The organism is Aeromonas sp. S12(2024), assembly GCF_041402305.1.
In the GTDB taxonomy this organism is placed as follows: Bacteria; Pseudomonadota; Gammaproteobacteria; order Enterobacterales; family Aeromonadaceae; genus Aeromonas; species Aeromonas veronii.
Genome location: NZ_JBGLRB010000020.1, coordinates 1 through 57,671, shown reverse-complemented (window position 1 = coordinate 57,671; position 57,671 = coordinate 1). Strand labels below are relative to the sequence as shown.

Annotated in this window: 49 protein-coding genes (1 of these 49 running past the window's edge); 25 read left to right on the top strand and 24 right to left on the bottom strand. The window is 58.2% G+C overall.

Annotation, left to right across the window (positions count from 1 at the left end; genetic code table 11):
• The 10 genes from ACB035_RS17490 to ACB035_RS17445 form a co-directional block, all read left to right on the top strand.
• Positions 1-777, top strand: partial view of an extracellular solute-binding protein gene (locus tag ACB035_RS17490; protein ID WP_371167805.1) — the 3' portion only. Its footprint begins 291 nt before the window's first position; 777 of the gene's 1,068 nt are visible here — the last part of the coding sequence; the start codon falls outside the window, past its left edge; the stop codon is at positions 775-777.
• A 285-nt stretch (positions 778-1,062) separates the two neighbouring features.
• Positions 1,063-2,055 carry a ParA family protein gene (locus ACB035_RS17485; RefSeq protein WP_139734850.1) on the top strand — a complete coding sequence of 331 codons (993 nt, stop codon included), beginning with the start codon at positions 1,063-1,065 and terminating at the stop codon, positions 2,053-2,055.
• On the top strand, positions 2,052-2,921 hold the full coding sequence (locus tag ACB035_RS17480) for an SIR2 family protein (protein ID WP_139734849.1): 870 nt from the start codon (positions 2,052-2,054) through the stop codon (positions 2,919-2,921). Before ACB035_RS17485 ends, ACB035_RS17480 begins: the two co-directional genes overlap by 4 nt.
• A gap of 196 nt (positions 2,922-3,117) precedes the next feature.
• Positions 3,118-3,735, top strand: a complete 618-nt coding sequence (locus ACB035_RS17475; RefSeq protein ID WP_371167804.1) for a glutathione S-transferase family protein — start codon at positions 3,118-3,120, stop codon at positions 3,733-3,735.
• 233 nt (positions 3,736-3,968) lie between these two features.
• Complete coding sequence (rbsD, locus tag ACB035_RS17470; protein ID WP_069527587.1) at positions 3,969-4,388, top strand: D-ribose pyranase; 420 nt, start codon at positions 3,969-3,971, stop codon at positions 4,386-4,388.
• 36 nt (positions 4,389-4,424) lie between these two features.
• Positions 4,425-5,954, top strand: a complete 1,530-nt coding sequence (gene rbsA, locus ACB035_RS17465) for a ribose ABC transporter ATP-binding protein RbsA (RefSeq protein WP_075114653.1) — start codon at positions 4,425-4,427, stop codon at positions 5,952-5,954.
• Positions 5,951-6,919 carry a ribose ABC transporter permease gene (rbsC, locus tag ACB035_RS17460; protein ID WP_005336670.1) on the top strand — a complete coding sequence of 323 codons (969 nt, stop codon included), beginning with the start codon at positions 5,951-5,953 and terminating at the stop codon, positions 6,917-6,919. The genes rbsA and rbsC overlap by 4 nt, the downstream gene beginning before the upstream one ends.
• Positions 6,920-6,949: 30 nt before the next feature.
• Positions 6,950-7,825: a ribose ABC transporter substrate-binding protein RbsB gene (gene rbsB, locus ACB035_RS17455; RefSeq protein ID WP_005336672.1), complete on the top strand. Its 876-nt coding sequence runs from the start codon at positions 6,950-6,952 to the stop codon at positions 7,823-7,825.
• 109 nt (positions 7,826-7,934) lie between these two features.
• On the top strand, positions 7,935-8,867 hold the full coding sequence (gene rbsK / locus ACB035_RS17450) for a ribokinase (protein ID WP_100645834.1): 933 nt from the start codon (positions 7,935-7,937) through the stop codon (positions 8,865-8,867).
• Positions 8,867-9,871, top strand: coding sequence for a substrate-binding domain-containing protein (locus ACB035_RS17445; protein WP_236280343.1), 1,005 nt, complete (start codon positions 8,867-8,869; stop codon positions 9,869-9,871). The genes rbsK and ACB035_RS17445 overlap by 1 nt, the downstream gene beginning before the upstream one ends.
• 83 nt (positions 9,872-9,954) lie before the next feature.
• Here ACB035_RS17445 and ACB035_RS17440 read toward each other — a convergent pair whose 3' ends face one another.
• The 14 genes from ACB035_RS17440 to ACB035_RS17375 form a co-directional block, all read right to left on the bottom strand.
• Positions 9,955-11,604: a diguanylate cyclase domain-containing protein gene (locus ACB035_RS17440; protein ID WP_335812479.1), complete on the bottom strand. Its 1,650-nt coding sequence runs from the start codon at positions 11,602-11,604 to the stop codon at positions 9,955-9,957.
• Positions 11,604-12,080 carry a hypothetical protein gene (locus ACB035_RS17435; protein WP_371167803.1) on the bottom strand — a complete coding sequence of 159 codons (477 nt, stop codon included), beginning with the start codon at positions 12,078-12,080 and terminating at the stop codon, positions 11,604-11,606. The genes ACB035_RS17440 and ACB035_RS17435 overlap by 1 nt, the downstream gene beginning before the upstream one ends.
• 91 nt (positions 12,081-12,171) lie before the next feature.
• Positions 12,172-12,945, bottom strand: a complete 774-nt coding sequence (gene cobB, locus ACB035_RS17430; protein WP_005336680.1) for a Sir2 family NAD+-dependent deacetylase — start codon at positions 12,943-12,945, stop codon at positions 12,172-12,174.
• Positions 12,946-13,005: 60 nt separating this feature from the next.
• On the bottom strand, positions 13,006-13,647 hold the full coding sequence (locus tag ACB035_RS17425) for a GNAT family N-acetyltransferase (protein WP_179903880.1): 642 nt from the start codon (positions 13,645-13,647) through the stop codon (positions 13,006-13,008).
• A gap of 3 nt (positions 13,648-13,650) precedes the next feature.
• Positions 13,651-14,895 (bottom strand): response regulator, encoded by a 1,245-nt coding sequence (locus ACB035_RS17420; RefSeq protein WP_371167802.1) that lies wholly within the window; start codon positions 14,893-14,895, stop codon positions 13,651-13,653.
• Positions 14,882-18,871, bottom strand: coding sequence for a response regulator (locus tag ACB035_RS17415; protein ID WP_371167801.1), 3,990 nt, complete (start codon positions 18,869-18,871; stop codon positions 14,882-14,884). Before ACB035_RS17415 ends, ACB035_RS17420 begins: the two co-directional genes overlap by 14 nt.
• A 15-nt stretch (positions 18,872-18,886) precedes the next feature.
• Positions 18,887-19,183: an integration host factor subunit alpha gene (gene ihfA / locus ACB035_RS17410; RefSeq protein WP_005300715.1), complete on the bottom strand. Its 297-nt coding sequence runs from the start codon at positions 19,181-19,183 to the stop codon at positions 18,887-18,889.
• Positions 19,184-19,186: 3 nt separating this feature from the next.
• On the bottom strand, positions 19,187-21,574 hold the full coding sequence (pheT, locus tag ACB035_RS17405) for a phenylalanine--tRNA ligase subunit beta (protein WP_371167800.1): 2,388 nt from the start codon (positions 21,572-21,574) through the stop codon (positions 19,187-19,189).
• Between the two features lie 12 nt (positions 21,575-21,586).
• Positions 21,587-22,570, bottom strand: a complete 984-nt coding sequence (pheS, locus tag ACB035_RS17400) for a phenylalanine--tRNA ligase subunit alpha (protein WP_005336686.1) — start codon at positions 22,568-22,570, stop codon at positions 21,587-21,589.
• Between the two features lie 379 nt (positions 22,571-22,949).
• Entirely contained in the window at positions 22,950-23,306 is a 357-nt protein-coding gene (rplT, locus tag ACB035_RS17395) for a 50S ribosomal protein L20 (RefSeq protein ID WP_005336687.1), read from the bottom strand.
• A 15-nt stretch (positions 23,307-23,321) separates the two neighbouring features.
• Positions 23,322-23,519 carry a 50S ribosomal protein L35 gene (gene rpmI, locus ACB035_RS17390; protein WP_005336688.1) on the bottom strand — a complete coding sequence of 66 codons (198 nt, stop codon included), beginning with the start codon at positions 23,517-23,519 and terminating at the stop codon, positions 23,322-23,324.
• Positions 23,520-23,605: 86 nt separating this feature from the next.
• A complete protein-coding gene (gene infC / locus ACB035_RS17385) occupies positions 23,606-24,136 on the bottom strand; it encodes a translation initiation factor IF-3 (RefSeq protein WP_196783562.1) in 531 nt (176 codons plus the stop codon).
• 21 nt (positions 24,137-24,157) lie between these two features.
• Complete coding sequence (gene thrS / locus ACB035_RS17380) at positions 24,158-26,086, bottom strand: threonine--tRNA ligase (RefSeq protein WP_005336690.1); 1,929 nt, start codon at positions 26,084-26,086, stop codon at positions 24,158-24,160.
• A gap of 232 nt (positions 26,087-26,318) precedes the next feature.
• Positions 26,319-26,906 carry a tetratricopeptide repeat protein gene (locus ACB035_RS17375; RefSeq protein ID WP_323918546.1) on the bottom strand — a complete coding sequence of 196 codons (588 nt, stop codon included), beginning with the start codon at positions 26,904-26,906 and terminating at the stop codon, positions 26,319-26,321.
• A 173-nt stretch (positions 26,907-27,079) separates the two neighbouring features.
• On the opposite strand from ACB035_RS17375, the gene ACB035_RS17370 reads away from it, so the two are divergent.
• On the top strand, positions 27,080-28,135 hold the full coding sequence (locus ACB035_RS17370; protein WP_371167799.1) for a PA0069 family radical SAM protein: 1,056 nt from the start codon (positions 27,080-27,082) through the stop codon (positions 28,133-28,135).
• Positions 28,136-28,293: 158 nt separating this feature from the next.
• Here ACB035_RS17370 and ACB035_RS17365 read toward each other — a convergent pair whose 3' ends face one another.
• Positions 28,294-28,449 carry a hypothetical protein gene (locus ACB035_RS17365; protein ID WP_371167798.1) on the bottom strand — a complete coding sequence of 52 codons (156 nt, stop codon included), beginning with the start codon at positions 28,447-28,449 and terminating at the stop codon, positions 28,294-28,296.
• Between the two features lie 262 nt (positions 28,450-28,711).
• Between ACB035_RS17365 and ACB035_RS17360 the strand changes: the two genes are divergently transcribed.
• Entirely contained in the window at positions 28,712-30,109 is a 1,398-nt protein-coding gene (locus tag ACB035_RS17360; protein ID WP_371167797.1) for an alpha-amylase family protein, read from the top strand.
• Positions 30,110-30,227: 118 nt separating this feature from the next.
• Here the strand turns inward: ACB035_RS17360 and gyrA are convergent, their stop codons facing one another.
• Positions 30,228-32,975 carry a DNA topoisomerase (ATP-hydrolyzing) subunit A gene (gene gyrA, locus ACB035_RS17355; RefSeq protein ID WP_371167796.1) on the bottom strand — a complete coding sequence of 916 codons (2,748 nt, stop codon included), beginning with the start codon at positions 32,973-32,975 and terminating at the stop codon, positions 30,228-30,230.
• Positions 32,976-33,173: 198 nt separating this feature from the next.
• Here gyrA and ubiG point away from each other — a divergent pair, with 198 nt between their 5' ends.
• The 5 genes from ubiG to yfaE all read left to right on the top strand — a co-directional run bounded on the left by ubiG (position 33,174) and on the right by yfaE (position 39,010).
• Complete coding sequence (ubiG, locus tag ACB035_RS17350) at positions 33,174-33,890, top strand: bifunctional 2-polyprenyl-6-hydroxyphenol methylase/3-demethylubiquinol 3-O-methyltransferase UbiG (RefSeq protein ID WP_005352120.1); 717 nt, start codon at positions 33,174-33,176, stop codon at positions 33,888-33,890.
• Positions 33,890-34,585: an HAD-IA family hydrolase gene (locus tag ACB035_RS17345; RefSeq protein ID WP_167572799.1), complete on the top strand. Its 696-nt coding sequence runs from the start codon at positions 33,890-33,892 to the stop codon at positions 34,583-34,585. Before ubiG ends, ACB035_RS17345 begins: the two co-directional genes overlap by 1 nt.
• A 623-nt stretch (positions 34,586-35,208) precedes the next feature.
• Complete coding sequence (gene nrdA / locus ACB035_RS17340) at positions 35,209-37,476, top strand: class 1a ribonucleoside-diphosphate reductase subunit alpha (protein WP_019838757.1); 2,268 nt, start codon at positions 35,209-35,211, stop codon at positions 37,474-37,476.
• Positions 37,477-37,556: 80 nt separating this feature from the next.
• Positions 37,557-38,690, top strand: coding sequence for a class Ia ribonucleoside-diphosphate reductase subunit beta (nrdB, locus tag ACB035_RS17335; RefSeq protein ID WP_005336708.1), 1,134 nt, complete (start codon positions 37,557-37,559; stop codon positions 38,688-38,690).
• Positions 38,687-39,010: a class I ribonucleotide reductase maintenance protein YfaE gene (gene yfaE, locus ACB035_RS17330; protein ID WP_371167795.1), complete on the top strand. Its 324-nt coding sequence runs from the start codon at positions 38,687-38,689 to the stop codon at positions 39,008-39,010. The genes nrdB and yfaE overlap by 4 nt, the downstream gene beginning before the upstream one ends.
• Before the next feature lie 128 nt (positions 39,011-39,138).
• Here yfaE and mltA read toward each other — a convergent pair whose 3' ends face one another.
• Positions 39,139-40,290 carry a murein transglycosylase A gene (gene mltA / locus ACB035_RS17325; protein WP_005352128.1) on the bottom strand — a complete coding sequence of 384 codons (1,152 nt, stop codon included), beginning with the start codon at positions 40,288-40,290 and terminating at the stop codon, positions 39,139-39,141.
• Positions 40,291-40,440: 150 nt separating this feature from the next.
• Between mltA and ACB035_RS17320 the strand changes: the two genes are divergently transcribed.
• Positions 40,441-40,692, top strand: coding sequence for a DUF1289 domain-containing protein (locus ACB035_RS17320; protein ID WP_005336715.1), 252 nt, complete (start codon positions 40,441-40,443; stop codon positions 40,690-40,692).
• 131 nt (positions 40,693-40,823) lie between these two features.
• Here the strand turns inward: ACB035_RS17320 and ACB035_RS17315 are convergent, their stop codons facing one another.
• The 4 genes from ACB035_RS17315 to apbC form a co-directional block, all read right to left on the bottom strand.
• Positions 40,824-42,293 (bottom strand): inorganic phosphate transporter, encoded by a 1,470-nt coding sequence (locus ACB035_RS17315; RefSeq protein ID WP_129504019.1) that lies wholly within the window; start codon positions 42,291-42,293, stop codon positions 40,824-40,826.
• Between the two features lie 377 nt (positions 42,294-42,670).
• Positions 42,671-43,252: a dCTP deaminase gene (dcd, locus tag ACB035_RS17310; RefSeq protein ID WP_005336719.1), complete on the bottom strand. Its 582-nt coding sequence runs from the start codon at positions 43,250-43,252 to the stop codon at positions 42,671-42,673.
• Positions 43,253-43,315: 63 nt separating this feature from the next.
• Positions 43,316-43,960, bottom strand: coding sequence for a uridine kinase (gene udk / locus ACB035_RS17305; protein WP_005345570.1), 645 nt, complete (start codon positions 43,958-43,960; stop codon positions 43,316-43,318).
• A 110-nt stretch (positions 43,961-44,070) separates the two neighbouring features.
• Positions 44,071-45,153, bottom strand: coding sequence for an iron-sulfur cluster carrier protein ApbC (gene apbC / locus ACB035_RS17300; protein ID WP_371167794.1), 1,083 nt, complete (start codon positions 45,151-45,153; stop codon positions 44,071-44,073).
• Positions 45,154-45,339: 186 nt separating this feature from the next.
• Between apbC and metG the strand changes: the two genes are divergently transcribed.
• Complete coding sequence (gene metG / locus ACB035_RS17295) at positions 45,340-47,373, top strand: methionine--tRNA ligase (protein ID WP_041202234.1); 2,034 nt, start codon at positions 45,340-45,342, stop codon at positions 47,371-47,373.
• 137 nt (positions 47,374-47,510) lie between these two features.
• Here the strand turns inward: metG and ACB035_RS17290 are convergent, their stop codons facing one another.
• Together ACB035_RS17290 and ACB035_RS17285 are read right to left on the bottom strand one after the other, a co-directional pair.
• Positions 47,511-48,377, bottom strand: a complete 867-nt coding sequence (locus tag ACB035_RS17290) for a CHAD domain-containing protein (RefSeq protein WP_371167793.1) — start codon at positions 48,375-48,377, stop codon at positions 47,511-47,513.
• Positions 48,378-48,392: 15 nt separating this feature from the next.
• Complete coding sequence (locus ACB035_RS17285; RefSeq protein WP_005345583.1) at positions 48,393-48,665, bottom strand: acylphosphatase; 273 nt, start codon at positions 48,663-48,665, stop codon at positions 48,393-48,395.
• Between the two features lie 82 nt (positions 48,666-48,747).
• Here ACB035_RS17285 and ACB035_RS17280 point away from each other — a divergent pair, with 82 nt between their 5' ends.
• From ACB035_RS17280 to ACB035_RS17270, 3 genes are all read left to right on the top strand, one after another.
• Entirely contained in the window at positions 48,748-50,178 is a 1,431-nt protein-coding gene (locus ACB035_RS17280) for a methyl-accepting chemotaxis protein (RefSeq protein WP_346212226.1), read from the top strand.
• A gap of 113 nt (positions 50,179-50,291) precedes the next feature.
• On the top strand, positions 50,292-51,485 hold the full coding sequence (locus tag ACB035_RS17275) for a class I SAM-dependent methyltransferase (protein ID WP_005336736.1): 1,194 nt from the start codon (positions 50,292-50,294) through the stop codon (positions 51,483-51,485).
• A gap of 350 nt (positions 51,486-51,835) precedes the next feature.
• The gene (locus ACB035_RS17270) at positions 51,836-53,020 is read left to right on the top strand and encodes an acyltransferase family protein (RefSeq protein ID WP_371167792.1); all 1,185 of its coding nucleotides are present in this window, start codon (positions 51,836-51,838) and stop codon (positions 53,018-53,020) included.
• Between the two features lie 34 nt (positions 53,021-53,054).
• Here ACB035_RS17270 and ACB035_RS17265 read toward each other — a convergent pair whose 3' ends face one another.
• Positions 53,055-53,483: a GNAT family N-acetyltransferase gene (locus ACB035_RS17265; protein WP_371167791.1), complete on the bottom strand. Its 429-nt coding sequence runs from the start codon at positions 53,481-53,483 to the stop codon at positions 53,055-53,057.
• Between the two features lie 368 nt (positions 53,484-53,851).
• Between ACB035_RS17265 and selD the strand changes: the two genes are divergently transcribed.
• Genes selD through ACB035_RS17250 form a run of 3 tightly spaced genes read left to right on the top strand, consistent with a single transcriptional unit; the run spans position 53,852 to position 56,668 of the window.
• Entirely contained in the window at positions 53,852-54,889 is a 1,038-nt protein-coding gene (selD, locus tag ACB035_RS17260; protein WP_371167790.1) for a selenide, water dikinase SelD, read from the top strand.
• Entirely contained in the window at positions 54,886-56,001 is a 1,116-nt protein-coding gene (mnmH, locus tag ACB035_RS17255) for a tRNA 2-selenouridine(34) synthase MnmH (protein WP_371167789.1), read from the top strand. Before selD ends, mnmH begins: the two co-directional genes overlap by 4 nt.
• A 22-nt stretch (positions 56,002-56,023) precedes the next feature.
• A complete protein-coding gene (locus tag ACB035_RS17250; RefSeq protein ID WP_371167788.1) occupies positions 56,024-56,668 on the top strand; it encodes an MBL fold metallo-hydrolase in 645 nt (214 codons plus the stop codon).
• Positions 56,669-57,671: the final 1,003 nt, after the last annotated feature.

Below are 57,671 nucleotides of genomic sequence, written 5' to 3'. Positions count from 1 at the left end.
GGGATGTTGCAGCCGCTGGATCGCGCCCAGCTGCCCAACTTCAAGCATCTCGACCCTACCCTGCTCAACCACGAGTACGACCCGGACAACCGCTACTCCATCCCCTATATCTGGGGCGCAACCGGGATCGGCACCAACACCGATATCATCGAGCAGCCGGTTACCAGCTGGAAGCAGCTCTGGGCACCGGAGTGGAAAGAGAGCCTGCTGCTGATGGACGATGCCCGCGAGGTGTTCCATATCGCGCTGGTGCAGCTGGGCTACAGCCCCAACACCCAGGACAAGGCGCAAATTGCCGAAGCGTTCGAATACCTGAAAAAGCTGATGCCCAACGTCAAGGCGTTCAACTCCGACAACCCGGCCGACCCCTTTATCGCCGGTGAGGTCAATATCGGCATGCTGTGGAACGGCTCGGCCTACGGCGCCCAGCGCGAATACCCCTCCATCCAGATGACCTACCCCGAAGAAGGCGCCGTGCTCTGGATGGACAACCTCGCCATCCCGGCCAAGGCCAAGCATGTGAAGGAGGCCCACGCCCTGATCAACTTCCTGATGCGCCCCGATGTGGCCGCCAAGGTGGCCGAGGCGATTGGCTACCCCACCCCGGTCAAGGATGCCATTCCCCTGCTCACCCCGGCGTTTCGCAACAACCCCATGGTCTTCCCGAGCGACGAGATCAAGCGCAAGGGCGAGTTCCAGTCTGATGTGGGTGATGCCTCCCGCCTCTACGAGCAGTACTTCCTGCAGCTGAAAGCCATGGTGGCAAAGGCCGGTTAAGTCTGCTTTTCACGTACCCTGACGGAATCAATGAATTAAGGGAGCAATAGCTCCCTTTTCTTCGTCATCACCTCTGCGAGGCCTAATCACAACGGCCCCACCTGCAGATATCAAAAGTTGATAAATGTGAACACGCATGCATTGAAATGCGTGACCGGACTCGTTAGAGCTAGTAACCTATTTACAAGTCAAGGCAAAGGTAGGATACCCTCATGATTTCTATGAACATGAATACACTTACCGATTGCAGCATAACTTCAATGAACATTGGAAAAAGGTTTTTATATGAAGTCAATCGGCTTTTTCAATAACAAAGGTGGAGTGGGAAAAACCACTCTAATATGTAATCTTGCTGGCTCACTAGCCATCAAAAATAATAAAAAAGTTCTTGTTATTGACGCAGACCCACAATGCAACGCTTCAGCATATTTACTTGATGAAGAAAAATTGCAATCCATTTTGATGGACAATAAACATTATAGTGTAGATGCATTCTATGAACCCATTCGTCGTGGGCAAGGCTATCCAAAAGAAACACCTACAATTGTAAGAAGTGAACGATTTAATGTAGATCTAATTGTCGGCGACCCCAAACTATCAATTAGAGAAGATTTACTTGCTACTGACTGGGCTGAGACAAGAAATGGTGAGCCAAGAGGTTTCCAGACCACTTATGCTTTTAGGGAACTTGTTAGCAGATTTGAACAATATGACTATGTATTGATCGATATGGGACCATCACTCGGTGCATTGAATAGGTCTGTTCTATTAGGTGTAGATTATTTTTTGATGCCATTGTCCGTCGATATTTTCAGCATGATGGCGGTTGAGAATATAATTAAGTCACTAACATCTTGGAAATCCGCTCTTGATGGTGCTATCCAACGACACTATGAATCTGAAGGGCATAACTTTCAAATCGCGGGTAAAGATGTTGGCTGGTCTTTGAGCTTTGCTGGCCATGTAGTTCAACAATATAGAGCCAAAAAAAGAGAAGGGGTACGGCAAGCCGTTGGTGCATTTGAAAGAATAATGGAAAAACAATTATTTGAATTAGCAGAACTATGTAAATTCTTTGATGTGGACCCTAAATTGGCAGACTTGGGTGAAGTTCCAACTCTAAGTAGTGTTGTCCCTCTTTCTCAACAAGCTCATGCACCAATATTTGACTTAAATGCTAAAGATGGTGTTGTTGGAGCACATTACACTAGAGTTTATGAGGCAGCATCGTTCTTCCATTCAATTTCCGATAAATTCATTGCGAGAATAGAATCATGATAAACTGGAGCAATGAACTTATAGAGGTGATTGCTCGGCGTCGTTGTGTAATAATGATCGGGGCTGGAGTTTCTAAAAACTCTTCCAACAAAGATGGCAAAAGACCATCGACATGGGAAGAGTTTTTGAAGATTTGCGCTGTAGAAATCGAAGATGATGGTTGTATTTCAAATTTAATTAAAAATAAAGATTATCTCACTGCCTGCGAAATAATTAAAAAGAAACTTTCAAGAGATGCATTCATTGATAAAGTTCAGCATGAATATCAGCGAGCTGGCTACCGTCCAGCAAAAATTCATGAACACATATATAACCTAGATGTCCCTATTGTTGCCAGCCCTAACTTTGACTGTATTTATGATAATTATGCATCTAGCGTATCCTCTGGCACTGTTGTAATCAAAGATCACACTAGTCCGGACACGGCCAACTATTTATTAGGTGGCAACAACAGACTAATATTGAAAACTCATGGCTCAGCAAACAATCCAGAAAACCTTATATTTACACGACAAGATTATGCTGAGGCAAGGACGAAATACATCCTATTCTATGAGATTTTAAAATCCCTCGTCTTAACACACACATTTCTATTTTTAGGGTGTGGAACAGATGACCCAGACATAAGAACGCTTTTTGAAGATGTTAAGTTTGCTCATGGCCGCACACCATTTCATTTTATGACTATTCCTGCAGGGGAAGTTCATCCTGATGTTTTATCTATTGCATCAGACTCTATGAGAATAAAGTTCCTAGAATATCTACCTGATAATGGGCATGCTGAACTTACAGAGTCACTCGCAGAACTCGTTGAAAAAGTTGAAGAATATAGAACCAGTGAGCTACGAGATTCACTAAATTGGTGAGAGAAACATAAATGAGCCGCAGCTATCGATAAGGCTGCCAAAGCCGATTAATTCTGCGCTTTTTCATTACCCCTCAGGGGTGTAGATTGGTTGGGGGCAAGCGTTGCCCCCTCTCTTTTTTCATGACTGCCCGTGGTGCTCCGCGAAGCAATCTTTCGCCGATATCGCGGGTGGCCTGAGCCAATCAGGAGTATTCATGTCCGATCTGACCCTCTATTTCGCTCCCGGCACTTGTGCCATGGCCGTGCAGATTGCCCTGCTGGAAGCGAATGCCCCGTTCCAACCCCGTCTCGTCAACCTCGCCGCAGGGGAGCAACGTGACCCTGCGTATCTTGCCATCAACCCCAAAGGGCGGGTGCCTGCCCTGATCACCGAGAAAGGTACCCTGACCGAGACCCCGGCCCTGCTGCTCTATGTGGCGCAGCGCTTCCCCGATGCCAAGCTGGCGCCGCTGGACAATCCGTTCCTGCTGGCCCGCATGCAGGAGGTCAACAGCTTCCTCGCCTCCACCGTGCATGTCTCCCACGCCCACGGTCGCCGTGGCAGCCGCTGGGCGGATGACGAGCAGGCCATTGCCGCCATGCAGCAGAAAGTCGCCAGCAATATGCGCGATGGCTTTGCCCAGATTGAGCAGCACTATCTGGCAGGCCCTTGGGTGCTGGGCGAGCAGTTCAGCGTGGCGGACATTTATCTGTTCGTGGTCGCGGGCTGGCTGAAAAGCGATGGGGTCGAGATCAGTGAATTCCCCAAAGTGGCCGAGCATTATCAGCGCATGCTGAGCCGTCCGGCGGTCGCCAAGGCACTGGCCAACTAACCATAAAATCAATAGCTCGATAAATAACAAGGGTGCCAGGGCTCTGCTGACACCCTTCCTGCCTCCTCCCCTGCACTTCTTCTCCCGCCTTTGAGATCGTTTTCACATTTCCGTGGTTTTGCCGTGGCCCTTCCCCGGTAAAAAGCCTATCTTTGCGCCATGACGCAACCGGTTGCGTAACCGGTTGCCTAGCGGTTCACAGATTGACGGGCCAAGGCCTGATGAGGTGCTGTATGAAACGAGGCGTACTGCTCAATGCTCCCCTGAGTGCTCTGGTGGCACAGATGGGCCACACCGACGAGATCACCGTCTGCGATGCAGGCTTGCCCATTCCGGCAGGTCCGGAGCGGATCGATCTGGCGCTGATGGCGGGGACGCCCAGCCTTGCAACCGTACTGACTGCCCTGCTTACCGATCTGGTGGTGGAGAAAGCGATCATGGCAAGCGAGATCAAGCAGATCAGCCCCGCCGCCCATCAGGCGCTGGTCGATCAGCTTGAGGCTCACGCAGCCGCCCAGGGCAAGCCCATCGCCATCGAATACTGCCTGCATGAGGAGTTCAAAACCCGCTCCCGCCAGAGCAAGGCGATCGTGCGCAGCGGCGAGGTGACTCCCTACGCCAACCTGATCCTCTGCGCCGGTGTGGCGTTCTGACGTTCTTCAAAGAAGGCCTCTTCAAGGAAGCTGCAAATGAGCACAACCTCCCCCCTCTCACCCATTCTGGAGCTGACCGGGATCGTCAAGACCTTCCCCGGTGTACGCGCCCTCGACGAAGCGGGTCTGCGGGTCTATCCGGGCCAGGTGATGGCCCTGCTCGGTGAAAATGGCGCCGGCAAATCCACCCTGATGAAGGTGCTGACCGGCATCTATCAGGCCGATGCGGGCAGCGTCAGCTACCGCGGTCAGTCGGTCCACTTCAAGGGCCCCCGCGACTCTCAGGATCAGGGGATCAGCATCATCCATCAGGAGCTGAACCTGCTGCCGGAGCTGTCGATTGCCGCCAACATCTTCCTCGGGCGCGAACCCCGTACCCGTTTTGGCAGCATCGACCACAAACAATTGCGCGAGCGGGCAAGCGGCCTGCTGGCACGACTTGGCGTCAAACACGGGCCGGATACCCGACTCGGGGATCTCTCCATCGGCGAACAGCAGATGGTAGAGATTGCCAAGGCGCTGTCGTTCGATGCCAGCGTCATCATCATGGACGAGCCGACCGATGCGCTGACCGATACCGAGACCGAGCAGCTGTTCAAGGTTATCCGCGAGCTGCGCGAGCAAGGCTGCGGCATCGTCTATATCTCCCACCGCCTCAAGGAGATCTTCGAGATCTGCGATCGGGTCACTGTGCTGCGCGATGGCAAGTGGATCGGCGAGAAGGCGGTGAGCGATCTGGATGAAGACAAGATCATCGAGATGATGGTGGGCCGCCGGCTGGAAGAGCAGTACCCGCGTCTTGAGCGCGAGCTTGGCCCCGTCAGCCTGCAGGTGAAAGATCTGGCCGGTCCCGGCGTGCGCGGGGTGAGCTTCTCCCTGCGTCAGGGAGAAATTCTGGGCTTTAGCGGCCTGATGGGCTCCGGCCGTACCGAGCTGATGAAGCTTATCTATGGCGCCAGCCCCATCAGCGCCGGTGAAGTGCAAGTTGACGGCCATGCTCTGGTGCCCAAAAGCCCGGCCGACGGGTTGGCCGCAGGCATCGCCTATATCTCTGAAGATCGTAAGGGCGATGGGCTGGTATTGGAGCTGTCAGTGCGCGAAAACATGAGTCTGTGCGCCCTCGACGAGTTCATCAGCAACGGCAAGATTGACGGCAAGGCCGAGCGGCAGGCGGTGAGCGACTATGTGCGCCTGTTCAACATCAAGACCCCGAGTCAGGATCAGCTGATAAAGCTGCTTTCCGGCGGCAACCAGCAGAAGGTGGCCATCGCCAAGGGGCTGCTGACCCGGCCCAAGGTGCTGATCCTCGACGAGCCGACCCGCGGCGTCGACGTGGGGGCGAAAAAGGAAATTTATCAGCTGATCAACCAGTTCAAGAAGGAGGGGATGAGCATCATTCTGGTCTCCTCCGAGATGCCGGAAGTGCTCGGCATGAGTGATCGCATCATGGTGATGCACGAAGGGCGCATCAGCGCAGAGTTCAACACCCGCGATGCCAATCAGGAGAAGCTGATGGCGGCGGCAGTCGGTAAACAGTGGCAAGCAGAGCAAGAGGCATCCCAATGACAACCCAAACCCTTTCCCGCCGTGGCGTTATGAGCAAGGCGTGGTGGATCGAGAACAAATCCCTGGTCGCGCTGCTGGTCCTGATCGGTGTGGTCTCCTTTCTGAGCCCCAACTTCTTCACCGCCGACAACCTGCTCAACATCCTGCGCCAGACCTCGGTCAACGCCATCATGGCGGTCGGTATGACGCTGGTTATCCTTACCGCCGGTATCGATCTGTCGGTCGGTTCTGTGCTCGCCCTGTGCGGTGCGCTGGCTGCCACCATGGTCGCCATGGAGTTGCCAATCTGGCTGGTGGTGCCCCTCACTCTGGGTGCCGGTGCCCTGCTGGGCGGCGTCAGCGGTCTCATCATTGCCAAGGGCAAGGTACAGGCATTTATCGCCACCCTGGTCACCATGACCGCTCTGCGCGGCATCACCATGGTCTATACCGAGGGGCGTCCCATCTCCACCGGTTTCAGTGACGGCGCCGATCATTTCGCCTGGCTCGGTACCGGTTACCTGTTCGGTCTGCCGGTGCCCATCTGGCTGATGGCTATCGTCTTCCTGCTCGCCTGGTTCATGCTCAACCACACCCGTCTCGGTCGCTACATCTACGCGCTGGGTGGCAATGAATCGGCTACCCGCCTCTCTGGTATCAATGTGGATCGGGTGAAGCTGGCGGTGTATGGTCTGTGCGGCGCGCTCTCGGCGCTGGCAGGGCTTATCGTTACCTCTCGCCTCTCCTCTGCCCAGCCGACAGCGGGCATGGGTTACGAGCTGGATGCCATCGCCGCCGTGGTGCTGGGTGGTACCAGCCTGATGGGCGGCAAGGGCCGCATCATGGGGACCCTGATCGGTGCCTTGATCATCGGCTTCCTGAATAACGCCCTCAACCTGCTCGACGTATCCTCCTATTACCAGATGATCGCCAAGGCCAGCGTGATCTTGCTTGCCGTGATGATCGATAACAAAAGCAATCGTTGATAAGACAAGCCACACACAAGGAATGAAATGATGAAAAAGCTCAATACCCTGCTCGCTGCCGCCATCATGTCCGTGCTGGGCACCGCCCATGCCGCCGATCAAACCCTGGCGATGGTGGTCTCCACCCTCAACAACCCCTTCTTCGTCACCATGAAAGAGGGTGCCGAAGCCAAAGCCAAGGAGCTTGGCTACGAGCTGGTGGTACTGGACTCCCAGAATGACCCGGCCAAAGAGCTCTCCAACATGGAAGATCTCACCGTGCGCAAGGTCGGCGCCATCCTGATCAACCCCACCGACTCCGAAGCAGTCGGCAACGCTATCCGTCTGGCCAACCGCGCCAGCATTCCGGTACTGACCCTGGACCGCGGCGCTGCGCAGGGTGAGGTCAAGGCCCACATTGCCTCCGACAACGTGGCGGGCGGTAAGCTGGCCGGTGACTTTATCACCGAGAAACTGGGTACCGGTGCCAAGGTGATCCAGCTGGAAGGGATTGCCGGTACCTCCGCCGCCCGCGACCGTGGCGAAGGTTTTGCCCTGGCCGTGGCGGCCAACAAGCTGCAGGTACTGGCTTCCCAGCCTGCCGACTTTGACCGCACCAAGGGTCTGAACGTCATGGAAAACCTGCTGGCCGCCCATCCGACCGTACAGGCAGTGTTCGCCCAAAACGACGAGATGGCGCTGGGTGCCATCCGCGCGGTACAAGCTGCCGGTAAAGAGGTGATGATCGTCGGCTTCGACGGCACTGACGATGGCAAAGCCGCCGTTGCCAAGGGTAAACTGGCCGCCACCGTGGCCCAGCAACCCGCGCTGATCGGTGCCATCGGCGTCGAGACTGCCGACAAGGTGCTGAAAGGTCAGCCGGTCGAGAAATCCATTCCGGTACCGCTGCAAGTAGTTAGCAAATAAGTTCTCGAGGGGAGGTTCGCCTCCCCTTTTCCCCCTCAATTGCGGTGCCTCCCGGCTTGTGCTCACTCAATCACTGTGTTCAAGCCAAGATGCATCAGGAGTAGTCAACATGAATCGTCTCGTCGTTCTGGGCAGTGTCAATGCAGACCATGTGCTGCGCGTACCCCACTTTCCTCGCCCGGGTGAAACCCTGACCGGCCACAGCTATCAGGTGGTGCCCGGTGGCAAGGGGGCCAATCAGGCGGTTGCGGCTGCCCGTCTCGGTGCCCCCGTCTCCTTTATCGCCCGCATCGGTGATGACGCCATCGGCCACCAGATGAAGAGCGGCTTTGCCAAAGATGGCATCGACGTCAGCGCCGTCGAGCTCGATCCCAAGCTCCCGACCGGCATCGCCATCATCTATGTGAGCGATGAGGGGGAGAACAGCATCGGCATCTCAGCCGAAGCCAACGGGGCCATCACTCCGGCTGTGGTGAAAAACCACGAAGCGATGATCGCCGACGCCCATACCCTGCTGTTGCAGCTGGAAGTACCGCTCGAGAGCGTCCATGAGGCTGCACGGCTGGCTCGCGCCCACGGCACCCGGGTGGTGCTCAACCCCGCCCCTGCCCGTCCGCTCTCCGCTGAGCTGTTGGCACTGGTCGACCTTATCACCCCCAACCAGACTGAAGCGGAGCTGTTGACCGGCGTCAAAGTCACCGACGAAGCGAGTGCCCGCGAGGCGGCCGCCCGCTTCCACCAGATGGGCATTGCGGACGTGATGATCACCCTGGGCTCCCAGGGGGTCTATTGCAGCAACGCCCAGCAGCAACAGCTGATACCGGGCTTTCGGGTCAAGGCGGTGGATACCACAGCCGCAGGCGATACCTTCAACGGCGCCCTGCTGGCGGCGGAACTGGCGGGTGCCGATTTCCACAGCGCGGTGCGCTTTGCCCACGGGGCGGCGGCACTCTCCGTCACCCGGTTCGGCGCCCAGAGCTCCATCCCGAGCAAGCAGGAGGTCGACGCCTTCCTGCTTGAGCAGACTGCGCAGGGGCACTGATGGCCAATATCAAGGAGGTGGCGGCGAGGGCCCAGGTCTCCACCACCACTGTCTCCCATGTCATCAACGAGACCCGTTTCGTGGCCGAGGAGACCCGTGAGCGGGTCTTTGCGGCCATGCGCGAGCTCAACTATGCCCCGAGTCTGGTGGCTCGCAGCCTCAAGGTGAAGGAGACCAACAGTATCGGCATGCTGGTCACTACCTCCAGCAACCCCTTCTTTGCCGAAGTGGTGCGCGGGGTGGAGCGTTACTGCTTCGAGCAGGGCTACAACCTGATGCTGGGCAACACCGAGGGTCAGGCCGAGACCGCCCTCTCCTACCTCAAGATGATGCTGCGCAAGCGGGTCGATGGCCTGCTGATCATGTGCAGCGAAGGACAGCAAGAGGTGTTCAATCAGCTCGACTGGCTCAAGAGCCTGCCGGTGGTGGTGATGGATTGGGGTCTGGTCAGCGAGGATGTGGATCTCATCGCCGACAACTCCTTCCACGGTGGTTATCTCGCGACCCGCCATCTGATTGAGCTGGGCCATACCGCCATCGGCTGTATCACAGGCCCCCACAGCCGCGCGCCCGCCAACCAGCGCCAAGCTGGCTTTGAACAGGCGTTGCAGGAGGCAGGTCTCACGATCAATCAAGAGTGGATCCAGGAGGGGGACTTTGACTGCGCCAGCGGCCATCAGGCGATGACTCGTCTGCTGGCATTGCCCGAGCGGCCCACCGCCCTCTTTGTCTGCAACGACATGATGGCGATGGGAGCCATCAGTGCCGCCCATCAGGCGGGGCTGGTGATCCCGCGGGATATCTCCATCGTTGGCTATGACAATGTGGCACTGGCAGAATTTATGTCGCCGCCGCTCACCACCGTCAACCAGCCCAAAGAAGAGCTGGGGCGCCTCGCCGTCACCCGCCTGCTGGCGCGGATCAACGGCGAAGCGGTGGAGAATCACCTGATCACCGTCGACCCAGACCTGGTGATCAGACAATCTTGCGCGCCCCGCCCCTGATTTTCAGGGGCAACAAAAGAACAAGGCGACCCAGAGGTCGCCTTGTTTCGTTTTATCTCTGCCGTGCAATACCGCTTTTGCCCTCAGGCCAGCGACCGGGTCTCCCTGGCTGCCAGCACTTGCAGTGGCGCCAGCCCCAATCGTCTGGCCAGAGGCTGCAACAACTCGCCATCATCATCACCCTGCGGCAACCAGTAGCGAACAGGCCAGCCGGCTGCCAGCTGCGCTGAGGTGGTGCTGCCAATCTCTCTGAGCGCCAGAGTGCAACCCTGCTGCCGCAATCCCGCCAGCAAGACACCATCCGGCTGCAGCGTTGGTATCAGCAACACCAGCGGCGTGCGGGAAGACCTCGGCAGATAGGCCAGTAGATGGGTCAGCTGGGCCTGGTTGTCGAGCGGGACCAGTAGTGTCCGACCATCGGCATACTGCGCCTCGTGCGCCTGCAGCACACGGGCCAACACGGGCCCCAGTACGCCGCACTCCTGCAGCCAGCGCATCTGGCAGGGCGCCCCCAGCTCACGCCACTCAAGCGCCAATTGCCACATCTCGTTGCCCTGTCCGTCCGTCAGCGCCTGCAACGCCACTCGCAGCGGTGCAGGCTCGCGCCCTGCCAGCCACTCTCGCAGCTGATGAAGCTGCTGCTGACTCAACTGCAACTGCTGCAGCATGGCTGGCTCAAACCAGCTGATCGCCCCCTCCTGGCTACGCTTGGCCTGGTTGAGGGCCAGGATGGCCTGATCCAGCAACCGGGCGGCATCCTGTTGCTGCGCCTTGGCGACCCCGAGCCGACAGGCCAGATCGAAGCTGCACTCCCGGGTCACGAACTCGAAATGGAGCAGATCCACCAGCTCATGAATAGCGGTTTCCAGCGCATCATTCGCCTTGGTCAGCACCACGGCAAATTCATCTCCGCCGAGCCGGTAAGCGTGGCTGCCATGGGCCTGCTGCAGCTTGTTGGCCACCATCTGCAACAGCCGATCACCGACCTGATAACCCAGCAGATCATTGACCTGCTTGAAGCGCTTGAGATCGAGCACCACCAAAGCGCTCACATCATCGGCATGCAGAGCGCGAGAGAGCTGCTCCTGCAGGGCACGGCGGTTGCCAAGCAGGGTCAGGGGATCGAGCAGGGCAAGCCGGCGGTTCGCCAGATTGGCGCGAATGAGGGCAGCGACCAGAGCGCCACCGGTCAGTAGCAGGATCAGTTGCCAGATCTGCAGCCAGAACAGGCTGTTGCGGATCTGGCTGACCGAATGCTCCCGCTCCTGGCCGGAGAGGATCTGATCCCCTATCTGTTCGATGAGACGGGTCTGGCTGGCGATCGCTTCCTGCAAACGGGCAAGCTCAGCCCCCTCGCGCAGCGCACCGGCCTCCATCTGGGGTTCGAGCTGCTTGATCTGCTCGAACAGGGTGGCCAGCACCTTGCCGAGCCCGTGCCGCTGGCGCATCTCGGCGGTTTCACTGCTGATGAGGAAGATGTCGAGCCGGTTCCACAGCAGATCGTAATCGAGGCTCAGGGTCTCCATCGACAATCTGCCAGCCCGATAGAGCTGCAGGTCGTAGAGGAAACGCTGGGATTCGAGCATTACCTGGCTGATGTTCCAGTGGACATTGCGGTAGAAAGTATCGACCAGCTGCTCCTGCCGATACTGCAGATAGAGGCTGCTGCCCGACGAGAGCAGAAACAGCAGCGACACCGCAACCAACAGCAGATTTTGGCGGGATAGCCCCATCAATCGACGATCTCGATGCGGGTCACCTGCCACACCATGCAGTTGTGAATGGCAGGCACGTCCAGCTTGGGATAGGTGGTGAACGGGATGAGCAGCCAGAGCGGCCCCTTGTTACGCCGGGTCAGCGGTTTGCCGTCCTCCTGACGCACCAGGGTCAGCGGCACGCCGTCGAACAGGGCCAGATCCACCACCTGCTGATAACCGTTGAGGGCCGAGACGGCGATCTTGCGGGCATCCGGGATCCCTTGCGCCGCCAGCACGGCTGACAGGGTCGGCCCGCGATAGTGGTGGGTGCCCTGGGTCCAGGGGGTAGTCGTGGTGAATTCAGTCTGTGGCAAGGCGGAGAGGGCCGACTCATCGAGGGTCACCTGCTGGCCATCTGGCAGTACCAGGGTCATCAGGGGGATGGAGGCCGATGCACTGGCACTGGCCAGCATCAGGAGAAAAAAAGCGATCCATTGCTTTACTGCGGTCATGGTAATTTGCGCCAACTGCGTCCCATTTTTTAAATGGTTGCCAGTGTGGCGATTTCACCGAATCATTGCAACTGTCCCTTCGCACAGTAGCTCAGGGACCGCGCATCTCCATCCAGTTGTGCCCCTCGACTTGCCTCGGTTGATGAATGCCGCACGCCTCCAGCAACTCATCGACATAGGCGGGCACCAGCAGGGAGGCAGGGCCATAGCGTTTTTCGTCAAACTGGCTACCCACCTCGCTCGGTTCGAGATTGAGCTCGATGGTGTGCGCCCCGTTCAATCCCGCTTCATGGACAAACCCGGCGGCAGGATAGACTGCGCCAGAGGTGCCGATGGAGATAAAGAGATCGCACTGGGCCAGCGCGCTGTAGATGCGATCCAGCCCAAGCGGCATTTCGCCAAACCAGACCACATGGGGACGCATCGGCTGGGGGAACTGGCAGCAGGAGCAGAGCTCGTCCTGATGGAGATCCCCGCGCCACTCGATCACCTGACCGGACTCGGGGCAGCGGGCCTTGAGCAGCTCCCCATGCATATGGATAAGGTTCTTGCTGCCCGCGCTCTCGTGCAGATTGTCGATGTTCTGGGTGACCAGAGTCACCGAACCGGGCAGCAGTCGCTCGAGGCGGGCCAGCGCATAGTGGGCCGGATTGGGGTGAACCTGGGGCTGTTGCAGCTGTTTGCGGCGGGAGTTGTAAAAGCGCAGCACCAGTTCGGGATCCCGGGCATACCCCTCGGGGGTCGCCACATCCTCGACCTTGTGCTCTTCCCACAAACCGTCGCAGGCACGAAAAGTCTTGATGCCGGATTCGGCAGAGATCCCCGCGCCGGTCAGGATCACGATATGTTTGTATGACTGCGCCATAAGCTGCTCCGTCTATCCCCGCACAATAAATGTGACCTTAGCACAGGGAAAAAAGTGTCACTATTCGCCCTTGGTCTTAAGCGGCGCCGCTGGCGGTGCGGGCAACCAGGCATCCAGTACTGACAGATCCAGCCTGACAAAGACCATCTCCCGCCCGGTCACCAGGGTCAGCGGCAAACCAAGGCGCTTGAGCAGGGTCAGCATCGGGCGGTTCTGGGCCAGCACTTCCGCCGTCCACTCCCGGATCCCGTCCGCCCTGGCCAGCAGTGCCAGCGCCAGCAGAATGCGCCTCCCCGCCCCCTTGTGCTGGAAGTGATCCGCCACGATGCAGGAGAACTCTGCCCGATCGGGATGAAGGCGGCGGCGGATTGATTGCGCCTGAGCCAGCGGCTCACCGGCCAGATCGGTCAGCAACAGCGAAATCTGTTGTTCGGGATGGTAATTGAGAAATTGGGCCACCTGTTCCGGTGGCGGTGTCCGTTTCGGACGCATAAAGCGCAGATAGATGCTCTCTTCACTCAATGCATCGTAAGCAGCCAGCATGCGGGCAGGCGGCACCCCATGCAGCTCGCGCAGCAAGCACGGCACCTCGGAGACCTCCATAGCCAGTGGCAGCGCGGCCCGGGAAAGCGGATGGGGCCAGCCCTCCAGTCCTTTGCCAAGGCGCTCCCGGTGCATGGGCCAGCAGAGGTAGCGCGGCATGGCTTACCAGCGCCCCGTCATACCGCGCTCTCGCCACACCTCGACGTCGAGCAGGTTATAAGGATCATCCAGATAGACGGCGATCCCCAGCTCCCGAACCCGGGCCATAAAGCGTCCCAGCAGGGAGTCACCGGTCAAGGACTCCATCTCCGGCAAGATCCCCTGCCCTAGCAGCAAGGCTTGCAGCGGCAAACGCTCCAGCAGATCGAATGGCAGATGCTGGCTGTTATCGAGCAGCAGCGCAAGCTTGCTCCCCGCCAGACTGGCTTGTAGTACCAGTGCGAAGCGATCGGCATTGCTAAGCAGGTGGTCACGACGGTGGATCAGCAGGGTCAGTTCGGCTGGGGTACGCGACTGCTCCGTCAGCCACTCCTTGAGCGCCTCCCAGCGGCTGGGCAAGCCGGTCACCGCCAGCCAGACCGGATGAGGGGTCGCGGGACTGGAGAGCAGCCCAAGCTGACCCTGCACCTCCCCCTGCCACCGGCGGATGGAGCGGCGCTGGCCGCTCAAGCGCTGCTGACGCAGCGGGCCCAGATAGAGTCGGCGCAGCAACCTGAGCAGCTCGTCGCAATCAAGCGGCTTGGCCAGTGCAGCTAGAATGTTGAAACCGGCATCGTGCAGCAGGCGGCGGGCACCGTCGATCAGCGTCTGCTCATGGGCCGAAAGCAGCACGATGGGCAGACCGGCCTCCTGCAACTGGGGCTGGTTCATCAGCAGACTGATGGCATCTTGCTCCACCAGACTGAGATCGCACACCAGCAGGCTGATGTCGCCCGCCGACAATGCCGCAAGACAGGCCGATTCATCCTGTACCCACTGACAGGAGAGCCCCAACCCGGCGATAGCCTGTTGCAACTGCATTCCCTGAAACGGGTGATCCTCGAGCAGCAGCACCTTGTTAGCGGCCAGCCAGTTGCACCAGTCACGATAACTGGCGGCAAGCCCACCCAGCCAATCCTCGCCAATCGCGTAAATCCCCTCATGCTGCTGCAACTGGGGGAAGTAGTCCGCCTGCTGATGAGCGGCGGGGTCGTAAAGGGCAATGGCACCTGCCGCAAACAACCCTTCCCACTGCCAGCAGGCATCCGGTCGGGTACGGTGCAGCGTGACATAGGAGGGCAATGTCATGGTGCTGGCCAACTCATGGGCGGTGCTGTCGAGGGCATAGAGCACAATGGGGCAAAATCCTGCCGCCTCATGCTCTTCCGAATCAAGCAACGCCAGTAATTCTTCATCAGTGATGATCATCTTGAGCCCTCTTTGAAAACTGCTGGCTGAACTCATCCAGTGCCCGGTTCAATCTGGCTTGCAGCATCGGATGGGGCGCCTGTTGCCACTCTTCAATGACCGCCACCAACGCAGTCGCCCCTACCATTCTGGCGGCCCCCTTCAACTTGTGTAAAGCAGCATTCACGCCAACTTCATCTTCTTCTGTGCTGCAACGCTCAAGTTCGGCCAAATCATCATGGGTAGCCTTCAGATAAAGGGCGGCCAGTTCATCGGTCAGCAGCGAGGCGACCGGTGTCGGGGCGACAACATTGCTCCCCTCTTTGGCAATATGGCGCAGCAAGGTCGCCAGCTCCTTGAGGGCGACCGGCTTGTCCAGATGGCCATCGCAACCGCAGGATTGCAGCTCCCTTGCCGCCTGATCACTGAGATCTGCGGTGATCACATAGACCGGCAGACGGGCCCAACGGGCGGATTGGCGCAATTGCCTGCACAGCTCGGCCCCGTTCATCACCGGCATCTGCAGATCGGTCAGCACAAAATCCACCTCCTGCTGCGCCAGCATCTCCAGCGCCAGCTGCCCGTTGGCGGCAGTGATAACGCTGGCACCAAGTTGCCCCAGTTGCAGGCTGATCAGCTCGCGATTGACATCGTGATCTTCAACCAGCAATACCCGCATGCCGAGCCCGGGCTGGGTGCCGGCCACCGGTTGCTCAGGGGTCAAGCGTGGTTGCAGCAGGGTGATGATGGTCCCGGGTACCCAGGACTCCCCTTGCCAGGCCCAATAGTAGAGCCCCTTCTCGTCCACCTCCGCTTGCAGCGTATCAACGGCGTTGCTGACGGTGGCGATCCCCAAGCGACTGAGCCAGGGCGACAGCGCTTGCGCCTCATCGTGGGGTAAAGAGAGTGCCAGCTGCCGCGCATTGGGCAGCCAGTCCGGCTCCTGCTGCCCCCGCTTCAGGGGCAACTCGCAATAGAAGCGGCTACCACCACCGGCACGCCCCTCGACATCGATAAGACCCCCCATCTGCTCGATCAGCTGCTTGCAGATCGCCAGACCAAGACCGGTGCCCGGCGCCCGCAGCTGGCCTTCAACGGCAAACTGCTCGAACGGCATAAAAAGCGTGGTGCGCATCTTGGCGGTGATCCCCGGCCCCTGATCATCCACACCGAAGCGCAAGGTCGATGCGACCACCTCGGCCCACAGCACCACTTCCCCACGCAGGCTGAACTTGATGGCATTGGAGAGCAGGTTGTGGAGCACTTGCCGTACCCGATGAGGGTCGAGGGTCTGCAGGGCTGGCAGAGCCGGATCCAACTTAAGGCGCAGTTGCAACCCCTTGGCCCGCGCCTTGGTCCAGTGCACTGCCGCCACGTGCTCGCACAGCTCGGCAAAATCGGTGGGCTGCGGCGAGAGGGAGAGTTTGCTGTTCTCGTTGCGGCTAAAGTCGAGCACATCGTTGAGCAGGCCGAGCAGCTCATCCCCCGCCTGACGCACCCGCGCCAACGCAGAGTCTTGCTCTTTCGACAAAGGAGTGCTGGCCAGCCACTCCAGCAAGCCGAGCATCGCGTTCATCGGCGTGCGGATCTCATGGCTGATGGCGGCCAAAAAGCGCCCCTTGGCCAGAACTGCCTGTTGCGCCTGCTCATGGGAGTGCTGCAATGCCTGATCCTGCTCGACCCTGATAGTGGCATCCTGCATCACCGCATAAATTCGCCAACCCTGCGGCTGACTGCGGCCACGGCCATAGAGCTGCAACCAGCGCACACCCTTGGTCGGATGGTGATAGCGCATGGTGAACGCGAAGGGTTTGCCTGCCTGCAGCATGGCGAACATCTCACGGCTTACCCGACGGCGATCCTCGCGCTCCAGCATAATGAGCACCCGTTTGGGCTCACGACGGATCTGCTGGCTCGCAAGCCCCAGCAGCTCGTAACAGCCCCGGCTGATAAACTCGATCCCCCCTACCCGTCCCCGCTCGAACATAAACTGCAGCACCACGCCGGGCACGGTATTGGTCAGGGCGCGCAGGCGGCGCTCTGCCTGACGCAGAAAACGGGCCTGCTCACGCAGCACACTGATATCCGACAGGGCGATAAGATCGGTGGCGGGTGCTTGCTTGTCCAGCCGCAGCGGATGCTGGGCATAGGCGAAGACCTGATCCCCCAGCACCAGCTCCCCTTCGCTCTTTTGCGGCTGCACCGGCGGCAACATCAACTGCTGCGAATAGCGCAGGGCCAGACGTCGCCCCTGTTTATTGGATTTGATCACCTTGCCCTGGCTGTTGCGCAGATAGACGGGCACCGGCAACGCCTGAAACATGGTTTCCCGCAGCTCGCTCTCGATGGCCAGCGCCTTCTCGGCGGCGTGACGCTGGGCGACTTCCCGCGCCAGTTGCTGGCGAGAGCGCCAGATCCCGCCGATGACAATGCCGCTGATCAGCAGTGCCATGGCAATGGAGCCAAACCAGGCGGCGTAGCTCACGCCAGGCTGCTGCACGACGAGCAAGCGGCGCCAGCGCTGGTTAAGTTCGTCGATCTGGGTGCTGGTCAGTGCCATCAGGTTGCGATCCATCACCCCGGCCAGTTCGGTCTGACTCTTGTTGATGGCAAAGCCAAGACTGAAGCGATCTTCCAGCTCCTCGATATCGAGCCCTTCCAGCAAGTTGGTACGCTGGGGATATTGCAGCTGATATAGCTCGCTCAGCATGGCGTCAGCCTTGCCCTGTTTGATCGCGGCAAGCCCCTGCTCGAGGCCGTCGGTGCGAACCCACTCCTGATCACCGAGCAGGGCGAGCAAGGAGGGATCGTAGAGGGATTCCGGCACCAGAATACGCTGCCGCTTGAGTTGGGTGATGCGATCGGCAGCCAGCTTGCGCTTGCTGATCAAGGCAAACCGGTTGGTGGAGATCGTCCGACTGAAAATGAACTGATCCGTCAATGCCGGGGATTCCGGCAAGCCGGCCATCATATCCGCCTCACCACGGCGCAGCTTTTCTACGGCCTCCGCCTTGCTGGCGGCAGGCACCAGCTTGTATTTCAGGCCGGTCTCCTGGGTGACCCAGCGCAGCACATCCGCGCTCCACCCCTTCGCCTCCCCCAGATCATTGACGCCGCTATAGGGCATCAACTCGGGATTGACCACCAGGCGAATGGTGCGACCGCGGCCGGATAACCAGGCCTGCTCGGTATCGTTGAAGTGGGGCTGGTTGACGTAGAGCGACCCCTGATCGAGATAACGGGCCAGATCGGTATAGATAGTACCCGCCGGCATATGACGGATCAGGGTGTCCACCAGATTGGCCAACTCCGGCTGATCACGCATCATCAAGCGATAGCTGATGATCCGATCCTCACCAAACAGACGGCGCAGGCGCAAACCATCGGCAGGAAACTCGCGCATCAGATAGCGCAGTTGCAGATAGTCCCCCAGATAGGCATCACCCTTGCCACTCTGCAGCGCGTCGTAGACCTTCTCTCCGCTTTTTAGGGAAATAATGCGTGCCTGGGGATAGAGCTCGTGCAGCAGGCGGGCAGAGTCTGCCACCGAGTAGACCAGAAAGCGGGCCTGTTTGAGATTTTCACCCTTGTAGAGGATGGCGGCATCGGTCTCCATCATCGGACGGCTTAACCGCATGCCCTCCACGGCCTTCTTGCGGGTTCCGACATAGGGAATGATGTCGCAGTCACCCTCTGCGAGCCCGTTGCGCAATGTTTGCCAATCGGGCAGCTCTTTGAGCACCAGCGGAACAGGAAACAGCTCCTGCAACCGGGCGAGACGATCCTTGAGCAGTCCCCCCTCGGCCATCAGGTATGGTGGAGGAAGCGTCGCAGGATAGCAGAGCGAAAGCTGACTCAGTGAATTCACATAAGCTTGGGTCGCCGGCGCCAACGGCAGCACTGTTGTCTGCAAAGGCTTGGCGTGCAATGGCAGTGCCAATACGGCACCCAGAAGGAAAACGGGGAATTTGGTCATCTGAAAACAAAAGCCAGGCATCTGCCTGGCTTTTTATCACTCGTTGGGTTCAACATTTTCTACCCTGGCCTTGAGCTTCTGGCCAGGCCGGAAGGTCACCACGCGGCGGGCGCTGATCGGAATATCCTCGCCCGTCTTGGGGTTGCGTCCGGGACGCTGATTCTTCTCACGAAGGTCAAAGTTACCGAAGCCTGAAATCTTGACTTGTTCACCACGCTCAAGCGCCTGTCGGATTTCCTCAAAGAAGGCTTCCACCATATCTTTGGCTTCACGCTTGCTCATCCCGAGCTGGGTGAACAGGTGCTCTGCAATGTCGGCTTTGGTAAGCGCCATAGATCAATCCCTCAAGGATGCATTCAACTCTTCACCAAGGGCCCGCACGACATTGTCTACGGTCTCGGCAATCTCTTTCTCCTCCAGGGTGCGCTGGGTGTCTTGCAATACAAGACTGATGGCCAGGCTCTTCTTGTCCTCTGCCATACCAGCACCCTGGTATACGTCAAACAAGTTTATTCCAACTACCTGATTTCCGCCAACTTTTTTAATTACCGCAAGCACATCACCTGCCAGAACCTGACAATCGACCACGACGGCGATGTCGCGACGGTTCGCCGGGAACTTGGAAACTTCGGCTGCCACAGGCACCTTGGCCGGGGTCAGCTTGTCCAGCTCCAGCTCAAACATCACCGCGCGGCTCTTGAGGCCCAGCTTCTTCTCGAGGCTCGGGTGGATCACGCCGATGTAGCCGATGATCTCGCCATTACGCAGGATGGCTGCGCTCTGGCCCGGGTGCAGGGCGCTGTGCTCGGTGCGCTCGAAGGTAAAGGTGGCCCCTTCGGCGGTCAAGTCCAGCACCGCTTCCAGATCCCCTTTCAAATCAAAGAAGTCGGCTGCACGGGTTTTGATGTCCCAGTGCTCGTCGCTCTGGTTGCCAGTGATGATACCGGCCAGCATCGGCTCCTGACGGATGCCATTCTCGGCGCTTTCATCCTTGATGAAACGCAGACCCTGTTCAAACAGACGCACACGCGGCTGCTGACGGTTCTGGTTGTAAACAACGGCCTGCACCAGCCCCGGGAACAAAGAGACACGCATGGCGGACATCTCGACCGAGATCGGGTTCGGCAGTACGATGGCATCGCTATGCGGGAACAGGGTTTGCTGGGTCTTGGGATCGACGAAGCTGTAGGTGATCGCCTCCTGGAAACCGCGGTCAACCAGCAGGTCGCGCACGCGCTTCAGGATCACCTGCCCTTCTGCCTGCTCCACCATCGCCAAGGAGGCAGCGGGTTTCAGGTTCGGGATGTTGTTGTAGCCGTAGATGCGAGCCACTTCCTCGATGAGGTCTTCCTCGATGGCGATATCGAAACGCCAGGAGGGTGCCAGCGCAGTCCAACCGTCAGCATCCACAGTCACCTGCATGCCAAGGCGGGTGAGGATCTCGACCACCTGAGCGTCAGCCACGCTGATACCGATCACCTTGTCGAGCTTGGCGCGACGCAGCTTGATGGGGGCAGCCTTGGGCAGATGGGCATCGGATTTGACCTCGATGACCGGACCCGCTTCACCGCCGCAGATGTCCAACAGCAGACGGGTGGCTCTGTCCATCACCTTGGCTTGCAGCTCGGGATCAACCCCACGCTCGAAGCGGTGGGAAGAGTCAGTGTGCAAACCGTAAGCGCGAGCACGACCGGTGATGGAGAGCGGCGCGAAGAAGGCGCACTCCAGCAAGATGTCGGTAGTGGTCTCGGATACACCGGTGCGGTTGCCGCCGAAGATACCGGCCATGCAGGCAGGACCTTTGGCATCGGCAATCACCAAGGTGGTCTCTTTGAGCTTCACTTCGTTACCGTCGAGCAGGGTCATCGGCTCGTCAGCGTGGGCGCGACGTACCACCAGCTCCCCTTCCAGGGTAGCCAGATCGAAGGCGTGCATCGGCTGACCGTATTCCAGCAGCAGATAGTTGGTGATGTCGACGATGGCGTCGATGGAGCGAATGCCGCCACGGCGCAGCTTCTCTTGCATCCAGAGCGGGCTCTGGGCCTGCAAGTTCAGCCCCTTGATAACGCGCCCCAGATAACGGGGGCAATCAGCTGGTGCTTCAACCCGGATCGGGAAAGTTGCATCAATGGTAGCAACAGCTGGTGCCCAGGTCGGCTCGACCACGTCCACGCTGTTGAGCACGCCAATTTCACGAGCCAGACCGGCGATACCGAGGCAATCGGCACGGTTCGGAGTCAGATCCACGTCGATGGAGACGTCGTTCAGATTGAGGTAGTCACGAATATCGGTACCGATGGGGGCATCGGCCGGCAGCTCGATGATGCCATCGGCTTCAACGTCGATACCCAGCTCGCTGAAAGAGCAAAGCATGCCGTGAGACGGCTGGCCACGCAGCTTGGCTTTCTTGATGGTGAAATCACCCGGCAGGGTCGCCCCTACTTTGGCCACACACACTTTCAAGCCCTGACGGCAGTTCGGCGCGCCACAGACGATGTCCAGCAGCTCGGCTTCACCCACGTTGACCTTGGTCACCCGCAGCTTGTCGGCGTCCGGATGCTGGGCGCACTCGACCACTTCACCCACCACCACATTGTTGAACTGGCCGGCAACCGCTTCCACGGCGTCCACTTCCAGACCGGCCATGGTGATCTGTTCGGCCAGTGCGTTGTCACTCAACTCGGTGCGGACCCACTCCATCACCCAGGATTTACTGAATTTCATGTTCTCTCGCCCTTACTTGAACTGCTTGAGGAAGCGCAGGTCGTTTTCGAAGAAGGCACGCAGGTCGTTGACCCCGTAACGCAGCATGGTCAGGCGCTCAACGCCCATGCCGAAGGCAAAGCCGGAGTATTTTTCCGGATCGATACCGACCGAACGCAGCACGTTCGGGTGCACCATGCCGCAGCCCAGCACTTCCAGCCACTTGCCGTTCTTGCCCATCACGTCGACTTCGGCGCTCGGCTCGGTGAACGGGAAGTAGGAAGGACGGAAGCGAATGGTCAGGTCTTCCTCGAAGTAGTTGCGCAGGAAGTCGTGCAGAATGCCCTTCAGCTCGGTAAAGCTGGCATGCTCGTCAACCAGCAGACCTTCAACCTGATGGAACATCGGGGTGTGGGTCATGTCGTAGTCGTTACGATAGACGCGGCCCGGTGCAATGATGCGGATCGGCGGCTGCTGATGTTCCATGGTGCGGATCTGCACGCCCGAGGTGTGGGTACGCAGCATCAGATCAGGATTGAAGTAGAAGGTATCGTGATCGGTACGCGCCGGGTGATGAGCCGGAATATTCAGCGCATCGAAGTTGTGAAAGCCATCTTCAATCTCGGGACCACGGGCAACCTTGAAGCCCATCTCACCAAACAGGCGCTCGATGCGCTCGATGGTGCGGGTTACCGGATGCAGACCACCATTCTCGATGCGGCGGCCCGGCAGGCTGACATCGATGGTCTCGGCAGCCAGCTTCTGGTTCAGCACGGCGACTTCGAGCGCTTCACGACGCTCGTTCAGCGCATCCTGAACCTGCTGTTTGGCCTGGTTGATCACGGCGCCCGCGGCGGGACGCTCTTCGGCAGACAAGGCACCCAGGCCCTTCATCTGCTCGGTAAAAAAGCCCTTTTTACCCAGATATTTGACCCGGATTTCGTCGAGGGTAGCGATATCGCTCACGCCCTCAATTTCGGCTCTGGCTTGGCCGACTACTTCTTCAAGCTGTTGCATGTCTTCCTCGTCACCACTCCCGGTACAGGAGCCTTTAGGCTAAATAAGGTCAAGAGGGGAATAATACAAAAAAAGCCCCTTCGCTGACCATAGTTAAGGTGGGCTTTTCTCCCTACAAATCATTTTGTTATATCAAGCGAGTCTCATCGACTCACCGCCACTCCTGAAATATTAGAACTAGCATCTAGTTTGTTGGCATATAAGCCTTTTGTAGAACAGATCATCTCGCACATATCGCCTTGTGTGGAGAAAACTGTAGCGCGTGTAAAACAGTGGACAGAATATGGATGGGAGAAAGGGAAAAGTAATGTGAAACCGTGAATGACAAACACAAAAAAGGAGGCCTGAGCCTCCTTTTAGCGTTTATAACAGAACTGGATTAAACCAGAGCTGCTTTAGCTTTTTCAACCAGGGCGGTGAAAGCCATTTTGTCGTGAACGGCGATATCGGACAGGATCTTGCGATCGATCTCGATAGAAGCCTTCTTCAGACCGTTGATCAGACGGCTGTAGGACAGACCGTTCTGACGGGCTGCAGCGTTGATACGCGCAATCCACAGCTGACGGAACTGACGCTTTTTCTGGCGACGGTCACGGTAGGCATACTGACCAGCTTTGGTTACCGCTTGTACCGCTACGCGGTAAACACGGGAACGGGCGCCGTAGTAACCTTTGGCGGCTTTCATTACTTTCTTGTGACGAGCTCGAGCAGTCACACCACGTTTAACTCTTGGCATTTTTCACATCCCCCCTTATGCGTACGGCAGACAAGCGACAACACGTTTGTGGTCGGCAGCAGAAACCATGAATTTCGGTCCCAGCTGACGCTTACGCTTGCTGCTCTTCTTGGTCAGGATGTGACGCAGGTGGTTGTGCTTGCACTTGAAGCGACCCGAGCCAGTCTTTTTGAAGCGCTTTGCAGCACCCCGGTTGGTTTTCATCTTCGGCATTTCATACTCCGCATTGTGAGTGACAACAAAATCGCAAGGCGAACCAACTCATGGGGCGAGCCCCATGAGTCAATTTCTTGTGGGCCTTAAGATTTCTTCTTAGGTGCGAGGACCATCACAGCTTGACGGCCTTCGACTTTCGGGAACGACTCGACTACGGCCAACTCTTCCAGATCGTTCTTGACGCGCTCCAGAACCTTGATACCAAGATCCTGGTGGGCCATTTCACGACCACGGAAGCGCAGGGTGACCTTAGCCTTGTCCCCGTCTTCCAGAAAGCGAACCAGGTTGCGTAGTTTTACCTGATAGTCGCCTTCGTCAGTGCCAGGACGGAATTTGATTTCCTTGACCTGGACGACTTTCTGCTTTTTCTTCTGTTCTTTGGTTGTTTTGCTCTTTTCGTAGAGGAATTTGCCGTAATCCATGATCCGGCAAACGGGCGGCTCAGCATTTGGACTGATCTCTACCAGATCAACTCCGGCCTCTGCGGCCAAGTTCAGAGCATCCTGAATGGAGGTAATGCCAATGGCTTCACCATCCAGACCAGTCAGACGAACTTCTTTCAGACGGATCTCTTCATTGATCCGGTGAGCGCGGGCTTGCGGTTGCTTGCCCAGTTTTTTTCCGCCTTTTATAGCTTATTCCTCCACTTTCTTTTGTCCGCGGGTCTGAACTTCCTGGGTCAACAGAGCGATAAACTCTTCAACAGGATAAGTGCCCAGGTCAGCCCCTTTACGAGTCCGTACTGCAATCTTACCGGCTTCAACTTCTTTATCGCCGCAGACCAGCATGAAAGGTACTCGCTTCAAAGTATGCTCGCGGATTTTAAAGCCAATCTTCTCATTTCTCAAGTCCGCTTTTGCGCGAAGGCCCGCATCATTCAATGCTTTGGCTACTTTCACCGCATAATCGGCCTGATTGTCCGTGATATTCATGACCACAGCCTGAGTCGGTGCCAACCAGGTCGGGAACAGACCGGCGTACTCTTCAGTCAGAATACCGATGAAGCGCTCGATAGAACCCAGGATGGCCCGGTGGATCATCACAGGTACATGGCGATCGTTGTTTTCGCCCACATAAGTGGCACCCAGACGACCAGGCAGGGCAAAGTCGAGCTGCACGGTACCACATTGCCACGCACGATCAAGGCAATCGTGCAGGGTAAATTCAATTTTGGGACCGTAGAACGCCCCTTCACCCGGCTGCAGATCGTACTTCAGACCGTTGAGCTCCAGCGCTTCGGCCAGCGCTTTCTCGGCGCGATCCCACATCTCGTCGGAGCCGATACGCTGCTCGGGACGAGTGGAGAGCTTGACCACGATGTTCTCGAAGCCAAAGGTACCGTAGACGTCATAGACCATACGAATACAGCCGGAGACCTCTTCCATGATCTGCTCTTCGGTACAGAAGATGTGCGCGTCATCCTGAGTAAAGCCGCGCACCCGCATCAGACCGTGCAGGGAACCGGACGGCTCGTTGCGGTGGCAGGAACCAAACTCGGCCATACGCAGCGGCAGATCGCGGTAGGACTTCAGACCCTGGTTGAAGATCTGGACGTGACCCGGGCAGTTCATCGGCTTGATGGCGTACTCGCGGTTTTCGGACTGGGTGGTGAACATGGCCTGGGCGTATTTCTCCCAGTGACCTGAACGCTCCCACAGGACGCGGTCCATCATAAACGGACCTTTCACTTCCTGATAGTCGTACTCTTTGAGCTTGCCGCGGATAAAGGTTTCCAGCTCACGGAAGATGGTCCAGCCATCGTTGTGCCAGAACACCATACCGGGTGCTTCTTCCTGCATGTGATACAGGTCGAGCTGCTTGCCGATCTTGCGGTGGTCGCGCTTGGCGGCCTCTTCCAGGCGCTGCAGATAGGCCTTGAGCTGCTTCTTGTCAGCCCAGGCGGTACCGTAGATACGCTGCAGCATCTTGTTGTTGGAATCGCCGCGCCAGTAGGCGCCGGACATCTTCAGCAACTTGAAGTGGTGGCAGTGACGCATGTTGGGCACGTGCGGGCCGCGACACATGTCGATGTACTCTTCGTGATGATAGAGACCTGGCTGGTCATCACGGGCAATGTTCTGATCCAGGATTTCGACTTTGTAAGACTCGCCGCGCGCCTCGAATACATCGCGCGCTTCTTGCCAGGAGACTTTCTTCTTGATGACGTCGTAATCCTTGGCTACCAGCGCCAGCATGCGCTCTTCCAGGGCAGCCAGATCTTCATCGGTCAGGGTACGGTCAAGATCAACGTCATAGTAGAAGCCGTTGTCGATGACAGGACCGATGGCCATCTTGGTCTGGGGCCAGAGTTGCTTGATAGCATGACCCAGCAAGTGGGCGCAGGAGTGGCGCAGGATGTCCAGACCTTCTTCGTCTTTGGCGGTGATGATGGCCAGCGCAGCATCGGCTTCGATCAGCTCGCACGCATCTACCAGTTCACCGTTTACCCGACCGGCAATGCACGCCTTGGCGAGACCGGGACCGATGTCCGCAGCCACATCCATGACGGAAACAGAGTGGGCAAATTGACGTTGGCTGCCGTCAGGCAGAGTAATGATTGGCATTATGTGTTTCCTTATACAGTGGTGACCCCTACCAAAGGTCACATGCGGGATGGAAAAGAGATTCAAAAAGGTGATGTTTTGGTTCTCCACAGCACTTTGCGAAGACGGCCTGACACGTAAACCACATGTCTAACGTGACAAACCAAGCCAAAACGGACCCATGCTACCAGAAGTCGGGCGTGCTGTATCGGATTTGCAGATATTTTCTACAGTCAAATGAGTCGCCTGCCGACTATTCGCCAAGCAGGGATTGCCAGTTGAAGTCAAAGTCACTGCTCCCCTCCTCTGCCAGCGCAAGCTCTTGCAGCACCTGAAGCGCCAGCTTGTTGCCCTTTTGTGCCGCCTGATAGAGCCACTGCTTCGCCTGAGGCAGATCGACCCTGCCGCTGACCCCCATCAGATGAAGGACGCCGACTTTCAGCATGGCCGGGACATCACCATTACGGGCAGCCTGATCCATCCAGTGAAAGGCTTGGCGCAGATCTCGCTTGACCCCAACACCGCGCAGATAGAGCTCTGCCAGACGATATTGGCCGAAGGGATCCCCTGCCAGCGCCGACTGGCGATAGAGGCTGATGGCCTGGTGGATATCCTGCTCGCTCCCCTGCCCCACTTCATGGCTCCAGCCCATCAAGGCTTGCGCCCTAGGTTGCCCTTGCGCCGCCAGTGGCGACCAGATCCGGGTCGCCTCATCGAAATGACCGGTACGCCAGGCACGGTTGGCGGCAGCCATCTCCTGCTCGGTGGAGAGCGGAAGCAGACGCCAGATAACCAGCGCAAACAGACCGATGAACAGCCAGCGGGAAGTGGTGGGGCTCATGATGATTTCCGTGATCCAGTTCTCATTTCGTCTATGTAAACGAAATGTAGCGTTGCGATCAAGCAAGAGATCCCTACGACAACCCTTTTTGCACCCGGTCGATCAGCAGTTGTTGTCATTTATCCGGCTCACCTGCAAAATAACTGTATGTATAAACAGTGTCGGTGCACACCATGGCAGGACGAGGCAGCCCCCTCAATATCGATCACCGTTTTAGCGGTCCCCTTGTCGAAGCGGTCGATGATGGCTGGCAATCGTCCGATTGGGATGCCGCCTTCACTTATTCTGTGCCTGGCACCGAGGTGCGGGAGATCGATGCACGCAGCATCATCAGCTACAACAGCTCGCCGGATGTCCCCTTTGGTCGCTCCATCAACCCCTATCAGGGGTGCGAACACGGCTGCATCTACTGCTATGCCAGACCCAGCCATGCCTATCTGGAGCTCTCCCCTGGCCTTGATTTCGAGAGCAAGCTGTTTGCCAAACGCAATGCAGCCGACCTGCTGCGCCGGGAGTTTGCCAAACCTGCCTATCAGCCACAGTCCATCTTCATTGGCGCCAATACCGACCCCTATCAACCCATCGAGCAGCGCTATCGCCTTACCCGGCAGTTGCTGGAAGTGATGCTGGCACACCGTCACCCGGTCGGGCTCATTACCAAGAGCGCCATGATCTTGCGCGACCTTGATCTGTTGACCGAGCTGGCCAGAGAGGGACTGTGTCAGGTAATGGTGTCGGTGACGACCTTGAATGAAACCCTGCGCCGACAGCTGGAGCCCCGCGCCAGCACGGGTGCCGGCCGCTTGAAAGTGATCGAGAAGCTGGCAAACGCTGGCGTGCAAGTGGGGGTACTGGTCGCCCCCATGATCCCGCGGCTTAATGAACCTGAGCTGGAGCAGATCATCAAATCAGCCGCCGAGGCAGGCGCAAGCTGCGCAGATTACATCCTGCTGCGGTTACCCCACGAGTTGGCGCCGCTATTTGGGGACTGGCTCGATACCCACTATCCGGGCCAGAAGGAAGCTATTTTGAATCAGTTGCGAGCCAGCCGCGGTGGCGGGCTCAACAGTACCGCCTTCGGTACCCGCATGCGCGGTGAGGGGCACTTTGCCGATCTGCTGGCCCAGCGCTTTCGCCTCATCAGCAAGCGCCTCGATCTGGGCAAACGTCATATTCAGCTCAGACTGGATGGGTTTATCCGCCCCGGGGAGCAGCTGTCGCTCTTCTAATCCCCCTGTTCACGCCCTTCACACATCAGGTGTGCCAAGAGGTTGAGAGGAAGGCCTGCCGCGACACATCCTGTGGAAACCCCGCTTTTCAGAATTTTCCAACGAAGTAGCCATGTCGCGACAAGAAAGCGCTACCCGGTAAAGAGAAGGTTAACGCCTTAGCCTGCGCGCTGATCCCGACCCTGTTGCACCATTTCAACCGGCAGTCGCGAGGGTTCATGAGCCACTTCGTGCTCATCCTCTTTATACTGCAGCACCTCTGACTCGCCCCATACCCGGCTCCACCAAATTTCCCACGTGATCCAACTGGTCATATGCAGCTCCTGACGGTGAAGGTGATGGCAACAACGCACCACTCGCTCGGCAGGATAGCGGCTGGGAATGACAGGGAAATGACAAAAAAATCAGTTGTAAAAAGGCAACTGGCCGTGACAAGGAAAAACCGAAATAGCTCACATAATCGGCGAAATCATCCTGAAAGCGGTCACAAATCTGCAGGTTGTGGATTGCAGCCCACCCTGTTCCCGCCAAAGCTGGGTTGCCCATTCAGGCATCTATAAAAACAGGGACACAATAATGAAACACACAGCGGGAATATGGGCGATCGCAGGCATGCTGATCGCCCCCTTGGCGCACTCCGACGTCATACTGCACGCCTTCAACTGGAAGTACAGTGAAGTGACCGCCAAAGCCGACCTTATCAAGTCGGCCGGTTACAAACAGGTACTCATCTCGCCGCCTCTCAAGTCATCAGGCAACGAGTGGTGGGCTCGTTACCAGCCGCAGGATCTGCGTCTTGTCGACTCCCCTCTTGGCAACAAGCAGGATCTCGAGCAGCTGATCGCCGCCATGAAGGCGCGGGGTATCGCCGTCTATGCCGATGTGGTGCTCAACCACATGGCCAACGAAAGCTGGAAACGCCAGGACCTCAACTATCCCGGCAACGAGCTGCTGCAAAGCTACGCCAGCAACTCGGCCTATTTCGAGCGCCAGAAACTGTTTGGCGATCTGGGACAAAACTTCCTCTCCGGTCAGGATTTTCATCCCGAAGGGTGCATCAGCGACTGGAGCGATCCGGGTCATGTCCAGTATTGGCGACTCTGTGGTGGTGCCGGTGACAAGGGGCTGCCGGATCTGGATCCCAATAACTGGGTGGTAAGCCAGCAACAGTCCTATCTCAAGGCACTCAAGGGGATGGGGATCAAGGGTTTTAGGGTCGATGCGGTCAAGCACATGAGCGATTACCAGATCAATGCCGTGTTCACCCCCGAAATCAAACAGGGGATGCACGTGTTTGGCGAGGTGATCACCACAGGGGGCGCAGGCAGCACCGATTACGAGCGCTTCCTCAAACCCTACATCGACAGCAGCGGCCAGGGAGCCTATGACTTTCCGCTGTTTGCCTCCCTGCGCGGCGCGCTGGGGTATGGCGGCAGCATGAACCTGCTGGCGGATCCGGGCGCCTACGGTCAGGCGCTACCGGGCAGTCGCGCCGTCACCTTTGCCGTGACCCACGACATCCCCACCAACGACGGCTTCCGCTATCAGATCTTAAGCCAGACTGACGAGAAGCTGGCCTATGCCTACCTGCTCGGCCGCGATGGTGGCTCGCCGCTGATCTACTCCGATCACGGCGAGACCCAGGCCAAGGATGGACTGCGCTGGCAGGATTACTACCAGCTCGCCGATCTCAAGGGGATGATCCGCTTCCACAATGCGGTGCAGGGTCAACCGATGCAGTTGATCGGCAACGGTGACTGCTTCGTGCTGTTCAAGCGGGGCAAACAGGGGCTGGTCGGCATCAACAAGTGCGACTATGAGCAGGAGTATTGGCTCGATACCGCCAAATTCGAGATGAACTGGTATCGCAACTATCGGGACGTGCTCGACCAAGGGGCCGTAGTCAACGTGCAGAGCCAGTGGGTACGGGTCGCCATGCCCGCCCGCAGCGCCAGAATGTGGCTGCAGGAGTGATCAGGCCAGCACCCGGCCCTACTTTCATCTGCCTGTCATAAAAAGCAGACAAATAAAAAGAGCGACCACCAGGGTCGCTCTTTTTGTTCAGAGAAATTGCTCGGGTAACTGGTGACGATTACTCGTCGCCCGCTTCCCCAGCATCGACCGCATCAGTGCCGGTCGCGGTATCGGTACCTTCAGATACCTCACCGTCAACGGCCAGAGCGTCGTTCTCGTCTTCGTCGCTCTCGGCGATGCGCTGCAGGCCAACCACGGTCTCGTCTTCACCGGTACGGATCAGACGGACACCGCCGGTGTTACGGCCAATGACACTCACCTCGGCAACACGGGTACGCACCAGGGTACCGCCGTTGGTGATCAGCATGATCTGGTCGGTATCTTCGACCTGGATCGCATCGATCACCTTGCCATTACGCTCATCCACCTTGATGGAGATAACGCCCTGGGTACCACGGCTCTTGGTCGGGTATTCGGCCAACGCAGTCCGTTTACCGTAACCGTTCTCGGTGGCGGTGAGGATGGCACCTTCGCCGCGCGGAACGATGAGGGAAACCACCTTGTCACCGGCGCCCAGCTTGATGCCACGGACACCGGCGGCGGTACGACCCATGGGACGCACGCCCTTGAAGGTACCCTTGCTTTCGGTGCCTTCGCCGTTGTCGCTGCCATCATCGTCATTACCGGCATCGTCGTCGGTTTCAACGTCATCGCTGACATCGGCATCAGCGCGACCGCAGCCTTCCGCGAAGCGAACAACTTTGCCCGCGTCGGAGAAGAGCATGATCTCGTTGCTTCCATCGGTGATATCCACCCCGATCAGCTCATCACCCTCTTTGAGGTTGATGGCGCGGATACCGGAGGAGAGCGGACGGCTGAAGTCAGAGAGGCTGGTCTTCTTCACGGTACCGTTGGCGGTGGCGAAGAACACATACTTCTCGGCGTCATACTCCTTCACCGGCAGGATAGCGGTGATACGCTCACCCTCTTCCAGCGGCAGCAGGTTGATGATCGGACGACCACGGGCGCCACGGGACGCTTCCGGCAGCTGGTAAACCTTGAGCCAGTAGACCTTGCCACGGGTGGAGAAACACAGAATGGTGTCGTGGGTGTTGGCCACCAGCAGACGCTCCACAAAGTCCTCTTCCTTGATCCGGGTGGCCGACTTGCCACGACCACCGCGGCGCTGGGCCTCGTAGTCGGAGAGCGGCTGATACTTCACATAGCCCTGGTGAGACAGGGTAACCACCACATCTGCCGGGGTGATCAGATCCTCGATGTTGATCTCGGCACTGGACATGCTGATCTCGGTGCGACGCTCGTCACCATACTGCTCGCGCACGGCCAGCAGTTCATCGCGGATCACTTCCATCAGACGAGCCGGGCTCGCCAGGATGTGCAGCAGCTCGGCGATCAGATCCAGCAGAGATTGGTACTCTTCCAGGATCTTCTCGTGCTCGAGGCCGGTCAGCTTGTGCAGACGCAGGTCAAGGATGGCCTGGGCTTGCTGTTCGGTCAGGAAGTATTGACCTTCACGGATACCGAACTCCGGCTCCAGCCACTCTGGCCGTGCCGCGTCGTCGCCCGCTTTTTCCAGCATGGCGGCCACGTTGCCGAGTTCCCAGCCCTTGGCAATCAGGCCCGCTTTCGCGTCGGCCGGGGTCGCGCTGTGGCGGATCAGCTCGATGATGGGATCAATGTTGGCCAGCGCAACCGCCAGACCTTCCAAAATGTGCGCCCGATCCCGCGCCTTGCGCAATTCGAACACGGTCCGGCGAGTCACCACTTCACGGCGGTGCAGCAGGAACGCATCCAGGATCTCTTTAAGGTTCATCACCTTGGGCTGGTTGTTATCGAGCGCCACCATGTTGATGCCGAACGTGGTCTGCATCTGGGTGTGCTTGTAGAGATTGTTCAGCACAATCTCGCCGGACTCGCCGCGCTTGATCTCGATAACGATGCGCATGCCGTCTTTGTCAGACTCATCGCGCAGGGCACTGATGCCCTCGATCTTCTTCTCTTTGACCAGCTCGGCGATCTTCTCGATCAGTCGAGCCTTGTTCACCTGATAGGGGATCTCGTGAACGATGATGGTCTCGCGACTGGTCTTCTCGTCCACTTCCACTTCAGCTTTGGCCCGCACATAGATGGAGCCACGACCGGTACGGTACGCCTGCACGATGCCGGAACGACCGTTGATAATGCCGCCGGTGGGGAAATCCGGGCCGGTGATGTAGGTCATCAGCTCGTCAATGGTGAGGTCGCCGTTTTCGATCAGCGCCAGGCAGCCATTGACAATCTCGGTGAGGTTGTGAGGCGGAATGTTGGTCGCCATGCCCACCGCGATACCGGAGGAGCCGTTGACCAGCAGGTTGGGAACCTTGGTAGGCATGACCGCCGGGATCATCTCGGTGCCGTCATAGTTCGGCACCCAGTCCACGGTCTCTTTGTCCAGATCAGCCAGCAGCTCATGGGAGATGCGGGCCATCCGCACTTCGGTATAACGCATCGCCGCGGCGCTGTCACCGTCGACTGAACCGAAGTTGCCCTGACCATCGACCAGCATGTAACGCATGGAGAAATCCTGCGCCATCCGGACAATGGTGTCATACACAGCGCTATCGCCGTGCGGGTGATATTTACCGATTACGTCACCGACCACACGGGCCGATTTTTTATAGGGCTTGTTCCAGTCGTTCCCCAACTCGTTCATAGCAAACAGAACGCGGCGGTGAACCGGTTTCAAGCCATCACGCACATCCGGCAGAGCTCGTCCTACGATCACGCTCATGGCGTAATCAAGATAGGAACTCTTGAGCTCTTCTTCGATGTTGACCGGCGTGATCTCTCTGGCCAGATCGCTCATAGAAAGCCTTATCCCTAATTAGTTGTTCTTTGGCTTAAACAGCGCGACATGGTAACACACTGAGCCAAATACCTTAAGCCACAAATCGGGTATCAGATCGGGCTGGTGTGACAAAGTCCGTCCGTTATAATGCCCGCCAGGACAATAGATTGCGCCCATGACTCAGAAGCGGGCGCCCTGCCACAGGATCTTCGAAAAATGAACAGTGATGCCAATGTCGATCTGACAGAAATCGCCAAGTTTGAAGCCATCGCCTCCCGCTGGTGGGACATGGAAGGTGAATTCAAACCCCTGCATCAAATCAATCCGGTACGCCTTGACTGGATCACCGACAAAAGTGGCGGTCTGTTTGGCAAGCGCATTCTCGATATCGGATGTGGTGGCGGCATTCTCTCCGAGAGCATGGCCCGCCGTGGCGCCAAGGTCACCGGCATCGACATGGGCAAGGAGCCCCTCGGCGTCGCCCGCTTGCACGCCCTGGAGCAGGGTGTCGAGCTCGAGTACCGCCAGATCACCGCCGAAGCCCATGCTGCCGAAGTGCCGGGCCAGTATGACGTGGTCACCTGCATGGAGATGCTGGAGCATGTGCCGGACCCCGCCTCCGTGCTGCGCGCCATCGCTACCCTGGTGCGCCCGGGCGGTCGGGTGTTCGTCTCCACCATCAACCGCAACCCCAAATCCTATCTGATGATGATCATCGGGGCCGAATACCTGATGAAGATGGTGCCCAAGGGTACCCACGATCACAAAAAATTCATCACCCCGGCCGAACTGTGTCGCATGGGGGAAGCAGCTGGCCTGCTGGTGCGGGACATGAGCGGCGTCCACTACGCCCCCCTCACCAACCAGTTCAAGCTCGGCAAAAATGTCGACGTCAACTATATGGTGGAGTTTGTCCGCCCGGAGCACGGTTGATGAGTGCCTCTCACCCTCTGCCCCTGCGCGGTGTGCTGTTCGATCTGGACGGCACCCTGCTCGACACAGCCCCGGATCTGGGGGCCGCCGTCAACCATGTACTGATCAGCGAAGGCTTTGCGCCGCTCTCTGACGACATTATTCGTCAGACCACCTCCCACGGGGCGCTCGGGCTGCTGAAAGCGGGCCTCGGCGACGAACTGCTTGAAGAGCTGGGGGCCACGCGCCTGCGCAATGCCCTGCTCGACTACTACGCGGCCAATCTCTGCGTCGGTACCCGTCCCTATGAGGGAATGGTGGATCTTATCGAGTGGCTCGACGAGAAACTGCTCCCCTGGGGCATCGTCACCAACAAGCCGGGCTTTCTCACCGAGCCGCTGCTGGCGGCCCTGCCAGAGCTTGCCAGTTGCGGCGTCACCGTCAGCGCCGACACCCTGCCGGTACGCAAGCCCGACCCCGCCCCCATGTTCTTTGCTTGTGAGAAGCTGGGGGTCGAGGCGGCTCACTGCCTCTATGTGGGGGATCATGTGCGGGATATCGAAGCGGGCCGCAACGCCGGCATGCGCACTGCGGTCGCTGGCTGGGGCTATCTCAATGATGAGGAAGATCCCGCACAATGGGGCGCCGATCTGCACTTTGATACAGTGCAAGCCCTGCACCACTGGCTGCGCTATGAGTTGACGGCCAAGGCGTAACGCGCAGCCTTACCGGCTGATATGCGATAACGGGGCGAAGAGACTCTCCGCCCCCTTGCATCTCTTCCTTTACACTCCCGCGTCCTGCGCCACCATCACACCTCTATTCATGGATAATAAAGGCAGCTTTCTGCCTGTTGGATACCCATTTGACAAGCTCGCAGCCGTCACAAAGCGGCCACAAACCACCGTCATCTGATGCAAAGCCCTTGCCACGCTGAGCCCGCGGCTGCGACAACTGGACAGCTTTTGACCCTTGTTGCATAAGGGATAATCAGCCGCCGTTTGCTAGTAAAAAGCCCCCCGTTTCGCAAGCAAAAAAAGTTATTTAAATTTTCCATCTTCGATCGGGAGACTTGCATTTAGCGGAGCGGACGAATGAAAACCCGCTCACTGTGAGCGGTCACTAACTGAGGTGGCAAGACTCACAATTTATCCACAGCTCGTCACTTATCCACACATTGCAATGGCGGGCTGACCTCACTATCTTGTAGCTCGAACTTAAAATAACACTACATCTTGTGATTCATCGCACAATCTCTACCCAATACCTGCACATCGCCGGGCAAGGGTGGTGTCATTGTGCGATGGTTTTTCGGGAATCAACTAAAGGTCATCAGCCAATGAACTTGTTTGTGACGAAGCGTAACGGACACAAAGAACCCATCGATCTGGATAAAATTCACCGCGTGCTGGACTGGGCCGCCGAAGGGCTCGACAACGTGTCGGTCTCCCAGGTAGAGCTCAAATCCCACATCCAGTTCTATGACGGTATCCGTACCGCCGACATTCACGAAACCATCATCAAGGCGACGGCTGACCTCATCTCCGAGCAGACCCCGGACTACCAGTACATGGCAGCCCGTCTGGCCATCTTCCACCTGCGCAAGAAGGCCTACGGCCAGTTCGAACCGCCCCACCTCTACCAGCACGTGGCTCGTCTGGTGGACATGGGCAAGTACGACAAGCACCTGCTGGAAGACTACACCCAGGCCGAATTCGAAGAGCTGAACACCCATCTGGATCACTGGCGCGACATGGATTTCTCCTACGCGGCAGTCAAACAGCTGGAAGGCAAATATCTGGTCCAGAACCGCGTCACCGGCGAGATCTACGAGAGCCCGCAGTTCCTCTATATGCTGGTTGCGGCCTGCCTCTTCTCCAAGTATCCGAAAGATACCCGTCTGGACTACATCAAGCGCTTCTATGATGCGGTCTCGACCTTCAAGATCTCCCTGCCGACCCCGATCATGAGCGGCGTGCGCACCCCGACCCGTCAGTTCAGCTCCTGCGTACTGATCGAGTGCGATGACAGCCTGGACTCCATCAACGCCACCGCCAGCTCCATCGTGCGTTACGTTTCCCAGCGCGCCGGTATCGGCATCAACGCGGGGCGCATCCGCGGTCTGGGCAGCCCCATCCGTGGTGGCGAAGCGTTCCACACCGGTTGCATCCCCTTCTACAAATACTTCCAGACTGCCGTGAAGTGCTGCTCCCAGGGCGGCGTGCGCGGCGGTGCGGCCACCCTGTTCTACCCGCTGTGGCATACCGAAGTCGAGAGCCTGCTGGTGCTGAAGAACAACCGCGGCGTGGAAGAAAACCGTGTCCGTCACATGGACTACGGCGTGCAGATCAACAAACTGATGTACCAGCGCCTCATCAAGGGTGGTGACATCACCCTGTTCTCCCCGTCCGATGCGCCGGGTCTGTACGATGCCTTCTTCGCCGATCAGGACAAGTTTGAAGAGCTCTACGTCAAGTACGAGCAGGATCCGGCCATTCGCAAGAAGACCCTGAAAGCGGTAGACCTCTTCTCCCTGATGATGCAGGAGCGTGCCGGTACAGGTCGCATTTACATCCAGAACGTGGATCACTGCAACACCCACAGCCCGTTCGACCCGAGCGTGGCGCCGGTACGCCAGTCCAACCTCTGCCTCGAGATTGCGCTGCCGACCAAGCCGCTCAACAACATCGACGACGAGAGTGGCGAAATCGCCCTGTGCACCCTCTCCGCCTTCAACCTCGGTGCCATCGAGAAGCTGGAAGATCTGGAAGAGATGGCCGATCTGGCCGTGCGTGCCCTCGACGCCCTGCTCGACTATCAGGATTACCCGATTGCCGCCGCCAAGAAGGGCAGCATGGGTCGTCGCACCCTGGGGATCGGCGTCATCAACTACGCCTACTACCTGGCCAAAAACGGTGCCCGCTACTCCGACGGCTCCGGTCTGGCCCTGACTCACCGCACCTTCGAGGCCATTCAGTACTACCTGCTGAAAGCCTCCGTGCAGCTGGCCCGCGAGTTCGGCCCCTGCCCGCTGTTTGGCGAGACCACCTATGCCCAGGGCATCCTGCCCATCGACACCTACAAGAAGGATCTGGATGCGCTGTGCAACGAGCCTCTGCATCTGGATTGGGAAAGTCTGCGTGAAGAGATCAAGTCCGTGGGCTTGCGCAACTCCACCCTGACCGCCCTGATGCCGAGCGAGACCTCCAGCCAGATCTCCAACGCCACCAACGGCATTGAGCCGCCACGCGGCCTGGTCTCGGTCAAGGCCTCCAAAGATGGCATTCTCAAACAGGTGGTGCCCGAGTATGATCGCCTGAAAGATCAATACGAATTGCTCTGGAAGCAACCGAGCGTTGACGGCTACCTGCAGCTGGTCGGTATCATGCAGAAGTTTGTGGATCAGGCGATCTCCGCCAACACCAACTACGACCCTGCCCGTTTCGAAGGCAACAAGGTCCCGATGAAACAGCTGCTCAAGGACTTGCTGACCGCCTACAAATACGGCCTCAAGACCCTGTACTATCACAACACCCGTGATGGTGCAGACGATGCCCAGACCGATCTGCAAGATGACGGTTGCGCTGGCGGGGCTTGCAAAATCTAAGTCACGGCAAGAACTGATAACCGGGCGGGAGCGACAAGCTCCCGCTCTCCTGTTTTCTCCATACAGACATTCTGGTAACCATGGCCTATTCAACTTTCTGCCAAACCCAAAACGACCAGCTCAAAGAGCCGATGTTTTTTGGCCAATCGGTCAACGTAGCCCGTTATGATCAACAAAAGCACGAAGTGTTCGAGCGGCTGATCGAGAAGCAGCTCTCCTTCTTCTGGCGCCCGGAAGAGGTGGATGTCTCCCGTGATCGCATCGACTATCAGGCCCTGCCGCCCCACGAGCAACACATCTTCATCTCCAACCTGAAGTACCAGACTCTGCTGGACTCCATTCAGGGCCGCAGCCCCAACGTGGCGCTGCTGCCACTGGTCTCCATTCCGGAGCTGGAAACCTGGATTGAGACCTGGGCCTTCTCGGAGACCATCCACTCTCGCTCCTACACCCACATCATCCGCAATATCGTCAACACCCCCGCCCAGGTGTTCGACGACATCGTGACCAATGAGCAGATCTTGAAGCGCGCCGGCTCCATCAGCCACTTCTACGACGACCTGATCGAAGCGACCGCCCTCTACAACCTGCACGGTGAAGGGACCCACACTGTCGCGGGCCGCGAAGTGACCATCACATTGCGCGAGCTCAAGAAGAAACTTTATCTGTGCCTGATGAGTGTCAACGCGCTGGAAGCAATTCGCTTCTACGTCAGCTTCGCCTGCTCCTTTGCCTTCGCCGAGCGTGAACTGATGGAAGGCAACGCCAAGATCATCAAGATGATCGCCCGCGACGAAGCGCTGCACCTCACCGGCACCCAGCACATGCTGAACCTGATGCGCACCGGCCAGGATGACCCGGAGATGGCCGAGATCGCCGCCGAGTGCGAACAAGCCTGCTTCGAGATCTTCAAGGAAGCGGCCATTCAGGAGAAAGAGTGGGCCGAGTACCTGTTCCAGGACGGCTCCATGATCGGCTTGAACAAGGACATCCTCTGCCAGTATGTGGAGTACATCACCAACCTGCGCATGAGCGCAGTCGGCCTGCAGCCAGCCTTTGCCGGCACCAAGCAAAACCCGATCCCCTGGATCAACACCTGGCTGTCATCCGACAACGTGCAGGTCGCCCCGCAAGAGGTAGAGGTCAGCTCCTATCTGGTCGGTCAGATCGACAGCGAAGTCAATGCCGACGACCTGGGTGATTTCGAGCTGTGAGTGACGCCACCAACACGCTGACCCCTGCCCCGCACGCACCTGCCGAACAGCATGCGGACGTGGCACCACGGGTGCATACCCGGGATGGTGCCGTGCTGCACGCCTATCCCGGCGAAAGCGTGTTGGAGACCCTGGAGCGCCACGGTCATCATGTGGAATTTCAGTGTCGCAGCGGCTATTGCGGCGCCTGCCGCACTCCGCTGATAGCCGGCAAGGTGCACTATCCTGCGGTGCCGCTGGCATTTGTCGCCCAGGGGGAGTGCCTCCCCTGCTGCTGCAAACCGGTCGGCGCTATCCGGCTGGATATCCAGAAAAGCTGACGCAGCCACAGACTGGCAACTCGCACAAAATAGAAAGCCGCCGGAGCAATCCGGCGGCTTTTTTTGTCTCTTCATCTTTGCTCGGGTTTGCTCGGGCGCCGATGACAGACGCCCAAAGCCTCAGAGGATTACAACCAGGGGGCGGCAGTCGGTCCGTGGTGCAGGCCCAGCTTCCAGACCCGGCCGAAGTGCTTGTAGTGACCGGCTGCGACACCGGCCTTCTCGCCCATACCGTGGTAGAGATCGAGGTGCCCCTTCTTCACCGCCCCGCCCACATCCAGCGCAATCAACAAGCGCAGCTGGTGCTTGCCGGTCCAGTTGCCCTCTTTGTCGAGCAAGGGAACTTCGGCGAGGATCGGGGTCCCCATCGGCAACAGGGTCTTGTCGGCAGCGACGGCCGCTAGCGGCAGCAGCGGGATACCGGCCGCGCCGATCACATCATTGGTGGGGCGACGCTCGAAGAAGACATAGGAGGGGTTCTGCTCCACCAGCTCCTTGACGGTCTCCTCCGGTTGACGGTTGGCCCACTCCTTGATGGCCTTCATCGACATCTGCTCTTTGGGCACTTCACCGCGGTCGATCAGTACCCGGCCGATACTGACGTAACCGTGGCCGTTCTTGCCGCTGTAACCCAGATATTGCAGCCGATCGTCATCCCCGTAGTGGACAAAGCCCGAGCCCTGCACATCCATCAGGAAGTTGTCTATAAGGGATTTGCTGTAACCCAGCTCCAGCCCGCGATTGGCCAGGGCCCCCTGATGGATCTCGGCCCGGGTCGGACAGCGACCGCCACATTTGGGCATGGCATAGATGGGATATTTGTACTTGGCATCCGGGCGGTGGCGCACCTCCAGCACCGGCGAGTAGTAACCGGTAAACAGCACGTTACCCATGCGATCTGCGCCGCCCAGCTGAGCCAGGCTGATACCGTAACGGGTGATGTCGGCAGGATTGCCGCCGCCCGCCACCCAGCGGGAGAGCTGGTGATAGAGCTCGCCATAACGGCGGGTCATCTTGCCGGAGCGCTCCAATACCAGTCTGCTTTGCGGGCCAAACTTGCTGTAGTCGGCACGCGCACGGCTATTGACCCGCTCCACCCTCACCAGATCCTCTGGCAAGGTCCCGTCCAGATACTGCTTGCCCAGATTTTCCGGCACCTCGCAGTTAAGAAAGCATCTGTTGTCGGTCTGTTTTTTGGGCACTTCTGCTTTGTCAGAGTTGCCCGCACAACCGGCCAGTCCCAGCACTGCGGCGGTCAGCCAGTACGCGTGTTTGTTCATATGTCCTCATATAACGCCAAGAGCCATGCTCGGCGGGGAAGATGCCAAATTTGCAGGGGGAAAGCAAACGACATCAATCACTTGAAGCAGGATTTCTCCAAAGGGGATCCGCTGGGTTATAACAAGGTGACACGATGTGCGAGGTGATGGATGGAACAGCTCGAAATATTCCCGCTGCAAAGCCCCTGCATCGGGGTCTGCGAAGTGAACAACAAAGGCTACTGCAAGGGGTGCCTGCGCAATCGCGAAGAGCGTTTCAACTGGCTCACTATGACCCCTGCCCAGCAACAAGAGGTGATGCGCCTGTGCCGGGATCGCAAACGCCGGGTCGAGGCTGCGCGGCGCAAGGCTCGCGAAGGCGATCAACCCGAACCAATACCGCAATCTGGCTGGGATTTCTGACCCGCTCCTAACATCCCTGCAAGCCATATTCCTGCGCTCACGAGACACGACCTATCCAGCATATAAAAATGCCGCCCGATCTTTCGACCGGGCGGCATTGTCATTGTGATGCGCGTTATGAACGCGGCAGCTCAACCAAACAGATGGTGGCTGACGATGAACAGGCCGCCGGAAAGCAGCATGGTCAACGGCAGGGTCAACACCCAGGCCATCAGGATGGTCTTGATAGTCTGGCTCTGCAGGCCGGATTTGTTGGCAATCATGGTCCCCGCCACCGCAGAAGAGAGGATGTGGGTGGTGGACACCGGCATACCGGTCAGACTGGCGACCCCGATGGAGGTTGCAGCCGTGATCTGGGCCGCAATGCCCTGGCTGTAGGTCATGCCGGTGGTGCCGATCTTCTCGCCCACGGTATGAACGATACGACGCCAGCCCACCATGGTGCCGCAACCAAGCGCCAGCGCGATGGAGACGATCACCCAGGTCGGTGCGTATTCAGCGGTCGCGGTCAGATCCTTGCGCCATTTGGCCAGATCGGTCAGCTCCTTGGCTGGCAGCGGCAGCTTGGCCGCTTTGCGGGCGGTGTCATCGATACAAAGCAGCAGACGACGCACTTCGCGGCGGTCAGTCAGGCTCATCTGATCATAAGTACGCACGGCACCCAAACGGGCATCCAGGGTGGCCATCGCCTGCAGCACGCCATCGGCGGAACAGTGGGTCATCAGCTCTTCCTGAGCCGTTGCCGGTGCAGAGAAGTTGATGACGTCCGAGAGGGCGGACTGGTTGCGCTGGTAGATCTCCATGATGCGCTGGTTGGCATCCTGGGTCCGGTCCAGATCATAGGCGCGGCTGTTCATGTCCAGTGCGAAATAGGCTGGCGCCATACAGATCAGCACCAGCATCACCAGACCGATGCCCTTCTGGCCATCGTTGGAGCCGTGAACGAAGCTGACCCCCATGGCCGAGGCAACCAGGGTCAGACGCGCCCAAAACGGTGGGTGTTTCTTGCCATCCACCAGCTGGCGCTCTTCCGGCGTTTTGTGGATCTTGTTGCTGGTCCAGATGCGCTTCATCGCCAGCAGCAGCAGTGCCGCGATGATGAAGCCGATGGTGGGAGAGATGATGAGGGAAAGCATGATGTCGATCGCTTTGCCCACGTTGATCCCTTCTGTCACCGGTTTATGAGTGATCCAGGCATAGGCGCCGCCTACCCCCAAAATGGAACCGATCAAGGTATGTGAACTGGAGGCCGGGATCCCGAAGAACCAGGTGCCCAGGTTCCACACGATGGCGGAAAACAGCAAGGAGAAGACCATGATCAACCCTTGGGTGGAGTCCATCCCAAGCAGCAGGTCGATGGGCAGCAGATGGACAATGGCATAGGCCACACCCAGTCCACCAAACATGACGCCAAAAAAGTTGAAGATCCCCGATGCAACGACCGCCAGGTGAGCTGGCATCGCCTTGGTATAGATAACCGTTGCTACCGCGTTGGCGGTATCGTGAAAGCCGTTGATAAATTCATAGGCAAGCACAAAAAAAACGGCCAATACCAAACCGATTGACCACCACAAACCCAAACCACTAAACATTTCAAACATAAAAAAAAGCCTGTTTATGAGTTGCGGCGGATTATGCCAGATGGCGGCCAACACCATAGCCATCATTGAAATATTTCAGCCATAAAAAAAAAGAGCTTTTTGGAAAAAAATATCCTAGAGCCAGTCTTCATGCGGCTTGCCATCGATTAATTAAAGCCATCAATGATTGCGGGAAAGGGCAAAAATAGCTGACAATTAAGCCAATAATTTCATTTTTATGACGCTTTTATGACAGAAAAACGGGCAGAAGTGGTGATAAAACGTCCCGGCCTCACCAATCTCATCCGACCAGCACCATCAACCCAATATCCGTTTGATTCCAGATGCAAAAAGGGAGCACCTTGTGCTCCCTTGAATCGTTGCCGTGTTGCCAGTTATCAGTCCTGATTGATACGACTGGCAACGGCACCCTGCTGGCTCTTGTACTTGGCATTTTCCCGCTTGTTGTAGGGACGGGCCGCGACGCCGGAGAGCATCTCGAAGTTCAAGGCGCCAATTTTCATCTTCGGGCGCAGTGCCAGCGGCAGTTTGCCGCCGTTGTAGAACTCCAGCACGATGCGACCAGACCAACCGGGATCGATCCGGTGCGCCGTCACGTGCACCATCAAACCCAGGCGCGCCAATGAAGAGCGGCCATCCAACCAGCCGACGATATCGGCAGGCAGGGTGACGGATTCGTAGGTCACCGCCAGCGCCAGCTGACCCGGGTGCAGGTAGAAGGCTTCGCCATCGGGGATATGGATCTCGTCACTCATCACCCGATCGATGGCATCGGCCATCTCGCTGCTCGGGCCGCTCAGGTCGATATAGGGAGCGGTATGATCGCGAAACACCCGAAACTCGTTACCCAGCAGCACATCGACACTGACACCACTGATCCGCTCTACCCCGGGCCGTGGCTCAATGACGATCTTGCCTTCATCCAGATGGCGTTCAATATCGGTATCACACAGACGCATTGGGCGACTCTCCTGACAAATTGTGCTTTTAAAAAAGCCGGGCATCACCCGGCTTGTTTCATCTTAACCGATCAACATGTGGCGGATACGCGCCTTGAGCATGTCGATGGCGATGCGGTTCTTGCCACCACGGGGCACGATCACATCGGCATACTGTTTGGACGGCTCGATAAACTGCAGGAACATCGGACGCACCGTCTTCTGATACTGCTTGAGCACGGAGTCCATGGTACGGCCTCGCTCCTGCACATCACGCACCAGACGGCGCAGCAGGCAGATGTCGAGCGGGGTGTCCATAAAGATGGAGGCGTCCATCAGATCCCGCAGACGGCTGTCGGTCAGCAGCAGGATCCCTTCCAGAATGATCACCCGGCGCGGCGCAAACGGGGTCACTTCGCTCATCCGGGTGTGTTCGGTGTAGGAGTACTGGGGAATGGCAACCGCGTCACCTTTGACCAGCTGGCTCAGGTGCTGTACCAGCAGGTCGTGATCCAGCGCGTTGGGATGGTCATAGTTGGTCTTGACCCGCTCTTCCATGGTCAGGTGGGTCTGATCACGGTAGTAGCAATCTTCGGTGATCACACCAATCTGACCTGCGCCCAGTTCGGCCACCAGCTCTTCATAAATGGTCTGGGCTATAAGACTTTTGCCAGACGCAGATGCGCCCGCAATACCGATGATCACACACGAATGTTGAGTATCAGACATGACAAATACCTAAAAGAGAAGAGCAGTGGGGATGGTTTAAACCGATCCATTATATAAAAAAGGGTGGGTCATGCCCACCCTCAATTCCCTTTCAAGTGACCGACCGCCGATTATTCATCCAGCGCCATGGCATAGAGGGGGGTCGCAATCGGTTTTGCGCTGAAAAAGAGTTCAGCCCCTACCCTACGCGCCAGCTTCAAATAGGCCTGAGCCAGGCTCCCTTCCGGTGCGCCGAACACCGTCGGGCAGCCATCATCCATGTGTTGGCGGATGTCGATGTGCAGCGGCAGCAGGCCAAGCAGCGCCACTTGATACTGCTCTGCCATCTTCTGGCCGCCACCGGTACCGAATAGCGGCTCATGGTGACCACAGGCGCTGCAGACGTGGTAACTCATGTTCTCGATGATGCCAAGCACCGGCACATTGACCTTGTTGAACATGGCGATCCCCTTGCGGGCATCGGCCAGCGCCACATCTTGCGGGGTTGTGACGATCACCGCCGCCGAAGTCGGCACCTGCTGAGCCATAGTGAGCTGGATATCGCCAGTGCCCGGCGGCATGTCTACCACCAGATAATCCACCTCGCCCCAGCGGGTCTCATGGAGGATCTGCGCCAGCGCCTTGCTCGCCATCGGGCCACGCCAGATGGTGGCATCCTGCTCGGAGACCAGATAGCCGATGCTGTTGCTCTTGAGGCCGCAGGCCATCACCGGCTCCATCAGCTTGCCGTCATGGCTGACCGGGCGCTCTGTGAGGGTGCCCATCATGGTAGGAATGGAAGGGCCATAGATATCTGCATCGAGAATGGCGACCCGCGCCCCCTCTTTTTGCAGGGCCAGCGCCAGGTTGACCGCGGTGGTGGATTTGCCCACCCCCCCCTTGCCGGAAGCAACCACGATGATGTTGCGAATGCCCTGCACGGCATTGAGGCCCTGCGCCCGCGGCATGCTGGCGACGTCAATCTCCAATGCCCAGTCGATACGGGCAGCACCGGTGGCGCTGCGCAGTCTGGCATCGTAGTTCTCTTTGAGCTGATCGAGCAGCGAGAGACCGGCAAACGGCAATACCAGCCGGATAGTAAGCCCCTGACCCTGATTGATGATCTCGCGAACGAATCCGGCATCCACCAGATCCTTGTGCCAGCCTGCTGGCTTAAATTCGGCGAGGATCTGTTTTACTGAATCAATCACCATTAACTCCTCATTATCTTGTCATTATCTTGAGGTGAACGGTTACCGCACACAAATCAGTGGCTTGCCTGCCATCGTAACAGCAGGTGCTGCCAAGGTTGGCATAGCCACAACCCTAGGCAGGCTACCCCCAATTCGGGTAACATGCACGGCACTCTATCATCCCAACAAGCACATCAAGAACGTAATATGGCAACTGATCCTCGTAAAATGCTGGTAACCTGCGCCCTCCCCTATGCCAATGGCTCCATCCATCTTGGCCACATGCTGGAACATATCCAGGCCGATATCTGGGTTCGTTATCAGCGAATGCGCGGCCATCAGGTGCACTTCATCTGTGCCGATGATGCCCACGGCACCCCGATCATGCTCAAGGCACAGCAGATGGGGATCACCCCGGAAGAGATGATTGCCGCTGTCTCCAAGGAGCACCAGGCTGATTTCGCCGGGTTCAACATCAGCTTTGACAACTATCACTCCACCCACAGCGACGAAAACCGCGAGCTGGCGGAGCTGATCTATGGCCGCCTGAAAAATGGTGGCTTTATCAAGAGCCGCACCATCTCCCAGCTGTTCGATCCGGAAAAATCCATGTTCCTGCCGGACCGTTTCGTCAAGGGGACCTGCCCCAAGTGCAAATCTCCGGAGCAGTATGGCGACAACTGCGACAGCTGCGGCGCTACCTACAGCCCGACAGAGCTGATCGATCCGAAATCTGCCGTCTCCGGCGCGACTCCGGTGATGAAGGACTCCGAGCACTTCTTCTTCGACCTGCCGCAGTTTGAAAAATGGCTCTCTGAGTGGGTGCGCGGCTCCGGCGCCATTCAGGAAGAGATGGCCAACAAGATGCAGGAGTGGTTCGAAAGCGGCCTGCAACAGTGGGACATCACCCGTGACGCCCCCTACTTCGGTTTCGAAATTCCCGGCGCCCCGGGCAAGTACTTCTACGTCTGGCTGGATGCCCCCATCGGTTACATGGCCTCTTTCAAGAACCTGTGCAACAAACGTGGCGACATCGACTTTGACAGCTACTGGAAAGCGGACTCCGACGCCGAGCTCTACCACTTCATCGGCAAGGATATCGCCTACTTCCACTGCCTGTTCTGGCCGTCCATGCTGGAAGGTGCCAACTTCCGCAAGCCGACCAAGGTCAACGTGCACGGCTATGTGACCGTCAACGGCGCCAAGATGTCCAAATCCAAGGGCACCTTTATCAAGGCATCCACCTACCTGAACCACCTGGATCCGGAGTGCCTGCGTTACTACTACGCCGCCAAGCTCAACAGCCGCATCGACGATCTGGACTTGAACCTCGAAGATTTCGTGCAGCGGGTCAACGCTGACGTGGTCAACAAGCTGGTCAACCTCGCCTCCCGCAACGCCGGTTTTATCGCCAAGCGTTTTGGCGGCAAGCTGGCTGCCACCTGCGCCGAACCCGAACTCTACGCCGAATTCGCCAACGCCCGTACCGCTATTGCGGAAGCCTATGAGAGCCGCGAGTTCAGCCGTGCCATCCGCGAAATCATGGCGCTGGCCGACAAGGCCAACCGCTATGTGGATGACAAGGCTCCTTGGGTCATCGCCAAGCAGGAAGGGGCTGACGCCGAGCTGCAAGCTGTTTGCTCCGTCGGTATCAACCTGTTCCGCGTACTGATGGCCTACCTCAAGCCCGTCATGCCGCTGCTGGCCGAGCGTGCCGAAGCCTTCCTGGCCGAAACCCTCAGCTGGGATGGCATCGAGATGCCGCTGGTCGATCACACCGTGGCACCGTTCAAAGCCCTCTTCTCACGCATCGAGCCGGCGAAGATTGAAGCCATGATCGAGGCATCCAAGGAAGACTTGGCCAAAGAGCAGGCACCGAAAGTGAGCGGCCCGCTGGCTGATGACCCCATCAGCGAAACCATCACCTATGACGATTTTGCCAAGATTGACCTGCGCGTCGCGCTGATCAAGAAGGCCGAAGCGGTACCGGAAGCCGAGAAGCTGCTCAAGCTGCAACTGGATATCGGCGGCGAGACCCGTCAGGTGTTTGCCGGTATCAAGTCCGCCTACAACCCGGAAGATCTGGAAGGCAAGCTGACCGTGATGGTGGCCAACCTGGCGCCGCGCAAGATGCGTTTCGGCATGTCCGAAGGCATGGTGCTGGCCGCAGGCCCGGGCGGCAAGGATCTCTGGATCCTGGAGCCGCAGGAAGGCGCCCAGCCGGGTATGCGCGTCAAGTAAGCACATCGCTGACTGCGACCACAGCCAGATAGAGAAGAGAGGCCAAACGGCCTCTCTTTTTTTATCTCACCTGTTTGGCTTGGATAGTTTTTGTAGATGCTGATCGCGGATGACGTCCGCAGATTGCGGTCTCGGGGCTATCCACCACCGGGATTCGCGGGCGATACATTTTGTTCTGAATACCTGACCACCCGACTTGCCATGTCATCCATGTTGTGGCCTGCCTGCATCGCCAATTTGAGCGCCACCAGCTCCGCCTGCTGGCAGTCCAGTTGACACAAACGGGCGGTGATCTTCCCCTTCAACTGCTGCCGCAGTTTCGTCTGCTTGCGGGTGTTCCCCTGCTCTGCTCGCAACCTCCGCCGCCATTGACGCCAATCCTGCAACTGGCCGAGTCGCTCCTGCCAGTGAGTCAGGGTGCTCAACCAACCGGGATCCCCACTCCCCAGATCCAGCAACAGTTCCACGCCATAACGGGCCTGCTTGATCTCGAGGCGCAGCCGATGCCAGCGGCGCAACTGTTGCTGACGGGAGCTGGCAGATTTCCCAACACAGGGAATAGGTTCATCGAGAGCGCTCTGTGCCTCATCAAGGCGCAGGGCCAGATGCTGCTGATAGAGGAACGCCAATGCCCGCGCATCCTGCACCTGCGCCACCACCGCGAGCCAGCGGGCCAGTCGCCTCGACAACAGGGGCACGCGACAGGCCGATTTGTGGGTATTACCAGTGCTGGCAGGCGGCTTGCCAAAACGCTCGGCGTAGACCTGAGCATCCCGCAGCGCCGAGAGCCGCCCGACCGAGCGCAGCAGACGCTGCTCCAGCTCGGGATGATAGGTGAGTGGCCGCCACAGGGCGAGCAGCGCCAGCAAGCGGCGCGCCGCGATACGGTAGCCATGCACGGCCGGTTCACTGGCCTCTTCGCGCACCGCTCGCGCCGCCTCCTGATAACGGGCGACCCAGCTTGTTGCCTGAGTCAGCAACAGACCTTCCTTGTCAGCGTCCATCTCGTCTCCGCCCCTTCAGTTGGTGTGAAAGCCCTGACCGGTGGGCGGCAGCGCCTCTTCATACTCCATCCGGGTCACCCTGGCGGTGCGCGGGCCATGCTCCAACCAACCCAGCATCATCTGCACCCCCTGCGCAGGGCCACTGATGAGGATCTCCACCGATCCATCCTCCAGGTTGTAGGCATGGCCCCGCAAACCCAGTTGCAGCGCCCGCTCACGGGTGAAATAGCGAAATCCCACCCCCTGCACCTGCCCCCACACCCGAATGACAAACGATTGCTCTCCCATTTCTCACACCTTCCGCTTAAGAAAAAAATTCCCGAGACGATAATGTGCCCGACACTCTATCTCTGCAGGATGCAGCTCCATTATGAAAGAAGTTAAATTCCGGTGGGTTGACCGCTATCTCATTCACCTCACCATCAGTGAAAAATTCCATATCGCGTTCTGGTTACCTCTCTTCATCATCGCCTTTCTCAGCTGGTATATGCTGGCAGCCAGCCATCAGCAGGAGATCTCCCTGCGGGTAGCGCAGTTGCAGCAACGGGTCGAGACCACGGCGCAGCTGGTCAGCCAGCAGCCCACTCTGGTGTTGCCTGCTGATCTGCGTCTGACCCGGCAAGGCAGCCGCGGGTTGCAGCAGCAAGGAGATCACTACCTCTTTAGCGAGCCAGCGGGTCAGGCAGGCTACGTAACCGGTGATCTCGATACCGGCAACCTCTCCATGTGGGAGGGGCAGGGCTCGACCCTGCTCCTCATCGGCGCGCTGGCAGCCCTGATGGCGCTGGTGATCCACTACATGATGACCTTTGTCTCCGGAGCGCTTTACTCCACCAACAAGGCGTTGCAAACCGTGGCGGACGGGGATCTCACCTTCCGACTCAACTTCTTCCCGGTGCGCGACGAGTTCTCCACCCTGGCAGGCAGCATCGACCGATTTACCGACCGCCAGCACCAGATCGTCAAACTGGTGGAGGAGTCTGCCGAAGCGCTGACCATGGCCGCCGACGAGTTTCGTGACCATGCCCGCGAAGGCGAGACCATGGCGCGTTCACAGCGCCAGCACATGGATTCACTGGCCACCGCCATGGAGCAGATGTCAGCCGCCATTCGCGAAGTGGCGCGCAATGCCAACGACACCCTGCAACAAACCCGCCAGTCGAGCGAAGAGGCAGCCAATGGCGCCAACCGGGTAGCCCGCACCATAGAGGCGATCCGTACTCTGGCCGACGAGATTGGCAACGCCTCCGGCGCGGTCGAGCGGCTAACCCACAACGCCAACCGGATCAACGAGGTGGTCAACGTCATCAACGCCATCTCCCAGCAGACCAACTTGTTGGCCCTCAACGCCGCCATCGAAGCGGCCCGTGCCGGTGAGCAGGGTCGCGGCTTTGCGGTGGTAGCTGATGAGGTGCGTACCCTCGCCAGCCGTACCCAGCAGGCGACGGTGGAGATCCAGCAGATGATCGAAGAGCTGCAGACCGGTACCGGCGCGCTAAACGAGATCATGGAGAAAACCGTGGGGCGCGCCGCCAGCAGCCAGCAGCTCATCAGCGAAGTGGGGCTCGATATCGAGAAGCTGAGCAACCATAGCGATGCGGTGCTGGAGATGAGCACCCAGATCGCTACCTCGAGCGAAGAGCAGAGCTCGGTCGCCGCCGAGATCACCCACAATCTGGATCAGGTACGCCATGAAGCGGCGCAGGTGGAGGAGTCTGCCAGCGCCTCGGTAGCCGGCACACAAGGGCTGAAAGCCACCGCCAGCGAACTGACCCAAGCACTCAAGGGGATTAAGCTCTGACCATATGAGGTGTCAGATCAGGGCAACCCCATCCATTACACAGGGTTGTTTGAGTTTTACCTGCGGGCCACATAGAATGTGGCCCCTTTTCTTTCTACCATCGGCAAACATCCATGAGCGCTTCCATCTATCTCGTCAAAGGCCGCGAAAAATCCCTGCTGCGTCGCCACCCCTGGATCTTCTCCAAGGGGATTGAGCGGGTTCAGGGCAACCCCATTGACGGCGATACCGTCGAGATCTATGCCAACGATGGCAAGTGGCTCGCCCGTGGCGCCTGGTCAGGCAGTTCCCAAATCCGTGCCCGGGTCTGGACCTTCGACAAGGATGAGACCGTCGATCTCGACTTCTTTATCCGTCGTCTCAAATATGCACAGGAGTCTCGCGATCCGCTGATCAAGCGCCAGGGCCTCACCGGCTATCGCCTCTGCGCCGCCGAATCCGACGGCCTGCCGGGTCTGACCATCGACCGTTATGCCGATTTTCTGGTGTGCCAGATCCTCTCCGCCGGTGCCGAGTTCCAGCGTGAGCTGATAACGCAAGCACTGCGTACCCTCTACCCAGAGTGCAGCATCTATGAGCGCTCCGACGTGGCAGTGCGCAAGAAGGAAGGGCTGAAAGAGCGCACCGGCGTCATCTATGGCGAGACCCCGAACGAGCCGGTGGTCATCGAGGAGAACGGTGGCGTCAAGATCCTGGTGGATATTCGCAACGGCCATAAAACCGGTTTCTATCTGGATCAGCGTGACAACCGTCAGGCTGCCGCCAAATACACCGAAGGCAAGCGCGTCCTCAACTGCTTCTGCTACACCGGTGGGTTTGGCGTCTATGCCCTCAAGGGCGGCGCCAAGGAAGTGGTCAACGTCGATCTCTCCCAGAATGCGCTGGATATCGCCCGCCAGAATGCCGAGCTGAACGGGCTGGATACCAGCAACACCCAGTTTGTCCGTCACGACGTGTTCAAGCTGCTGCGTGAATACCGCGAGAAGGGCGAGAAGTTCGATGTCATCGTGCTGGATCCGCCCAAGTTTGCCGAGAGCAAGGCCCAGCTGCTGGGTGCCTGCCGAGGCTACAAGGACATCAACATGCTGGCATTCCAGCTGCTGGCGCCGGGTGGCGTGCTGCTGACCTACTCTTGCTCCGGCCTGATGGAGCAGAGCCTGTTCCAGAAGATCGTTGCCGATGCGGCGCTCGATGCCGGTCGCGATGCCCAGATCCTGGAGCTGCTCTCCCAGGCCTCTGATCACCCTATCGGTACCGCCTATCCGGAAGGCTTCTACCTCAAGGGTCTGGTGGTACGCGCCCGCTGATCGGCAACCACCCTCCCCTTGTGATCAATCAGGCCCCTTGCGGGCCTGATTGCTTTGCATCGCGCCGTATAAACCTGAGCCTGACGCTCGCCCCGATGACCACCCTCTCTGCTTTATTCGCGTTCCTTCTCCTCCTCTTTTGCTGCCGGCGCCCCACTTCTTCTCTGTTTAAATTACTTTGCACAATAACTGCACATTTATGATTCAAATCACATCCGTATGACTCTCTTTTTCGTAGTGTGATCCCGCCTGCGGCAGCCAAGCCGGGGCAGCCGCACCGTCAGGATTGATGGACGGCACAACAACAAAATAGATGTCAGGCCAAGCTGAACATCACAAGGGATCCCGTTATGAATCAATCATTGCCGCTGTTAACGCCGCTGCGGGGCATCGCTGCCCTGATGGTGGTGCTGTTCCATGCCCGCTTGCTGCTCTTTCCTCAGTGGATGGAGCTGATCGCAGGCCACACCCAACTCATCGAGAACGGCTACCTCTGGGTCGATCTGTTCTTTATTTTGAGCGGCGTGGTGCTGGCCCATGTCTATGGGGAGGCCTTCACCCGCACGCCCCGCACCGTGGGCTATGGCCGCTTTCTCTGGCTGCGGCTGACCCGCGTCTACCCCCTCTATCTGGTGACCCTGCTGTTACTGGTTGGCTGGGAGCTTTACAAGGCGCGGCACGGGGTGGGCTTCTACGCCGGCCCCTTGTTCAAGATGTGGGAGTGGGAAGGGATGCCGCCTTTCGGTTCCCCCTTCACCCCGGCCGAGGCGCTGCCAAGCGCCTTCCTGCTGCTGCAGGTGGTGACCGATCACGGGCTGACCTGGAACTTCGCCGCCTGGTCGCTCAGCGTAGAGTGGATCAGCTACCTAGTGTTCCCGCTGCTGATTCCGCTGGCGGTAACCCGCAGTCGCTGGAGCCATCTCGCTCCCCTGCTGGCGCTGACGGTGCTGGCCTTTATCGTACACAGTCGCGGCACGCTGGATGTCACCAGCGGCGCGCTGGCGGTGGGGCGCGGGGTAAGTGAATTTGTGCTCGGCCTCTGGCTGCTGCCAAGGGTCAAAGCCGCGAAAGGCTCGCCCATGATGAATCATGATCTGCCACTGCTGGTCGCCTTTGTGCTGCCCTTCGCGCTGATGCAGTTCACCATGACGCCGCAACTGACCCTGCTGCTGATCGGCTCCTACGTGCTGCTGATCTGGATTTCAGCCGCCCAGGGGGAGCGCCAGAGCCCGCTGCTGCGCCTGCTGGATAACCGCTTCACCAACTGGCTGGGGGATCTCTCCTACTCCATCTACCTGCTCCATGCGCTGGTGCTGCTCACTGGCTGCGAGCTCATCCACTATCTGGCACCGGGGCTCACCGAGTGGTGGTATGGCCAAACCAACCCGCTGCTGGGGGTAGTGGCAACCTTGCTGATGCTGGCAGTGCTGATCGGACTCTCGGCGTTGAGCTACAACCTGCTGGAGCGGCCACTGCAACGGCGCCTGCGCCGCTGGGGCAAGTCACGGCAACCGGCGTTGGAGCAAGCAGGATAAGCTAATCTCGCCCTGTCTGGATGAGTTGACGGGCTTATGCCAACTCATCCAGCACCAGTTCATCCAGACTGCTCATCACCCAGGCGCTCGGGTGCTGGCTAAATCCGAGCTTGGGGTAGTATGCCACCGCCTGCGGTGCGGCCAGCAGGATCAGCTTGCAGCCCGGCTGCAATTGCAAAAACGTCTCGCGAATAAGGGCTTTGCCAATCCCCTGCCCCTGCACCGACTCGGCCACCGCCAGATCCGAGAGGTAGCAGCAAAAATGAAAATCGGTCACCGAGCGGGCCACCCCGACTAGGGTCTCGCCCTGCCAGGCGGTGATCAGCAAATTGGCGTTATCCAGCATGCCCTGCAGGGTGGCTGGATGCGCCAGCGGCCGTCTCGCCCCCAGCGAGGTCTGCGCCAACAACGCCGCAAACTGCGCCGTGGTGATGGGGTGGTTAACCAAAAGTGTGGTGGTCACTAAGCTCTCCTGTTGTAGATCAGCAGTTGCGTGCTGTTGGTCTCTTTGACGTTCTCTTTGCTGCATCTGTACTGCAATCAATCAGCCAGCGCCGGATCCAGACCGATGACAGGCAAGTGCAGGCAATTCCCTGCTGTTTATGTGAATTCCTGTTCGAACCCCAAGGGGCAAATGTGGCATAATGCCCCGTCCTGTGGCCCTTGGCGGGGCTGCGCTGGCGGTCCTTCATAACTGCCAGTCATCGCTGCCCCTGTCGGCACCGAGGCCACCCATATTTGCGGCTTCTTGTCATTCTCTCTACAAGGCCGCCCATTGACCAAGACGGCTCCACAGAGCCTCTGCTCTGTTTGCAAATAAAAGGAGTAAGTATGTCTTCTATTCGTCTGACCCAATACAGCCACGGCGCTGGCTGCGGCTGCAAAATTTCTCCCAAGGTACTCGACACCATTCTCAAGAGCCAGATCCCGGGCTTCAACGACCCGACCCTGATCGTTGGCAACAGCAGCAAAGATGACGCGGCCGTGGTCGATATCGGCAACGGTCAGGGCATTGTCTCCACCACCGACTTCTTCATGCCCATCGTCGATGACCCCTTCACCTTTGGCCGCATCGCCGCCACCAACGCCATCAGCGATATCTACGCCATGGGGGGCAAGCCCATCGTTGCCATCGCCATCCTCGGCTGGCCCATCAATACCCTGCCCGCCGAAGTGGCCCAGCAGGTGATCGATGGCGGCCGTCAGGTGTGCCACGAAGCGGGCATTTCGCTGGCCGGTGGCCACAGTATCGATGCCCCCGAGCCCATCTTCGGCCTCGCGGTAACCGGTATCGTGCCTCTGGATGCCATCAAGCAGAACGACACCGCCAAGGTGGGTGACACCCTCTATCTGACCAAGCCTCTTGGTATCGGTATCCTCACCACCGCCCAGAAGAAGGGCAAGCTGAAGCCGGAACACGAGCAACTGGCCCCCAACGCCATGTGCACCCTCAACAAGATTGGCCAGCGTTTTGCCGAGCTGCCGGGGGTTCACGCCATGACCGACGTCACCGGTTTTGGTCTGGCCGGTCACCTGCTGGAGATGTGCGAAGGATCCAATGTCAGCGCCCGTCTCGACTTCAAGGCGCTGCCGCTGCTGGACGAGGTGGATTACTACCTCACCGAGGGCTGCGTCCCGGGCGGGACCCTGCGCAACCACGACTCCTACGGCCACAAGCTCGATGCCATGGACGATCGCACCCGCAACATCATGTGTGATCCGCAAACCAGCGGCGGCCTGCTGGTCGCCGTGGGTAAAGAGAGCGAAGCCGATCTGCTCGCCATCGCGCAAGAGGCTGGCATTTCGCTCTCGCCCATCGGCCAGATCAAGCCCCTTGAGGGCTCCCGTTTTATCGAGATTGTCCAATGAGTGAATTGCCACTGGCCACGGACTACGCCCAGATTTTTTTAGGCGATGTGCCGTTGATTGATGTGCGCGCCCCCATCGAGTTCAAGGAGGGGGCCTTCCCCTGCTCGACCAGCCTGCCCTTGATGACAGACGATGAGCGCGCCCAGGTGGGGACCTGCTTCAAGAAGCAGGGTCAGGCCGCCGCCATTGAGCTTGGACACAAGCTGGTGGGGGGAGCAGTGCGTGCCGAACGACTCGAAGGCTGGCTGACGCAGTTGCGCAAGCAGCCCGATGCCCTGCTCTACTGCTTTCGCGGCGGCCTGCGCTCGCAAACCGTACAACAGTGGCTGGCTGATGCCGGGGTGACTCGCCCCCGCGTCGCCGGTGGCTACAAGGAGCTGCGCCGCTTCCTGATCGACACCCAGGACAAGGCCTCTGCCGAGTGCCACTGGACTGTGCTGACCGGCATGACCGGTTCCGGCAAGACCCATATGCTGGACCACGTGGCCCAGGCACTCGATCTGGAAGGACACGCCCATCACAGGGGCTCGTCGTTTGGTCAGCTGCCCGGCGGCCAGCCCAGCAACATCAATTTTGAAAACAACCTCGCCATCGAACTGCTCAAGCGCCGCCATCGCGGCGAGCAGGCCTTCGTGGTCGAAGATGAGAGTCGCCTGATTGGCCGCTGCTGCCTGCCCCTCTCCCTCCATGAGGCCATGAGTCAGGCGCCGCTGGTGGTGGTGGATGTTCCGCAAATCGATCGGGCCGAGCAGATCCGTGAAGATTACGTGCACGATCTCTGGCTGCGCTATCAAGCCATGTATGGCCAGGAAGCCGGTTGGCCGCTGTTTGCCGCCTACCTCACCGATGCGTTGGCCCGTCTCAAGCGCCGCCTCGGCGATCAGGCCCATCGTGAGCTGGATGCCCTGATGAAGACCTCTCTCACCGAGCAGGAAAAGAGCGGCGATACCGCGCTGCATCTAGCCTGGATCACGTTGCTGCTGACCCGCTACTACGACCCCATGTATCTCTACCAGCTTGGCAACAAGCAGGAGCGCATCGTATTCCGCGGTGACAAACAGGCCTGTCTCGACTATTTCGCCGAGCAGCATGCCAGCTCGCTGCGCGGCTGACCCATCCCAAGAGAGGAACTCTATGTTGAAATTCGAGGTGATCCCGGTCACCCAGTTCGCCCAGAACTGCTCCCTCATCTGGTGTGACGAGACCCATCAGGCGGCCCTGATCGATCCGGGCGGCGAAGCGGAAAAACTGCTGGCTGCCATCGCCAAGCGCGGCCTGACCCTGACTCATATCCTGCTGACCCACGGTCATCTGGATCATGTGGGTGCCGCCGCCGCTCTGCGGGAAAAGACCGGCGTCGCCATTACCGGCCCCCACAAGGAGGACGCCTTCTGGCTCGACATGCTGCCCCAGCAGAGCCAGATGTTCGGCTTCGCCCATACCCCCGCCTTCACGCCGGATCGCTGGCTGGAGCAGGGTGACAAGGTGCAGCTTGGCCAGTGCGAGCTGGAGGTCTACTTCTGCCCCGGCCACACCCCGGGTCATATCGTGCTGCTGAGTCAGGCCGAAAAACTCGCCTGGGTTGGCGACGTGTTGTTTGCCGGCAGCATCGGCCGCACCGACTTCCCCCGTGGCGATCACGGTACGCTGATCAAGTCGATCACCGAGACCCTGCTGCCGCTGGGTGACGAAATCGTCTTTATCCCGGGCCACGGCCCCAGCTCCACCTTCGGCCGCGAGAAGGTGAGCAACCCCTACCTGACCCAGCCTATCTGGTGATCAAAAAAGGCAGCGGTGTTCCGCTGCCTTTTCCTTTTTTTATGAAGTCCTCATTGCTATAGGTACAAGCGAGTCTTTATAATTCACCATGGTTTGTCTCTGACCATCAAAACTTGGGAACAAAAATGTATCTTGCTTTAGCTATTGCCATATTGTTATGTATTTTTTTCCTGAAGAAGTCACGAGCCAGATATAGAATCAGAGATTACAAACGCCCAACAATCATTCATGGGATAATAATACTACTCGTTAATATTGCATTTGAAATAATATATAGAGCTGAGTTTGTCCCCATTCAGGCCAGTGACAGCAGCTTACTAACCTATGTACTGCCTCAAGTTATATACTACCTATTGTTGATCACCATTTTTTTAGTTATGGCATATAGATATGGTTTTTTCATATGGCCAGATGATAGAAATGCGATAAATAGACAGCATACAATCAATATCCCTATGTGCTTCTTGTTGACTATTTTTATAGTATGCCCATCTGCCATGCGAAATGGAATTATTGAAGCATCACCCTATCTACATGTTTGCAGTCTTATTGGTAGCGGACTTACCTCTATCTATCTTGTAAGAATTTTCACTATTAAGTTCAACAAGACAATTAATGATATATAATTTTTTATTGCCATCACAGTCATGAAAAATAAGCGCGTTTATTTCTATCTCTTGTTCTTGAGCCACAATTATTTGATAAGCGACCGCAAGATATTCTGACATTTTAAATCATAAATACCCCCTGAAAATAAAAAATCCCCACCCGAGGGTGAGGATTGATTTATTGTACAGACCTAGTTATCACCTGACACCGGCCTCAAACCGGTGTCTTGTTTACGCTACTTTAGAGCGCACTTCCTTCGATATCAATTTCAGACCCTTCTTGAACTGTAGTGGTCTAATCATCCCGGACACCATTTTAGGTGGTACAGTCGCCACCATGACCTGAGGTGTTCAATGACAAGATTACGTCGCTCATTTACTGCCGAATTCAAACT

Excerpts from the sequence above, each read along its gene's own strand:
- ACB035_RS17485 (WP_139734850.1), top strand. The coding sequence starts at position 1,063 with ATGAAGTCAATCGGCTTTTTCAATAACAAAGGTGGAGTGGGAAAAACC.
- ACB035_RS17480 (WP_139734849.1), top strand. The coding sequence starts at position 2,052 with ATGATAAACTGGAGCAATGAACTTATAGAGGTGATTGCTCGGCGTCGT.
- ACB035_RS17475 (WP_371167804.1), top strand. The coding sequence starts at position 3,118 with ATGTCCGATCTGACCCTCTATTTCGCTCCCGGCACTTGTGCCATGGCC.
- rbsD (WP_069527587.1), top strand. The coding sequence starts at position 3,969 with ATGAAACGAGGCGTACTGCTCAATGCTCCCCTGAGTGCTCTGGTGGCA.
- rbsA (WP_075114653.1), top strand. The coding sequence starts at position 4,425 with ATGAGCACAACCTCCCCCCTCTCACCCATTCTGGAGCTGACCGGGATC.
- rbsC (WP_005336670.1), top strand. The coding sequence starts at position 5,951 with ATGACAACCCAAACCCTTTCCCGCCGTGGCGTTATGAGCAAGGCGTGG.
- rbsB (WP_005336672.1), top strand. The coding sequence starts at position 6,950 with ATGAAAAAGCTCAATACCCTGCTCGCTGCCGCCATCATGTCCGTGCTG.
- rbsK (WP_100645834.1), top strand. The coding sequence starts at position 7,935 with ATGAATCGTCTCGTCGTTCTGGGCAGTGTCAATGCAGACCATGTGCTG.
- ACB035_RS17445 (WP_236280343.1), top strand. The coding sequence starts at position 8,867 with ATGGCCAATATCAAGGAGGTGGCGGCGAGGGCCCAGGTCTCCACCACC.
- ACB035_RS17440 (WP_335812479.1), bottom strand. The coding sequence starts at position 11,604 with ATGGGGCTATCCCGCCAAAATCTGCTGTTGGTTGCGGTGTCGCTGCTG.
- ACB035_RS17435 (WP_371167803.1), bottom strand. The coding sequence starts at position 12,080 with ATGACCGCAGTAAAGCAATGGATCGCTTTTTTTCTCCTGATGCTGGCC.
- cobB (WP_005336680.1), bottom strand. The coding sequence starts at position 12,945 with ATGGCGCAGTCATACAAACATATCGTGATCCTGACCGGCGCGGGGATC.
- ACB035_RS17425 (WP_179903880.1), bottom strand. The coding sequence starts at position 13,647 with ATGCCGCGCTACCTCTGCTGGCCCATGCACCGGGAGCGCCTTGGCAAA.
- ACB035_RS17420 (WP_371167802.1), bottom strand. The coding sequence starts at position 14,895 with ATGATCATCACTGATGAAGAATTACTGGCGTTGCTTGATTCGGAAGAG.
- ACB035_RS17415 (WP_371167801.1), bottom strand. The coding sequence starts at position 18,871 with ATGCCTGGCTTTTGTTTTCAGATGACCAAATTCCCCGTTTTCCTTCTG.
- ihfA (WP_005300715.1), bottom strand. The coding sequence starts at position 19,183 with ATGGCGCTTACCAAAGCCGACATTGCAGAGCACCTGTTCACCCAGCTC.
- pheT (WP_371167800.1), bottom strand. The coding sequence starts at position 21,574 with ATGAAATTCAGTAAATCCTGGGTGATGGAGTGGGTCCGCACCGAGTTG.
- pheS (WP_005336686.1), bottom strand. The coding sequence starts at position 22,570 with ATGCAACAGCTTGAAGAAGTAGTCGGCCAAGCCAGAGCCGAAATTGAG.
- rplT (WP_005336687.1), bottom strand. The coding sequence starts at position 23,306 with ATGCCAAGAGTTAAACGTGGTGTGACTGCTCGAGCTCGTCACAAGAAA.
- rpmI (WP_005336688.1), bottom strand. The coding sequence starts at position 23,519 with ATGCCGAAGATGAAAACCAACCGGGGTGCTGCAAAGCGCTTCAAAAAG.
- thrS (WP_005336690.1), bottom strand. The coding sequence starts at position 26,086 with ATGCCAATCATTACTCTGCCTGACGGCAGCCAACGTCAATTTGCCCAC.
- ACB035_RS17375 (WP_323918546.1), bottom strand. The coding sequence starts at position 26,906 with ATGAGCCCCACCACTTCCCGCTGGCTGTTCATCGGTCTGTTTGCGCTG.
- ACB035_RS17370 (WP_371167799.1), top strand. The coding sequence starts at position 27,080 with ATGGCAGGACGAGGCAGCCCCCTCAATATCGATCACCGTTTTAGCGGT.
- ACB035_RS17365 (WP_371167798.1), bottom strand. The coding sequence starts at position 28,449 with ATGACCAGTTGGATCACGTGGGAAATTTGGTGGAGCCGGGTATGGGGC.
- ACB035_RS17360 (WP_371167797.1), top strand. The coding sequence starts at position 28,712 with ATGAAACACACAGCGGGAATATGGGCGATCGCAGGCATGCTGATCGCC.
- gyrA (WP_371167796.1), bottom strand. The coding sequence starts at position 32,975 with ATGAGCGATCTGGCCAGAGAGATCACGCCGGTCAACATCGAAGAAGAG.
- ubiG (WP_005352120.1), top strand. The coding sequence starts at position 33,174 with ATGAACAGTGATGCCAATGTCGATCTGACAGAAATCGCCAAGTTTGAA.
- ACB035_RS17345 (WP_167572799.1), top strand. The coding sequence starts at position 33,890 with ATGAGTGCCTCTCACCCTCTGCCCCTGCGCGGTGTGCTGTTCGATCTG.
- nrdA (WP_019838757.1), top strand. The coding sequence starts at position 35,209 with ATGAACTTGTTTGTGACGAAGCGTAACGGACACAAAGAACCCATCGAT.
- nrdB (WP_005336708.1), top strand. The coding sequence starts at position 37,557 with ATGGCCTATTCAACTTTCTGCCAAACCCAAAACGACCAGCTCAAAGAG.
- mltA (WP_005352128.1), bottom strand. The coding sequence starts at position 40,290 with ATGAACAAACACGCGTACTGGCTGACCGCCGCAGTGCTGGGACTGGCC.
- ACB035_RS17320 (WP_005336715.1), top strand. The coding sequence starts at position 40,441 with ATGGAACAGCTCGAAATATTCCCGCTGCAAAGCCCCTGCATCGGGGTC.
- ACB035_RS17315 (WP_129504019.1), bottom strand. The coding sequence starts at position 42,293 with ATGTTTGAAATGTTTAGTGGTTTGGGTTTGTGGTGGTCAATCGGTTTG.
- dcd (WP_005336719.1), bottom strand. The coding sequence starts at position 43,252 with ATGCGTCTGTGTGATACCGATATTGAACGCCATCTGGATGAAGGCAAG.
- udk (WP_005345570.1), bottom strand. The coding sequence starts at position 43,960 with ATGTCTGATACTCAACATTCGTGTGTGATCATCGGTATTGCGGGCGCA.
- apbC (WP_371167794.1), bottom strand. The coding sequence starts at position 45,153 with ATGGTGATTGATTCAGTAAAACAGATCCTCGCCGAATTTAAGCCAGCA.
- metG (WP_041202234.1), top strand. The coding sequence starts at position 45,340 with ATGGCAACTGATCCTCGTAAAATGCTGGTAACCTGCGCCCTCCCCTAT.
- ACB035_RS17290 (WP_371167793.1), bottom strand. The coding sequence starts at position 48,377 with ATGGACGCTGACAAGGAAGGTCTGTTGCTGACTCAGGCAACAAGCTGG.
- ACB035_RS17285 (WP_005345583.1), bottom strand. The coding sequence starts at position 48,665 with ATGGGAGAGCAATCGTTTGTCATTCGGGTGTGGGGGCAGGTGCAGGGG.
- ACB035_RS17280 (WP_346212226.1), top strand. The coding sequence starts at position 48,748 with ATGAAAGAAGTTAAATTCCGGTGGGTTGACCGCTATCTCATTCACCTC.
- ACB035_RS17275 (WP_005336736.1), top strand. The coding sequence starts at position 50,292 with ATGAGCGCTTCCATCTATCTCGTCAAAGGCCGCGAAAAATCCCTGCTG.
- ACB035_RS17270 (WP_371167792.1), top strand. The coding sequence starts at position 51,836 with ATGAATCAATCATTGCCGCTGTTAACGCCGCTGCGGGGCATCGCTGCC.
- selD (WP_371167790.1), top strand. The coding sequence starts at position 53,852 with ATGTCTTCTATTCGTCTGACCCAATACAGCCACGGCGCTGGCTGCGGC.
- mnmH (WP_371167789.1), top strand. The coding sequence starts at position 54,886 with ATGAGTGAATTGCCACTGGCCACGGACTACGCCCAGATTTTTTTAGGC.
- ACB035_RS17250 (WP_371167788.1), top strand. The coding sequence starts at position 56,024 with ATGTTGAAATTCGAGGTGATCCCGGTCACCCAGTTCGCCCAGAACTGC.